The 57,671-nt window shown below is 58.5% G+C and carries 46 protein-coding genes and 1 riboswitch (1 of these 47 running past the window's edge); of the genes, 14 read left to right on the top strand and 32 right to left on the bottom strand.

The annotated features are described in order from the left end of the window. The 20 genes from ileS to AB1Z34_RS08385 all read right to left on the bottom strand — a co-directional run. Window positions 1-1,905: the 5' portion of an isoleucine--tRNA ligase gene (ileS, locus tag AB1Z34_RS08480; protein WP_147580975.1), read on the bottom strand. Its footprint begins 1,353 nt before the window's first position; the window shows 1,905 of its 3,258 coding nt (coding positions 1-1,905); its start codon is at window positions 1,903-1,905; its stop codon lies beyond the left edge, outside the window. Window positions 1,906-2,326: 421 nt separating this feature from the next. After that, window positions 2,327-3,340, bottom strand: a complete 1,014-nt coding sequence (locus tag AB1Z34_RS08475; protein WP_016422992.1) for a DivIVA domain-containing protein — start codon at window positions 3,338-3,340, stop codon at window positions 2,327-2,329. A 398-nt stretch (window positions 3,341-3,738) separates the two neighbouring features. Further along, the gene (locus AB1Z34_RS08470; RefSeq protein ID WP_048731166.1) at window positions 3,739-4,038 is read right to left on the bottom strand and encodes a YggT family protein; all 300 of its coding nucleotides are present in this window, start codon (window positions 4,036-4,038) and stop codon (window positions 3,739-3,741) included. A 63-nt stretch (window positions 4,039-4,101) separates the two neighbouring features. Beyond that, window positions 4,102-4,623: a cell division protein SepF gene (gene sepF / locus AB1Z34_RS08465; protein WP_070833944.1), complete on the bottom strand. Its 522-nt coding sequence runs from the start codon at window positions 4,621-4,623 to the stop codon at window positions 4,102-4,104. 122 nt (window positions 4,624-4,745) lie between these two features. Next, complete coding sequence (gene pgeF, locus AB1Z34_RS08460) at window positions 4,746-5,468, bottom strand: peptidoglycan editing factor PgeF (RefSeq protein WP_187400343.1); 723 nt, start codon at window positions 5,466-5,468, stop codon at window positions 4,746-4,748. A 6-nt stretch (window positions 5,469-5,474) separates the two neighbouring features. After that, window positions 5,475-6,794, bottom strand: coding sequence for a cell division protein FtsZ (ftsZ, locus tag AB1Z34_RS08455; protein ID WP_187400342.1), 1,320 nt, complete (start codon window positions 6,792-6,794; stop codon window positions 5,475-5,477). Between the two features lie 268 nt (window positions 6,795-7,062). Further along, window positions 7,063-7,839: an FtsQ-type POTRA domain-containing protein gene (locus AB1Z34_RS08450; protein WP_049192950.1), complete on the bottom strand. Its 777-nt coding sequence runs from the start codon at window positions 7,837-7,839 to the stop codon at window positions 7,063-7,065. 4 nt (window positions 7,840-7,843) lie between these two features. Further along, a complete protein-coding gene (gene murC / locus AB1Z34_RS08445) occupies window positions 7,844-9,337 on the bottom strand; it encodes a UDP-N-acetylmuramate--L-alanine ligase (protein WP_070858908.1) in 1,494 nt (497 codons plus the stop codon). A 13-nt stretch (window positions 9,338-9,350) separates the two neighbouring features. Next, complete coding sequence (gene murG / locus AB1Z34_RS08440; protein WP_016422999.1) at window positions 9,351-10,523, bottom strand: undecaprenyldiphospho-muramoylpentapeptide beta-N-acetylglucosaminyltransferase; 1,173 nt, start codon at window positions 10,521-10,523, stop codon at window positions 9,351-9,353. Window positions 10,524-10,527: 4 nt separating this feature from the next. After that, the gene (gene ftsW / locus AB1Z34_RS08435; RefSeq protein WP_284797216.1) at window positions 10,528-12,336 is read right to left on the bottom strand and encodes a putative lipid II flippase FtsW; all 1,809 of its coding nucleotides are present in this window, start codon (window positions 12,334-12,336) and stop codon (window positions 10,528-10,530) included. Then, window positions 12,329-13,807 (bottom strand): UDP-N-acetylmuramoyl-L-alanine--D-glutamate ligase, encoded by a 1,479-nt coding sequence (gene murD / locus AB1Z34_RS08430; RefSeq protein ID WP_049190466.1) that lies wholly within the window; start codon window positions 13,805-13,807, stop codon window positions 12,329-12,331. The genes ftsW and murD overlap by 8 nt, the downstream gene beginning before the upstream one ends. Continuing rightward, window positions 13,804-14,910 (bottom strand): phospho-N-acetylmuramoyl-pentapeptide-transferase, encoded by a 1,107-nt coding sequence (gene mraY, locus AB1Z34_RS08425; protein ID WP_016423002.1) that lies wholly within the window; start codon window positions 14,908-14,910, stop codon window positions 13,804-13,806. The genes murD and mraY overlap by 4 nt, the downstream gene beginning before the upstream one ends. Further along, complete coding sequence (murF, locus tag AB1Z34_RS08420; protein WP_070652761.1) at window positions 14,911-16,437, bottom strand: UDP-N-acetylmuramoyl-tripeptide--D-alanyl-D-alanine ligase; 1,527 nt, start codon at window positions 16,435-16,437, stop codon at window positions 14,911-14,913. A gap of 132 nt (window positions 16,438-16,569) precedes the next feature. Next, window positions 16,570-18,144 (bottom strand): UDP-N-acetylmuramoyl-L-alanyl-D-glutamate--2,6-diaminopimelate ligase, encoded by a 1,575-nt coding sequence (locus tag AB1Z34_RS08415; RefSeq protein WP_284797218.1) that lies wholly within the window; start codon window positions 18,142-18,144, stop codon window positions 16,570-16,572. Window positions 18,145-18,282: 138 nt separating this feature from the next. Continuing rightward, window positions 18,283-20,193 carry a peptidoglycan D,D-transpeptidase FtsI family protein gene (locus AB1Z34_RS08410; RefSeq protein ID WP_367158215.1) on the bottom strand — a complete coding sequence of 637 codons (1,911 nt, stop codon included), beginning with the start codon at window positions 20,191-20,193 and terminating at the stop codon, window positions 18,283-18,285. Between the two features lie 341 nt (window positions 20,194-20,534). After that, window positions 20,535-21,350, bottom strand: coding sequence for a hypothetical protein (locus tag AB1Z34_RS08405; RefSeq protein WP_070642423.1), 816 nt, complete (start codon window positions 21,348-21,350; stop codon window positions 20,535-20,537). 64 nt (window positions 21,351-21,414) lie between these two features. Further along, window positions 21,415-22,455, bottom strand: a complete 1,041-nt coding sequence (gene rsmH / locus AB1Z34_RS08400) for a 16S rRNA (cytosine(1402)-N(4))-methyltransferase RsmH (protein WP_070642421.1) — start codon at window positions 22,453-22,455, stop codon at window positions 21,415-21,417. Window positions 22,456-22,715: 260 nt separating this feature from the next. Continuing rightward, the gene (mraZ, locus tag AB1Z34_RS08395) at window positions 22,716-23,147 is read right to left on the bottom strand and encodes a division/cell wall cluster transcriptional repressor MraZ (protein WP_005510286.1); all 432 of its coding nucleotides are present in this window, start codon (window positions 23,145-23,147) and stop codon (window positions 22,716-22,718) included. Between the two features lie 708 nt (window positions 23,148-23,855). After that, window positions 23,856-24,299 carry a DUF3040 domain-containing protein gene (locus tag AB1Z34_RS08390; RefSeq protein ID WP_048731191.1) on the bottom strand — a complete coding sequence of 148 codons (444 nt, stop codon included), beginning with the start codon at window positions 24,297-24,299 and terminating at the stop codon, window positions 23,856-23,858. A 230-nt stretch (window positions 24,300-24,529) separates the two neighbouring features. Beyond that, entirely contained in the window at window positions 24,530-25,018 is a 489-nt protein-coding gene (locus tag AB1Z34_RS08385; protein WP_367158214.1) for an SAV_6107 family HEPN domain-containing protein, read from the bottom strand. Window positions 25,019-25,224: 206 nt separating this feature from the next. Here AB1Z34_RS08385 and AB1Z34_RS08380 point away from each other — a divergent pair, with 206 nt between their 5' ends. Together AB1Z34_RS08380 and AB1Z34_RS08375 are read left to right on the top strand one after the other, a co-directional pair. Beyond that, the gene (locus AB1Z34_RS08380) at window positions 25,225-25,815 is read left to right on the top strand and encodes a GNAT family N-acetyltransferase (RefSeq protein WP_048731193.1); all 591 of its coding nucleotides are present in this window, start codon (window positions 25,225-25,227) and stop codon (window positions 25,813-25,815) included. Further along, entirely contained in the window at window positions 25,796-26,470 is a 675-nt protein-coding gene (locus AB1Z34_RS08375; RefSeq protein WP_016423011.1) for a DUF3153 domain-containing protein, read from the top strand. The genes AB1Z34_RS08380 and AB1Z34_RS08375 overlap by 20 nt, the downstream gene beginning before the upstream one ends. 3 nt (window positions 26,471-26,473) lie before the next feature. On the opposite strand, the gene metF is transcribed toward AB1Z34_RS08375, so the two are convergent. Then, a complete protein-coding gene (gene metF / locus AB1Z34_RS08370) occupies window positions 26,474-27,448 on the bottom strand; it encodes a methylenetetrahydrofolate reductase [NAD(P)H] (RefSeq protein WP_101738820.1) in 975 nt (324 codons plus the stop codon). Window positions 27,449-27,526: 78 nt separating this feature from the next. On the opposite strand from metF, the gene AB1Z34_RS08365 reads away from it, so the two are divergent. The 4 genes from AB1Z34_RS08365 to AB1Z34_RS08350 all read left to right on the top strand — a co-directional run bounded on the left by AB1Z34_RS08365 (window position 27,527) and on the right by AB1Z34_RS08350 (window position 33,048). Further along, window positions 27,527-28,639 carry a polyprenyl synthetase family protein gene (locus AB1Z34_RS08365; RefSeq protein ID WP_284797221.1) on the top strand — a complete coding sequence of 371 codons (1,113 nt, stop codon included), beginning with the start codon at window positions 27,527-27,529 and terminating at the stop codon, window positions 28,637-28,639. A gap of 18 nt (window positions 28,640-28,657) precedes the next feature. Next, a complete protein-coding gene (gene crtI / locus AB1Z34_RS08360) occupies window positions 28,658-30,358 on the top strand; it encodes a phytoene desaturase family protein (protein ID WP_284797222.1) in 1,701 nt (566 codons plus the stop codon). An 86-nt stretch (window positions 30,359-30,444) separates the two neighbouring features. Beyond that, window positions 30,445-32,061 carry an alpha-(1->6)-mannopyranosyltransferase A gene (locus tag AB1Z34_RS08355; protein WP_187400340.1) on the top strand — a complete coding sequence of 539 codons (1,617 nt, stop codon included), beginning with the start codon at window positions 30,445-30,447 and terminating at the stop codon, window positions 32,059-32,061. Between the two features lie 6 nt (window positions 32,062-32,067). Continuing rightward, window positions 32,068-33,048 carry a phytoene/squalene synthase family protein gene (locus AB1Z34_RS08350; protein ID WP_049192940.1) on the top strand — a complete coding sequence of 327 codons (981 nt, stop codon included), beginning with the start codon at window positions 32,068-32,070 and terminating at the stop codon, window positions 33,046-33,048. 30 nt (window positions 33,049-33,078) lie between these two features. Here AB1Z34_RS08350 and AB1Z34_RS08345 read toward each other — a convergent pair whose 3' ends face one another. Continuing rightward, entirely contained in the window at window positions 33,079-33,453 is a 375-nt protein-coding gene (locus AB1Z34_RS08345; RefSeq protein ID WP_005510311.1) for an Rv2175c family DNA-binding protein, read from the bottom strand. A 79-nt stretch (window positions 33,454-33,532) separates the two neighbouring features. On the opposite strand from AB1Z34_RS08345, the gene AB1Z34_RS08340 reads away from it, so the two are divergent. Next, window positions 33,533-35,905 (top strand): Stk1 family PASTA domain-containing Ser/Thr kinase, encoded by a 2,373-nt coding sequence (locus AB1Z34_RS08340; RefSeq protein WP_187400339.1) that lies wholly within the window; start codon window positions 33,533-33,535, stop codon window positions 35,903-35,905. 71 nt (window positions 35,906-35,976) lie between these two features. Here the strand turns inward: AB1Z34_RS08340 and AB1Z34_RS08335 are convergent, their stop codons facing one another. The 7 genes from AB1Z34_RS08335 to AB1Z34_RS08305 form a co-directional block, all read right to left on the bottom strand. Continuing rightward, window positions 35,977-37,362 (bottom strand): class II 3-deoxy-7-phosphoheptulonate synthase, encoded by a 1,386-nt coding sequence (locus tag AB1Z34_RS08335; RefSeq protein ID WP_049170253.1) that lies wholly within the window; start codon window positions 37,360-37,362, stop codon window positions 35,977-35,979. A 68-nt stretch (window positions 37,363-37,430) separates the two neighbouring features. After that, entirely contained in the window at window positions 37,431-37,922 is a 492-nt protein-coding gene (locus AB1Z34_RS08330; RefSeq protein WP_016423018.1) for a polyadenylate-specific 3'-exoribonuclease AS, read from the bottom strand. A gap of 151 nt (window positions 37,923-38,073) precedes the next feature. Continuing rightward, complete coding sequence (locus tag AB1Z34_RS08325; protein WP_016423019.1) at window positions 38,074-38,865, bottom strand: 1-acyl-sn-glycerol-3-phosphate acyltransferase; 792 nt, start codon at window positions 38,863-38,865, stop codon at window positions 38,074-38,076. Window positions 38,866-38,966: 101 nt separating this feature from the next. Next, complete coding sequence (locus AB1Z34_RS08320; RefSeq protein ID WP_016423020.1) at window positions 38,967-39,980, bottom strand: ROK family glucokinase; 1,014 nt, start codon at window positions 39,978-39,980, stop codon at window positions 38,967-38,969. A 9-nt stretch (window positions 39,981-39,989) separates the two neighbouring features. Beyond that, complete coding sequence (locus tag AB1Z34_RS08315; RefSeq protein ID WP_016423021.1) at window positions 39,990-41,144, bottom strand: glycosyltransferase family 4 protein; 1,155 nt, start codon at window positions 41,142-41,144, stop codon at window positions 39,990-39,992. A 53-nt stretch (window positions 41,145-41,197) separates the two neighbouring features. Then, on the bottom strand, window positions 41,198-42,268 hold the full coding sequence (locus AB1Z34_RS08310) for an NlpC/P60 family protein (protein WP_367158217.1): 1,071 nt from the start codon (window positions 42,266-42,268) through the stop codon (window positions 41,198-41,200). A 345-nt stretch (window positions 42,269-42,613) separates the two neighbouring features. Beyond that, window positions 42,614-43,192, bottom strand: a complete 579-nt coding sequence (locus AB1Z34_RS08305) for a C40 family peptidase (protein WP_016423023.1) — start codon at window positions 43,190-43,192, stop codon at window positions 42,614-42,616. 14 nt (window positions 43,193-43,206) lie between these two features. Continuing rightward, a riboswitch (cyclic di-AMP (ydaO/yuaA leader) is annotated at window positions 43,207-43,349 on the bottom strand. 412 nt (window positions 43,350-43,761) lie between these two features. Between AB1Z34_RS08305 and AB1Z34_RS08300 the strand changes: the two genes are divergently transcribed. After that, entirely contained in the window at window positions 43,762-45,351 is a 1,590-nt protein-coding gene (locus AB1Z34_RS08300; RefSeq protein ID WP_016423024.1) for a DEDD exonuclease domain-containing protein, read from the top strand. Here the strand turns inward: AB1Z34_RS08300 and trpD are convergent. Then, window positions 45,348-46,415, bottom strand: a complete 1,068-nt coding sequence (trpD, locus tag AB1Z34_RS08295; protein WP_016423025.1) for an anthranilate phosphoribosyltransferase — start codon at window positions 46,413-46,415, stop codon at window positions 45,348-45,350. The genes AB1Z34_RS08300 and trpD overlap by 4 nt on opposite strands. A gap of 539 nt (window positions 46,416-46,954) precedes the next feature. On the opposite strand from trpD, the gene AB1Z34_RS08290 reads away from it, so the two are divergent. The 5 genes from AB1Z34_RS08290 (at window position 46,955) to AB1Z34_RS08270 (ending at window position 53,262) form a co-directional block, all read left to right on the top strand. Continuing rightward, window positions 46,955-47,569: a heme-copper oxidase subunit III gene (locus tag AB1Z34_RS08290; protein WP_088611596.1), complete on the top strand. Its 615-nt coding sequence runs from the start codon at window positions 46,955-46,957 to the stop codon at window positions 47,567-47,569. 75 nt (window positions 47,570-47,644) lie between these two features. After that, a complete protein-coding gene (locus AB1Z34_RS08285) occupies window positions 47,645-48,535 on the top strand; it encodes a cytochrome c (protein WP_016423027.1) in 891 nt (296 codons plus the stop codon). Continuing rightward, window positions 48,532-49,743: a ubiquinol-cytochrome c reductase iron-sulfur subunit gene (locus tag AB1Z34_RS08280; RefSeq protein ID WP_049170241.1), complete on the top strand. Its 1,212-nt coding sequence runs from the start codon at window positions 48,532-48,534 to the stop codon at window positions 49,741-49,743. The genes AB1Z34_RS08285 and AB1Z34_RS08280 overlap by 4 nt, the downstream gene beginning before the upstream one ends. Beyond that, the gene (locus tag AB1Z34_RS08275; RefSeq protein WP_016423029.1) at window positions 49,740-51,368 is read left to right on the top strand and encodes a cytochrome bc complex cytochrome b subunit; all 1,629 of its coding nucleotides are present in this window, start codon (window positions 49,740-49,742) and stop codon (window positions 51,366-51,368) included. The genes AB1Z34_RS08280 and AB1Z34_RS08275 overlap by 4 nt, the downstream gene beginning before the upstream one ends. Window positions 51,369-51,534: 166 nt before the next feature. Beyond that, window positions 51,535-53,262: an ABC-F family ATP-binding cassette domain-containing protein gene (locus tag AB1Z34_RS08270; RefSeq protein WP_367158212.1), complete on the top strand. Its 1,728-nt coding sequence runs from the start codon at window positions 51,535-51,537 to the stop codon at window positions 53,260-53,262. 163 nt (window positions 53,263-53,425) lie between these two features. Here the strand turns inward: AB1Z34_RS08270 and AB1Z34_RS08265 are convergent, their stop codons facing one another. Together AB1Z34_RS08265 and AB1Z34_RS08260 are read right to left on the bottom strand one after the other, a co-directional pair. Beyond that, entirely contained in the window at window positions 53,426-53,872 is a 447-nt protein-coding gene (locus AB1Z34_RS08265) for a cytochrome c oxidase subunit 4 (RefSeq protein ID WP_016423031.1), read from the bottom strand. A gap of 35 nt (window positions 53,873-53,907) precedes the next feature. Then, complete coding sequence (locus tag AB1Z34_RS08260) at window positions 53,908-55,083, bottom strand: cytochrome c oxidase subunit II (RefSeq protein ID WP_367158211.1); 1,176 nt, start codon at window positions 55,081-55,083, stop codon at window positions 53,908-53,910. Window positions 55,084-55,583: 500 nt separating this feature from the next. On the opposite strand from AB1Z34_RS08260, the gene asnB reads away from it, so the two are divergent. Then, entirely contained in the window at window positions 55,584-57,509 is a 1,926-nt protein-coding gene (asnB, locus tag AB1Z34_RS08255; RefSeq protein WP_367158210.1) for an asparagine synthase (glutamine-hydrolyzing), read from the top strand. Window positions 57,510-57,671: the final 162 nt, after the last annotated feature.

Genomic DNA, 57,671 nt, shown 5'->3' with positions numbered 1-57,671 from the left:
AACCGACAGGACGTGAAGCAGGTAGAACCAGCCGCGGGACTGGCCGATGTACTCCACAATGAAGTCGGCCGGTGCGTGGGACTCGAACCACTCCTTGTTCTCGAACGGGTAGTGGAACTGCGCAAACGGCATGGAACCGGAGTCGAACCAGACATCCAGGACATCCGGGACGCGGCGCATCATGGACTTACCGGTCGGGTCGTCCGGGTTCGGGCGCACCAGCTCGTCAATCTCCGGGCGGTGCAGTGTGGTCGGGCGAACGCCGAAGTCGGCCTCCAGCTCATCGAGGGAACCGTAGACGTCGACACGCGGGTACTCGTCGTTGTCGGAAACCCACACTGGAATAGGCGAACCCCAGTAGCGGGTACGGGAGATGTTCCAGTCACGTGCGCCCTCGAGCCACTTGCCGAACTGACCGTCGCGGACGTGCTCCGGCATCCACTCAATCTCGTTGTGGTTGAGCTCCACCATGCGCTCGCGGATCTTGGTAACGGACACAAACCAGCTCGGCAGTGCCATGTAGATCAGCGGCTCGCCCGAACGCCAGGAGTGCGGGTAGGAGTGCTCGATGGTGCGGTGCTGGACGACGCGGCCAGCGGCCTTCAGGTCACGGATGATGTCCTTATTGGCGTCAAAGACCAACTTGCCCTGGTACTCCGGCACCTGCGAAGTGAACTTACCGTCCATGTCCACCGGAATGATGACATCAATGCCGTATTCATTACAGGTGTTCATATCGTCTTCACCGAAGGCCGGCGCCTGGTGGACCACACCAGTACCGTCCTCGGTGGTGACATAGTCGGCCACCATAATCTGGAAAGCGTTCGGGTGATTTGCGAAGTAGTCGAAGATCGGCTGATAGGTCAGGCCTTCCAGGTCAGCACCAGCGAAGGTAGCCACGACCTCGTGTTCCTTGCCCAATTCCTTGGCGTAGGCACCAATCAGCGCTTCTGCCAGCAGGAAGGTCTTACCTGCAAACTCCGGCACGGAGGAATCCTCGCCGACCTTAACTACGGCGTAGGTGACCTTCGGGTTCACGGCCAGACCAAGGTTGGACGGCAGCGTCCACGGCGTGGTGGTCCAAGCGATAGCCGCAGTGTCAGCGAGCACCGGGTTGTCCGCCAGCGTCTTCTCCGCTGCCGAGCCTGCCTTGGCGCCGGTGAACGGGAAGGTCACGGTCAGGGTCGGGTCCTGCCGCATCTTGTAGGAGTCATCCAGGCGGGTCTCTTGGTTGGACAGCGGGGTGTGCTCTGCCCAGGAGTACGGCAGCACGCGGAATCCCTGGTAGACCAGGCCCTTGTTGTAGAGCTCCTTGAAGGCCCAAATCACGGACTCCATGTAACTCATGTCCATGGTCTTGTATCCGCCGTCAAAATCAACCCAACGCGCTTGACGAGTGACATATTCCTTCCACTCGCCCGCGTACCGCAACACCGACTCAGCGCAGTACTTGTTGAAGTTAGCCAGACCCATTTCCTCGATCTGGCCCTTGTCCTTAATACCGAGCTGCTTCTCTGCCTCCAGCTCAGCCGGCAGACCATGGCAGTCCCAGCCAAAGACACGACCAACCTGGTAGCCACGCATGGTCTTGTAACGCGGAACGATGTCCTTGACGTAACCGGTCAGCAGGTGACCGTAGTGCGGCAGGCCGTTGGCGAACGGCGGGCCATCATAAAAGACGTATTCGTCAGCACCATCACGCTGATCAATAGAGGCCTGGAAAGTGCTGTCCTTACCCCAGTACTCCAGGACCTTTTCTTCCAGCTCCGGGAACTTCGGGCTCGAGGTGTACTTACCAAAGTCAGCAGTGCGCGGATACGCGCCACCTGCCGGAGTGGCCTCAGCAGAGGCATTTACATCGTTCGAATTAGACACCGTTTCTACGTCACTTCCGTGGTCGAACATCATTAATACTCACCACGGGGACGCATGCCTAGCCCCTTCAGCGTTGTTACTGGTGACGCTGAAAAGGAGTCTCGCGCGGTACCACCCCGCTTGGCATCACGCTTTACGACGGTTCTTGCGAACAAGAACCATGCGGTTTCACGCGATAGCCCGCTTATTTAATAAGGCTTTGTAACGGTGCCAAACCGTTCGGTTCTACTGGGCCCATTTTCTGCTGGACTGTTCTTCCGAAACGCTCCCCGGTGATGGCCGGCTCATTGCGCGTATGGGTGTCAGTATAGCAGTGTCTCAGGCAACTACTACAACCCTGACCGGAACAAAGAATGCGATTGGTTCGCACGGAAAGATAACAAAAACCACCGCGCCCTGCCCCCTCCCTGGGGAGCCGAGCGTGGTGGTTTTCTACGCGTTGGCTACGTAATTAGTTGTTGTAGCCGTCGGCCGGGGCAGCCGACTCGCGAGAGTTCAGGTCGTCGAGCTGGGACTCCAGGAAAGTCTTCAGGCGGGTGCGGTACTCGCGCTCGAAGATGTGCAGCTCCTCGATGCGCCCCTCCAGAGCGGTCTGCTGCTCCTTGACGGTGGTCATGATCTCGTGGTGCTTGCGCTCTGCATCGTCCTGCAGCGCGGTTGCCTTCTGCTGCGCTGCGGTGATGGTGGCGTTAGAGCGAGCGTCTGCGTCGCTGATCATCTGCTCGCTGCGCTGGCGAGCGTCAGTGAGGGTCGACTCAGACTCGTTGCGGGCATCAGCCAACAGCTGCTCACTGCGCTCCTTGGCATCAGCCAAAGTTGCTTCTGCCTCATTGCGAGCGTTGGTGATAGTACGCTCGGCCTCTTCATTGGCCTCTGCCACGGTGCGGTCAGCGTTTTCACGAGCCTCGGTGACAAGCTTGTTGGCCTCAGCGTCGGCGTCAGTGGTGACGCGATCAGCGGTGTCCTGAGCAGCCTGCAGGATACGAGCAGCGCGGAGGCTAACTTCCTGCGACTCGGTGCCGGTGCTTGCTGCAACTGCCTGCGGCTGCTCCGCAGCTGCGGAGGAAGCCTGCTGTGCAGAAGCCTCTGCCTCAGAAGCACGCTTCTCAAGAGCATCCAGACGATCCTGGTAGTGAGCCTCAATCTCCTGCTGCTGAGCGCTCAGGCGCTCGTTGTACTCAGCGCGCAGCTCCTGCTCAATTTCCTTGCGCAGCTTGTCCTCATCGACAGCCGGCGCCGCAGCGGCAGCACCGGAAGCAGCGTAGTCTGCGCCGCCACCCTGCTCTAGCTGACCTTCAAGGTCCTCAACGCGCTGGCGCAGCTCAGCGTTTTCATCCTGGAGCTCACCCAGTGCGTCCTCTACGAGGTCGAGGAACTGATCGACCTCGTCCTCGTTGTAACCACGCTTGCCAATCGGAGGCTTGCTGAAAGCCACATTATGCACATCAGCCGGAGTCAACGGCATGGTGAGTTCCCCTAACACTTTGAGCGGACAGTTCTTAAGAAATCTTAAGAGAATTATTTCCAGTAGTACTGTTTACCCGGCCAATCCTACCTGCTCTAGTCACAGTCCTCACCCCATTTATTTTGGGCAGGACTCTATCCCCCACGTTCTAACCAATGGCAAAGTTCTAGTAAAACGTTAAACCTCGCCCTTACCCTGCACCTTTAGCCACAGAACTTTACCCCCGACACAATAAAAACCCATTGGGGATTACATTCCCCAACGGGTTCCTATTATTGCCCCCGATTAACACCCCCGGTAGCAATTCAATGCCCGAGAACATCACATTCGGGACAGTCAAAACAACACAGCTCCACCGAAATCCACATTGTGGACCCTAAGCAAACAGTTAGCGATATTTACGCCACCGCGCCGAGAGCTACCTGCAGCACCATTCGCAGAATCATAAGGATAAAGAACAAAACAAGCACAGACATGTCCACCATCACGTTGCCCATCGGCATAGGCGGGATGAGTCGGCGCAACAGCTTCACCGGCGGGTCGGTAATGACAAAAACAACTTCGCCAATCGACGAAAACACCCTGCCTGGTCGCCAAGAGCGAGAAAATGACTGAATCATTTCAATCACAATGCGAGCCAACAGCAGATAGGTGAAAAGCTTCAGCAGGATTAGCAGAACTAGCAGTAGTGAAGACACGAATAAACAGTCTAGCTAATTGATCGAAATACGAAACACTAACAAGCCATGCGAGCCGGCTGACTAGCCGGACATCCGGTCGAACTGGCCCTCGTTGACATCGCAGCCATGCGGGTACAGGGTGAACACGGAGCCGTCAGCCTTGATTCGACCGCGCAAACCGAAAACCAGTCCAGCAACGAAGTCGACGTAGCGCTTAGCCTCAGATGGGTCAAGCTCACTCAGATCGAAGGTGACAATGTCACCGTCGCGGAAGTGCGAACCGATGTCCGGAGCCTTGGAGTACTTGTCCTGGAAACCACTTTCCGGCTTGATGAAGACCTGCTCCGGTTCCTTGGTCTCAGCAACGGAGTGCAGGTTGCCGTAGCGGTAGTCCTCCTCGCGGGAGTTCACACTTGCAGCCTCACGTGGAGCCTCTTCGCGCAGCTCGTAGCGGTGACGCTCCGCACGACGCGAGTCGGCATAGGAGTCATCAAAACGCTCCTCGTCACGGCGGTCAAACTCGTCGTAGTGCTCGTCGTAAGCCGCGTCATCAGTCGGGGTAAGACCGAAGAAATTTGAAACCCCACGGAAGAAATCAGCCATCTTCTGCTACGTCCTTCTTAGTGTGCGAATTTAAGTCTGTGCTACCCACAACCTACCGGCTGGGTTGGCAATATCGCATAGACACGCGCAAATTTGGCGCGCCAAAATTACAACTTTGAAACTTAGCCCTGCTCAGGCAGGATTACGATGCCCGCCTGACGGCCGGTCTTCCCCTCCCGCCGGTAGGAAAAGTACTGCTCACTTTCAATAGTGCAGCTGGGCTCGACATTGACATGCCGTACACCGAGGTCATAGAGCTGACGCATCAGGCCGGCGCGCACGTCAACACCGGCAGTCCCCTGCTTCGTTCGCGTCTTCGCTCCGGGTAAATGCTTATCGACGTCATCGGCCATCGACTCAGGCACCTCGTAATTGTGGCCAGAAGCCGCCGCACCGAGAAGCGCATGGATATTCTCGGGCATGGCACCGAGCTCAATCATCTTCTCGACAGATTTACGAACGATTCCGTTGCGGGCGCCGGTTCGCCCCGCGTGTACCGCAGCGGCGACACCCGCATGATCGTCGGAAAGCAAGACGGGAACGCAATCGGCAACGAGTACTACCAGCGCGAGACCCGGCGTGGTCGTGACGATGGCGTCGGTGGCCGGGACAGGCTCAGTTTGTGGTTCGTTGACGACGGTGACCGTGTTGGTGTGAAGCTGCTCCATATAGACGAAGCGGGCACGGTCGATTCCCAGAGAATCGGCCAAGCGCTGGCGGTTGCGTTCGACTGCGGACGGGTCATCGCCGACATGATCTCCAAGATTGAAGGAATCATATGGTGGCAGCGAAAACCCGCCGCGCCGATTCGTCAGAATTTTTCGGCTGCGGCGGGATTCAGTCATGATTTCTTAGAAGCCCCACTCCGGCAGGTCGCTGGAAGCCTGGTAGCCGCCACGACGGTCGTCGCGGTCATCGCGATCCTCGTAACGGTGAGCACCACGGTAGGTGCGGTTTTCCTGCGTACGCGGTGTCGGGTTATCGGTGAACAGACCACCGCTGTTCGGGTTGGTGCGCGGGACAAAGCGGTCGCGATCCTCACGCTCGCGCGGCTGTGCGACCGGGCGCTCTTCCTCCACACGCGGGGCCGGAGCGCCGAGGTTGTCACCGCCCGGCAGTGCGCTGCCCTGTCGCGGTGCCTGCTCAGCGGCCGGACGCGCCTCGGCATCCTGTGTAGCCGGACGTGCAGCGGCACCTGCGGCTGGCTTGTCCAGCGGGTTTCCGTTACCCTGCTCAAAACCGGTAGCAATCACAGTGACGCGAACTTCGTCACCGAGGTTGTCGTCGATGATGGTACCGAAGATGATGTTGGCATCCGGGTCAGCCTTTTCCTCCACGATGGACGCGGCGGCATTGACCTCCATCAAGCCCAGGTCGGAGCCACCGGCGACGGAAATAAGCACACCCTGTGCACCATCCATGGTGGACTCCAGCAGCGGGGAGTTAATGGCCTGAGTAGCGGCGTTCATCACACGGTCGTCGCCGCGTGCGGAACCAACGCCCATCAGAGCCGAGCCAGCCTCAGCCATTACCGAGCGGACGTCGGCGAAGTCGACGTTAATCATGCCCGGAATGGTAATCAGGTCAGTAATACCCTGGACACCGTTGTAAAGAATCTCGTCGGCGAAGCGGAACGCGTCCATCATGGACAGATCCTGTTCACCAATCTGCAGCAGACGCTGGTTCGGAATGGTGATAAGGGTGTCACAGACCTCCTTGAGGGTTTCAATGCCCTCGGCGGCCTGGCGTGCACGGCGCTTGCCCTCGAAGTCGAACGGCTTGGTTACGACACCAACAGTCAGGGCACCGGACTTCTTGGCGATGCTCGCGACAACCGGAGCTGCACCGGTACCGGTTCCACCGCCCTCACCTGCGGTAACGAAGACCATGTCGGCGCCCTTGAGGGTCTCTTCAATCTCGTCCTTGTGGTCTTCCGCGGAAGTGCGGCCAACCTCGGGGTTAGCGCCAGCTCCCAGACCACGAGTTGCCTCACGCCCAATGTCGAGCTTGACATCAGCGTCGGAGAACATCAGGGCCTGCGAGTCGGTGTTGACTGCGATAAATTCGACACCCTTCAGCCCCTCCTCGATCATGCGGTTGACAGCATTGACGCCACCGCCGCCGACACCGACGACTTTGATAACGGCGAGGTAGTTATTCGGGGAGGTCATTGCGCGTTTCTCGCCCTTTCCTATAGGTCCTAAATAATTTCATCTAGCCACGTTGCACATGGGCCGCACGACAGCATTGGCACCGCCGGGCAGTACAGCTCTCCATGACACCGCACGGAAGAAGTGCATCATGGCCGAAAAGCTGTTGACCCCATTGTGGTCGAAAACTGCAAATAATTCAGCGACCTTTTAGCGCGTGTCGCTACCTTAAACCTGCACTTGAGGGATAGTGTTTAGCCACAGAAATCACTCCAGACACCACCATTCTCTACTCTCCCTTAGCAGCGGGTAGTCGGGGGTTGGAGACATTCCAAATCTTCTCGCCACGGTTCAGCACAATCTCCGTCGCGCGTGCCTTTTCTGCCGCATTATCCGAGGACCCGAAGTACACCTCGTATCCATCGGTCAGAAATAGCTTGATCTCTGCCTCGGAAGGAGCGCTAATCCGCTCCACACGGTGTGCAACGGGCTCTGGCAACGCCTTGACGACGTTCAAAACCGCCTTGATAACGCGCGGTTCGGGGTCAACTTTGCCGTCTGTTGGCTCATCCACACGAGGTGCATCAACAACCTCGATGACACCCGCCGGCGGGGCTGCCGTGACGAACTCCTGACCATTTGCGGAAAACAGATGCTCTCCGTCAGTGGCACGGACAAACACCACCGGGGTGAATTCCCGTACCGAAATAGTCACGCCCTGCGGCCACGAACGACTGACAGTCACGCTATCGACCCACGGCTGCCCCGCCACGGAGCGCGCTGAGGCATCCGTGTCCAAGCGAATGAGCTTTTGATTCTCGGAGATACCACTGGCCTCGACAATCGCGTCTTTATCCCCGTGGACGACGCCTTCAACATCGATGTTTTTCACAACCAGCCACGGCGAAAACCACACCACCGCTGCAACGATGGCGATAATCGCGACCAGGCCACCGCCGATGAGCCAGCCGCGTCGCGGGGCGCGCGCTGAACGCCGACGCCGCGACGCTGTTGTGCCCCGGTCTGCACCGTCGGTCTGCTGAGATTGCTTTCGGCTGGTTTTCACAGTGCTACGACTCCACCTGTTCGTCGTTGTCTCCGCTGAGCTCGCGCACGATTTCGTCGGCAAGCATCGTCACAGAGCCAGCGCCGATGGTCAGGATGACGTCGTGCGGTTCGGCGATTTCGCGAACGCGAGCCGGGACGCTGGTGAAATGCGGCTCATACGTCACAGGGATGGTCATTTTGTTGGCAATGAGCGCGCCGTCGACGCCCGGCAGTGGCTCCTCGCGGGCGCCGAAGACATCGAGCAATACGGCCTTGTCCGCCAGAGACAGGGCGGCAGCGAACTCGTCGGCAAAGTTGCGAGTACGCGAGTACAAGTGCGGCTGGAACACAGCGATGACCTTGCCACGACCGGCCTCGGTGACCAACTCCCGAGCTGCGCCGAGAACTGCGGAGACCTCGGTCGGGTGATGCGCGTAGTCGTCGTAGATACGAGCGCCAACAAATGGCCCCTCGCCGATACTGCCGTGGTAGTCAAAGCGGCGACGGACACCGGTGAATTCACCGAGACCGCGCGCCATACGCCCCAAATCTGCCCCGACGCAGTCGCCACCAACCATTGCGGCCAGCGCGTTGAGCGCCATGTGACGGCCGGGCTGATGCAGTTCAAACCTCACCGATGTCGAGCCAACAGTGGCCTCCACGCGGGCACCACCACCGACGGGAGTCCAGCCGTGCAAAACGGCACCGACCGGCAGCGTCGGGTGTTTAGCCAAGGCTTCTTCCCCACCATAAGCCAGCACGTTAATGCCGCGCTCCACCGCGCGCTCGCCCAATGCGGCCGCATGCGGATCCTCAGCACAGATGACCAGATGACCGCCATCCTTAATGCGCTCTGCAAAAGCGTCAAAGACGGCGTAGTAGGTCTCGTCGTCACCGAAAAAGTCAAGGTGATCGGGCTCGATGTTGGTAATTACGGCCACTTCCGGCTGGTAGGTCAACAGCGAGGCATCCGACTCATCGGCCTCAGCAACAAAAACGTCACCACTGCCCTGGTGAGCATTGACGCCGGCCTTGCTCATCAGACCGCCAACGGCAAAAGACGGATCCAAACCAGCTGCCTGCAAAGCGGCGACGGTCATCGACGTAGTCGAGGTTTTGCCGTGAGTACCGGCGATCAGGAGAGCCTTGGAGTCCTGCATCAACAGCGCTAACACATCGGAGCGCTTGAGCACCGGAATGTCCAGCTCATGTGCACCGGCCAGCTCCGGATTCGTCTTCGGGATAGCAGCGAAGGAAATGACCACTGCGTCCGGCAGCTCTCCCTCGCCAGCAAGCTCAAGATTCGCACGGTCATGGCCAATGGCGATGGTGGCTCCCATCGCACGTAGTCCCACCACCGCGCGGGACTCCTTGACATCGGAACCGGTAACACGAATGCCACGAGCCAACAGGATGCGAGCGATACCGGACATACCGGCACCGCCAATACCAATCATGTGGACACTTGCGGGCAGCTCTCCCGTTACCGGCTGAAAGTCATCGAAATTAACGTTCATGTTTATGCTCGCTTTACTTCTTAGAGTTCACAGCCGCAGACAGCACCCGACGGGCAATGTTCTCCGCAGCGTTACCATGTCCAATGTTGGCCAGGGCGCGGCGCCCGTCGGCAAGCTTTTCTGGGGACGTGACCAGCGGAATCACGATATCCGAAACTGATGCCGCAGTCAGCGACTCGTCGGCGATGAGAATACCGCCACCAGCATCGATGACATCGGTGGCGTTGAGCGCCTGTTCCCCATTTCCGTGTGGCAGCGGTACATACACCGCAGGCAAGCCGACAGCTGAGACTTCAGCCACCGTCATCGCACCGGAACGGCACAAAATCAGGTCGGCGGCGGAGTACGCCAGATCCATCCGGTCGATGTACGGCACAGCGACATAGGGGGCGTCCTCGCGGATAGCCTCGACCTCGACGTGATTCTTCTTGCCGTAGGCATGCAGTACAGATACACCGGCGTTGGCGAGCTCTGCGGCTGCACCGGTGACAGCTTCGTTGATGGAACGTGCCCCCTGCGAACCACCGGTGACAAAGAGCACCGGACCCTCCTGCGGTAAACCGAAGAACTCGCGGGCTTCGGCACGCTTGGCGTCGCGGTCCAACGCCGCGAGACTGGCACGCACGGGATTGCCAACAACCTCGGCCTTCAGGCCAGAGCCAGTCACGGCAGCCAAACCGACGCCCCCGAGTGCGACACCGAGCTTATTGGCCAGGCCCGCACGGGCGTTGGCCTCGTGAACCAGGAACGGAATCTTCTTCCCCGCACGGCACGCCATGTAGGCCGGTGCCGATACGTAGCCACCAAAGCCGATGACCGCATCAGCGTCAATGCGCTTGAAAACCTTGCGGGTCTCACGCACCGCACGAGCGACGTTGAGAGGCAGCTTGAACAAATCCGCAGTCGGCTTGCGCGGCACCGGCACTGGCGGAATCAGCTCTAGGTCATAGCCTCGCGCCGGTACGAGGGTTGACTCCAACCCCCGATTCGTACCGAGTGCAATGACGCGGGCATCCGGCTGCAGTTTCAAAATCGCATCCGCTACTGCCAGTGCAGGTTCGATATGGCCAGCCGTACCACCGCCGGCCACCACAATGGTCGGAGCAGAGCCATCTTCCTTGAGAAACTGCTCAGACTCCGAAGCGCCTTTCGCCCCAGCGGCTGCGCCCAGATTCTTGTCTGCCATGGTGTTATCGATTCCTCCTCCGCGGTGCTGAACCGCCGTTCCTATTGTTTCGGCCCGGGCGCTGGCGCGAACGCGACTGTCCGCCACGGCCTTCGCCCCGAATCCTACTGCCCCGGCCTGAGCTTGACGACGACCAGGAGCCCTGTGACCGTCCAGTCCGCGGCGACCTCGCTGTAAATCCCCGCGTCCGTCCGTTGTCACTGCGAGGGGAATAATCCACTTCGCGGCCACGAACGCTGCCCGAGTTTCCGGAGCTGCCGGAGGTTCGGGAGCCACGCTGCGGGGCGGCACCTCGACCACTGCGGCTGCCTCCACTACGGCCGGGCCGATTGGGTCGGTCAGCTCGGCCACTGTAGGTTTCCCGCACCTGCGCCCCCTCGCCGCGTGGAGTACGCGCTCCACTGGTCACCACGGGAGGACCGAAGCGTTGCGGATCGCGATGGGCACGCACCTTCGGCGCGTGGCGACGCGATTCGTCATACGGGATTGGTTCCGGAATACCCAGGAACCTGTCCAGCCCCGGACGTCCCGAAGTCTGCATTGCAGAGACTGCCTCCGATTCGTGGCGGGCACATGTGGCCAGCAGACCCATCGAGAACAACGTCACCATCGCCGATGTACCACCGGCGGAAATCAGCGGCAGCTGCAGACCAGTCACTGGCAACGCACCAACGACGTAGCCGATGTTGATGAAAGCCTGCACCACGGTTGCAGCAGTAATCGTGCCCGCGAGCAGACGGAGAAACGGATCGTTCTGACGACCGGCGATACGAAGTCCCACCCAGCCGAGCGCTGCGTAGAGCAAAATAACCATCAGCGCGCCGAGGAAACCAGTCTCCTCACCGATAATGGCGAAAATGAAGTCATTCTTCGCCTCCGGTAGGTATCCCCACTTCGCGCTCGACTGACCGAGACCGACACCGGTGAGAGAGCCGTCGGCAAGCGAAAGAAAGCCTTGGTAGGACTGGTAGGCATCGCCCTGCACGTCGTTGAAGTTACCAAGCAGCGAGTCCAAGTAGACCCTGATTCGCGCCGAACGGAAACCCGCGGTGACGGTAAAAATCACCAGGGCGAAAGCCGCAGCGGCAAGCAGCCCGGTGATGAATACGCGCGGCAGGCCAGCGAACCACGCCAACGCCACCACGACGAACGCCATGGAAGCAACCATGCCGAGGTCACGCTGCAGCATCACCAGTGCCAATACCACGAAGCTGACCGCACCGAACAGCCCGAACAAATCGGTATAGGACACAGCAGTGCGGACCTTTTCAGCCAGCAGCTTCGAACCCCACAGTGCCAGCGCGATCTTCGCGATTTCTGACGGCTGCATGGTGATACCACCAATACTCAGCCACGAACGCGCACCGGTTTCCTCCAGGCCGATGCCGATACCAGGGATAATCACCAAAACCAGCAGCACAAAGGACAAAATCAGCGCTGCTGTCGATAGCGAGCGAATCAATTCCACCCGCATTCGCAGCACGATCCACATGGAGATGAGACCCGCCACCACCATGACCAGCTGACGGATGAACACCGACCACACGCTGCCCGAGTCATTACCCGCGCTGGCCATGGATGCCGACAGCACCATCACCAGTCCGATTGACGTCAGCAGCGCGACGATAATCATCAGTAGGTGGTAGTCGAACAGCGGACGCGACTTCCAGTCGTTAAAACGCTCCACCCACGCCGGCCGCTCTCGAGCACTAGAGCTAGACGACGAGGGCCGCTGTGAACTGGTAGCCTTCGTCCCCTTTTGTGCCGTCGCGGCACTAGCGCTTAAATTACGAGCCTTGCGGGAGTTATCCATCAGTTGACGTCACCTTCTGCGCCCATTGCGCGAACAAGTCGCCACGTTCAGCCATTCCGGAGTACATGTCCAAGCTGGCGGCAGCTGGTGCCAACAGCACCACATCCCCAGGGTTGGCATATTCACTAGCTGCCATACAGGCCTTTGCCATGGCATCAACCTTGTCGGTGTCATCAATGACAACGACCGGCACAGCAGGTGCGATGCGGGAGAGCGCATCGCTGACTAGTTGCCTATCGACGCCCAGAACCACGGCGGCCTGCAGGCGATGAGCATGCTTCGCCACTAGCGGAGAGATTTCCGCGCCCTTGAGCTGACCACCGACGATCCAAACGACACGCTCATGACCGGACAGTGCAGCGTCGGCAGCGTGGGGGTTGGTGGCCTTGGAGTCATCAATCCACACGACATCATTTGCCTTATGGACAATCTGACCGCGGTGTGCGCGAACTTCGAAAGTCTCCAATGCCGCTGCAATTTGCTCCGGTGAGGTACCGATACTGCGCGCCATCGCAGTGGCGGCCACCGCGTCGAGAACACCTGCACGGCCGGGAGGAGAAATTCCCGCTACCGGTGCGATGACAATGCCCGGACCAGAGTCGTCAGCTGCGGCATCGCCGCCGCCAAAAGCGCGGTCGACAATCATGCCGTCGCGAACTCCGACCTGGTGTGCCTCCGGGGGACCATCGGTAAAGCCCACGACGGAGTTGCCGAGCTCGTCGTTTTTCAGCATCTTTTCCACGTGCTCGACGACATCTGCGTCATCCGCACCGTAGATTGCGACAGTACCGCGCAGCGCACGGGTCTTGTCCAGACCGTAGTTTTCGTAAGAACCGTGCCAGTCGATGTGGTCTTCCGCCAGGTTCAGCAGTACTCCCGCATCTGGGCGAATGTTTGGAGCCCAGTGCAGCTGGAAGCTGGACAGCTCTGCGGCCAAGACCTCGATACGAGGCTCAGCAGTCAGTGCGTCGTACAGAGCCACACCAATGTTGCCCACAGCTGCGCCCTGCTCCCCGAGCATGGCGGCCAGCATGGAGGTGGTTGTGGTCTTGCCGTTAGTGCCGGTGACTACCAGCCAGGTACGTTTCGGCCCCCACAGCTGGGCACAGTCGCCGGCGAAAGCCAGCGCCACATCGCCGAATACCGGGACACCGGCCTCAGCGGCGGCGCCGAACAGCGGACTGGTCGGACGCCACCCCGGCGAGGTCACAATCGCAACCGCGTCGGCAAGCTCGTCGCGAGCGTCTGCGGTCGTGACATGCCGAACCGAAAAGTCAGCGGCAACCAGTGCGCCGAGAGCGGAATCGTCCACGACGACAACTTCCGGACAGCCGATGTCCTTGAGCATCGCAATGGCACCGCGACCGGAAACTCCGGCTCCTGCCACCAGAACTCGACCAGAGCGCACCGTAGCGACTAAGTCGAGATTTCGGATATCGGTGAGGTTGGTCGGGTCTGGTGAGTTAATCATTGAAATACGCCTACCTGAGAGAGCCAGTCACTGTAGAAGATGGCTGCGCCAATCATGTTGAAAATGCCTGCGAGTAGCCAGAAGCGAACGACAACAGTTGTCTCCGCCCAACCTCCGTTTTCGAAGTGGTGATGGAGAGGAGCCATGCGGAATACGCGCTTGCCAGTCGTCTGGAAAACCGCGATCTGGATTGCCACGGAAGCAACTTCCATCACGAAGATGAAGCCAATGATAACCATCAGCAGCTCAGTCTTGGTGACAAATGACAGACCCGCTACCAAACCGCCAAGAGCCAGCGAACCGGTATCTCCCATGAAGATCTTTGCCGGCGCTGCATTCCACCACAGGAAGCCCAAACAGGCGCCCAGACCCGCGACGGAAATAACGGCGATATCCAGTGGATCGCGGACGTTGTAGCAACCGCTGCCCAGCGAAGCCTCGCAAGAGTTACGGAACTGCCAGAAGGAAATCAGCGTGTAGGTGGCCAGTAGCAGCGCGGTGGCGCCAGCGGCCAGGCCGTCAAGGCCATCAGTGAGGTTGACGGCATTCGTCCATGCGGCAATGACGATGAAGACAAATACCAGGAAGACAATCATGCCGAACCACACAGGCCCCGGTGCCAGATTCAGGAACGGAATATCTCGAATCAGCGACAAGCTCGTCGAACCGGGAGTCAAGCCAGACGCATCCGGGAACTGCAGCAGCAGCACGCCGAAAATCAGCGCTGCCGCCAGCTGCCCAACCAGCTTCGCTGTCTTGTTCAGCCCCAGGTTGCGTCCTTTGTAGAGTTTGATGAAGTCATCGGCAAAACCCAATGCGCCCATCGCCAGAACCAGGAACATGACCAACAGACCGGAGGCGGACGGCCCTACGCCAGTCTGGATATACGTAACGAGGTGTGAGAGGAAATAGCCAGCGACGATTGCGGCGATGATGGCGATGCCGCCCATGGTCGGAGTTCCACGCTTGCGCAGGTGGCTCTTCGGCCCTTCTTCACGGATCTCCTGGCCAAGACCTTCAGCAGAGAATTTGCGAATAAGCACTGGTGTTAAAAAGACACTCACCAGGAATGCAATCGCACCACTGAGAATAAGTTGAATCACTTACTTTTCCTCTCCGCTTTCACCTTCGGGCGTAGTCCCAACCTTGGCAGCCAGCGAGTCCGCGACCCGCCACATACCGTCCGCATAGGAGGCCTTGACTAACACCACATCGTCCGGACGCACCTCGGCCGCCACCAAATCCGCGGCAGTGGATGTATCCGGCACCCTAGAAGTATTTAACCCCAACTCTTCCGCTTTGTCGGCCAGGGCATGCACATTAGAACTCTCTCCGACTGCAATTAGTCGATCGATGCCGCGGCCCACAAGGTACTCGCCAAGCGACGAGTGCTCATCTTCAGCGGAATCACCAAGCTCACCCATCTGTCCCAGCACGGCCCACGATGAGGCGTCCTGGTGCGTTGGGCCAGCTGCTGTACGTGCCAGAGCGTCAATCCCCGCACGCATCGAATCAGGGTTGGCATTATAGGAGTCGTTAATTACGACGATATTGCCAGTGAGCTGCTGGACATCCATGCGCCGCTCTGACGCTGCCACATGCGCAGCCATCGCCTTTGCGACCTGCTCAGCATCAATACCGGACTCCACTGCCACCGCAATCGCCGCCAGGGCATTGGCCACTTGGTGCGCACCATAGACCTGCAGTTGGATCGGGAATGTACGCCCATCCGGTACATGCAGGTCAAAAGATGCACGAGCAAAATCATCGAGATGCACATTCGTGGCGCGGTAATCCGCGGTTGCGTGGCGTTCGGAGTTCTCATCGGCAGAGAAGAACACCACCTTCGCCTGGGTACGCGGAGCCATGCCAGTGACGTAGTCATCGTCGGCATTGAGTACGGCCACACCGCCCTGCTCCGCAGCCGGCAGCGCTTCCACGAGCTCGCCCTTAGCCTGCGCGATTGCCTCGCGCGAGCCAAACTCACCAAGGTGCGCCGTGCCAACATTGAGCACCGCACCGATCGTCGGTGGCGCGATGCGCGCCAGGTGGGCCACATGCCCAATTCCGCGTGCGCTCATCTCCGCAACCAGGTACTTCGTCTCCGGAGTGCACTGCAGCACCGTGTACGGATGCCCAATTTCGTTATTAAACGACCCCTTCGGCGCCACCGTCGGACCGTCGGTACGCAGCAGCGTCGCCATCATGTCCTTCGTCGACGTCTTTCCCGCCGAACCCGTCACACCGACGACATGCAGCTGATCCTTCTTCAGCTCGTCGACGACGTAACGCGCCAACTTACCAAGCGCTTCCAGCACCGCCGCCCCGGAACCATCCGGATCGTGTGCAAATGCGTCGGCATTGGAGTCCTGCTTACCAAGGGGCTTGACGACGACCGCAGGTTGCCCAACATCTCGTGCCGCCAGTGCCATCGGCGCTCCAGCTGCTACAGCCTGATCGATGAAGTCGTGGCCGTCGACACGCGCGCCCGGCAGGGCGAGGAAGAGCGAGCCTTCGCGAATCTTTCGGGAGTCGAATTCTGCGGGCTGAGTCACTGTGGCGTCATCATTGACGTGGGCGAGTTCACCTCCCACGATGTGAGCGATTTCCGCGGCGGTCAGGGCAATCATGATGTCTATAGTCCTTGTTGGTTAGAGTTCCAGGCGCTTAGTAAAGGATGATTTCTTGATTTTATTCGCCTACCGCGAATGGTTCGCGGTAGGCATGTCAGGTGGTGCGCTTCCTCAGCGATTTCAGCAATCTCAATCAGCGAATCCCTCCAGTCGCTGTGTGAGTGCTTCGGCCAGCTGTTCACGGTCATCGAACGGGTGAATTACGCCACCGATATCCTGGCCGGTTTCGTGTCCCTTGCCTGCCACCACGATGCTGTCGCCGCTGTGGGCGAGCTCGACGACACGGCGAATTGCCTGGCCGCGATCGCCGATTTCCTCAACAACCGTGTCAGAACTGGCCTTGCCGCTGGCAACCGCTTCCTTCGCACCGGCGACCACGGCCGCACGGATTTCAGAGGGCACCTCGGAGCGTGGATTGTCATCGGTGATGATGACGACATCGGCACCGCATGCAGCCTCGGCTCCCATAATTGGACGCTTGGCACTATCGCGGTCGCCACCGGCGCCGACGACAACCAGCACGCGACCTTCGGTCTGTGCACGCAAGGTGGCCAACACTTCAGCTACTGCGGCTGGCTTGTGGGCATAGTCCACCACAGCCAGGAAGTCCTGTCCGCGATCGATGCGCTCCATGCGGCCTGGCACACGCACCTGTGCCAGACCGCTCTTGGCCGCGTCATTGGCATGCCCAATCGCATCGAGCACAGCCCATGCGACTGCGGCATTGGCAACGTTGAAAGCACCCGGCAGAGGAACTTCCACCTCAACTGTGTCAGTGTTGTTTCGCGTTAGCTCCACATGCTGGACACCGTTAGTGGCGACAGTGGCTGCAGCGGCGTGCCATTCTGCAAAGACCTCGGCAGCTGGCGTCTTGTCGGTTACGCGATGCTGAGTATGGACAGTGGTGACTTGGACATCCGGGTCGCCGGCAGCGATATCTGCCATGCGGACACCCCAGTCGTCGTCGATGCACACGACAGCCTTCGGTGCATGTGTCGGACCTGCCGGATCAAAGAGCTTGGCCTTGGCTTGGAAATACTCTTCCAAGGTCTTGTGGAAGTCCAGGTGATCCTGCGAGAGGTTGAGGAAACACCCGACGTCGAAACTGACTCCGTCGACACGCCCCAACGACAGTGCGTGAGAAGAAACCTCCATGACAACGTGCGTCACGCCTTCGGAGAGCATCTGGTGGAACAGACGCTGGAGGGCCGGAGCCTCTGGGGTAGTCAAGCTCGACGGAACGGCACGGCCATTGATGCGCGTGCCGGTAGTACCAATGATGCCTGTCGAGCATCCAGCTGCCAGCAGCGCGCCCTCCAGCATGTAGGTCGTGGTGGTCTTGCCAGAGGTGCCGGTAACTCCGATGATGGTCAGTGAATCCGAGGGGTGATCGTAGATTTCTGCGGCAACGTGCCCCATGACAGCCCGGACATCGTCGACAACCAGGACTGGGCGAGTCTCCCCTGCTTCCCGCAGGATTTTCAGACCTTCGTCATCAGTCAGGATCGCGGTAGCAGCCGACTGCTGCGCGTAGCGCGCACCGTGCGTGCGAGTACCCGGGACGGCAGCAAACATTCCGCCCTCGGGTACGTCGGCAGCGTTGAGTTCGATTGCGGCGATATCCGCTCCTGCCGCAGCGGATTCGGTAATGCCGTCAAGTCGGCCATGCGCGAGGTTACACAATTTCGCAAGGGTGGCGGTCATTGGCTGTTCCCTCTTTCAAGTCAGTCGTTGGTGTACAACAAATTGGAAAAATTCAAGAGATTCACTTTGCAGAAACCAAAGTAATAAAAGTCTGTGTATTAGTGCTGTCGCGGTAACTTCATTGTGGTGGTGACCTCGTTACGGCTGCAGCAACAACTTGCCTTCGCGGGGTGGCGACGGCGGTACGTTGTAGCGGTTAAGCGCCCAAGCGGCGATGTCCTTAAACAGTGGGGCTGCTGACTGACCGCCGTCACCATGAACACCACGCTGGGGTTCGTCAAGCATGATGCCAATGACAAAACGGGGATCGTCGGCAGGCGCGATGCCTGCAAACGTGATGTAGTACTTGGAATTCGAGTACGCGCCGGTGTCGGGGTCAACCTTCTGCGCCGTACCTGTCTTGCCTGTGAGCGAATACCCCTCAATACTATTTCCGGCAGCGGTACCCGACTGCTGCCCCGTGGGATCAGACTGCATAACGCCTTCAAACATGGCGCGCACAGTTTGGGCGGTCTCCGGGCTAACCACACGCACTGTTTCCGGGCGCTCTGTTGCCGTCTTCGTGCCGTCCGGGGAAATTGTCGAACGAATCATACGCGGCGGGATGCGCTCGCCATCGTTGGCGATTGCCTGGAAAACTCCTGTCATCTGCAGCAGTGTCATGGCCATACCCTGACCAATGGGCAGGTTCGCAAATGTACCGCCGGACCACTGCGGACGCTGTGGCACATAGCCGGACGATTCACTGGGCAACTCGATACCCGTGGACTGCCCCAGCCCGAAGAGATGCAGCATCTCAGCGAAGCGGTCCTGACCCAAACGCTCTGCCAGCATTAGGGTGCCGACATTGGAGGACTTGCCGAATACACCGGTCGTCGTGAAAGCTTCCGTGCCGTGCTCCCATGCATCGCGCACGGTGACACCCGCCATATCAATCGTGCCCGGGACCTGCAGAACCTCATCCGGTGTGGTCTTGCCATCTTCGATAGCGGCCGCGGCGGTAATGATCTTTGCTACAGAGCCCGGCTCAAATGGGTTCGATACAGCGGAGTTTCCGATAGTGCGCCCCTCTTCGAGCTCGGCCCCCATATCCTTATTCGGGTTAGCCGTGTCCGCCTGCGCCATTGCAAGCACTTCGCCGGTCTTCGCGTCGAGCACGACTGCCGACGCATCCTTCGCTCCCGAGTTGGCCTTCGCCTGGTTGACCTGCTGCTGGACAAAGTACTGCATGTCGAGGTCCAGGGTCAGCTCGTAAGTCGTACCGTCCACAGCTGCGTGGACATCGCGCGTGGATCCCGGGATTGCCACACCGTTAGAGGCGATATCAATGGTCTTGCCACCGTTAATACCCTGCAAAGTGGCATCACGAGAGGCTTCAAAGCCGAACTGGCCGACGCCATCCATGCCAATCTTGCCGATGACGTTAGCCGCCGTCGCCCCATTCGGGTACTGGCGAATATCCTGACGCTCCGCCACCAGTTCCGGATACTTTTCCACGATGGCAGCGGCCTTGTCCGGGTCGACATTACGCACGAGCACCTCATAGGTGCTGTCCTCATTGCGCAGCTTCTCCAGAATGTCCTTCGAGCTCACCCGGGACGGCGCGCTCATCACCGAGTTCTCCTCGGTTTCGGGTTCCGCTTGACGACGGCGACTGCTTCCCGACTTCTCCGCGTCGATGTCGGCCACGTCGAGTAGCTTCGGCAAATCCTTGGCGATCTGCTCGAGGCGTTCATCGTAGGTAGCGACATCATCCGGGCGCTGCTTATGGGCGTCCCCAATCCACTTGCGCAAAGTGTTCGGGTGAACGGTAATACTGCGTGCCTCCATAGTGAAGGCAAGCTGAGCTCCGTTACGATCGAGAATCGCACCGCGCCGAGCTGCATCAACAACTTCCACCGTGCGCTGATTCTGCGCCGCCGCCGACAGGTCAGGACCTGCGACGAGCTGCACCCAAGCCAAACGGGAGACCAGCACTACAACTGCGATAGCGCCTATAAACTGCAGCCAGTTGCGACGTCGGATGAAGTCCTTATTACTAATGCGCATTTTTTCGCGCGGGGGCACGCTTCGGTTGGTTTTAGCATCGAGCCCCCGGCTGCGCTGACCATCCCGAACGCGACTTTGGCCTCTGCGCTCACGGGATGTAATTCGGTAAGCACGTTCGCCGAAGTCATACCCCCCTCCACGGTTGGGGTAGTCGTCTTCAGATCGAATCATGCGCTAGTGCTTTCTACTAAGTCGATTCTCCCGCGCGCGATAACGTTAGGCGGTATTCCCTGCCATCGCGAGTACTGAATTAATTAGTCTACAGTCGCCTGACCAGAAACAGTGGAACCGCCAGAATATCGGACAGTTGGCCAGTTTGGCCGTGTTTGTTTTCTAAGTTCCTACGGTGCTGGAGCTGGCTCGGGTGCCGGAGCTTCCGGTGCTTCCGGCGCCGCGGCTGGCGCTTCTGGGGCTGGCGCTGGCGCTTCAGCCTCAGGCGCGGGTGCCGGAGCCGGCGCAGGTGCTGGTGCGGGCTCATGGTTCTGCGGCGCATACGGAGCGGTTGCCGGCAACCCGTTCGGACGTGGGTGCGCTTCCTCAATGGCCGGTGCCTGCATCCCCGGAACATTCTCGGTGTCCTTCGGGTTCGACGACGGCGCATGCGGAACATTCGGCGACTCACTGTTGAGGTCGATAATCTTCTGTTGCTTCTCATCGCCCGGTCGCACTTCCACGACCTTGCCTTCCGGATCAGTCGTCAAAACGGCAGGCTGCTCCGGATTGACCATGCCCTCTTCCACAGCACGCTGCGCGATAGCACCGGTTGACTTCATGTAAGCAACATCCCGCTCGAGCACCTCCAGCTGGTTACGCAGCTCCTTTTCCTTGGTCTGCGCAGCATCCAGCTGCAAGGATGTCGAGGTCGAAATACCCGACAGCCACATCGCCGCCACGATTCCGGCAACGACGAGAATGATCATCACGGCCGCACCGGCAAACTTGTGGTTATCCCTCGAGGACGTCGTAACGCGACGCCCACGCACCGAGATGACCTGCTGAGAACCTGTGCGCCCAAACCGCCGGCGCTGATAAAGATCCTGTTTCGTGCGGGCGCTGCGACCGCGCTGACGAGTCTTCGTCTTGGCACCGGCGACGGTTGCAGATGCGCCGCGGGAGGTGCGCCGGGTGGAGGCGTGCTCCGTGATTGTCGTTGCCATGCTCGAAAGTTCTCCCAGTACTTAGATCGTTAAGGGTGCGTTTGGTGCGGTTGAAAGGTTTGGGTCAATCGGCTCGAATCCGCTCGATACAGCGAACTCTCACCGGTGCGGCTCGGGGGTTGTCTTCGATTTCGCTTGCCGACGCCTTCTCCGCACCTCTCGTGATGAGAGCAAAGTGCGGTTCATGCCCCGGAAGCTCCATCGGGAGCCCCGGTGGGGTTGTCGACTTCACGCGCTCCGCAAAGTCCTTCTTGACGATGCGGTCTTCCAGACTCTGGTAGCTCATGAACACTGCACGCCCATCGACTGCGAGTGCATTGCAGACCTGTGGCAGTACATTTTCCAGAGCTTCAAGCTCACGATTTACCTCGATACGAAGAGCCTGAAACGTACGCTTGGCCGGGTGTCCGCCCTTGCGGCGAGATGCCGCCGGAATGGTTTCGTAGAGCAGCTCGACCAGACGACCGGAGGTCGTAAACGGTTCCTTCTCCCGCTCACGCAGGACTGCCGAGGCGATCTTGCCGGCGAAGCGCTCGTCGCCGTAAGTCGATAGGATGCGCGCGATATCACCGTGCGAATAGGTATTGAGCACATCCGCTGCGGTAATCCCCTGGCTTGCATCCATGCGCATGTCCAGTGGGGCGTCGACTCGGTAGGCGAATCCACGATTGACTTGGTCAAGCTGCATCGAGGAAACACCGAGATCGAAAAGCGCACCTGCAATGCCCTTCTCAGCGGCGCGGGCGAGAATGTCCTCCGCGCCACTTCCACCAGCGGCTGCAGGAATCTCACCACTGAGCACCTCGGCGAGCGAATCGAAACGCACACGGAAGGCTACAAAGCGATCACCGAAGCGCGCGAGACGTTGTTCTGCCCCTCGCAATGCATTGTCATCGCGATCGAGTCCAACAACGCAGAGCTTCGGGAACTGCTCCAACAGGTATTCCGTGTGTCCACCGGCACCAAGAGTGCCGTCGACAACTACTGCATCGTCACCCAGTGCCTCGATGCCCGGGCGCAACAAATCAGTCACTCGATGAAGCAAAACGGGGACATGACCAAACTCGCCGGACTTGCGATCATCCGCAGGTACCGATCCGTTCATTTCCCCTCCTCACCGGGTATGTTCGCACTGGTCAGAGAATCTATCGAGTGTATTCCCGGTTTGCTTAACGACGAGTGCCGCGCCAGCAACCAGACCGCACCTCATGAGCACTACTGGGAATGCTGCTATCGGTGCTTAAAACAAAAAGCGGGGATGTTCACAGGGCCCCGCCTGACAGAACCTGGTATCGGGGAAGTACACCAGGGGCTATCAGGCAGAGTCCATGCGGACATTCCCTCTTTTCGGTTATTCCAAGCGGTTTATAAAACGCCGAACAGCGAGTCATCCTCACCTTCGGAGAAATCAGCTTCATGCTCCGCCTGGTAGGCCTCCCAGGACTCTTTGTCCCAGATCTCCAGAAAGTCAATAGAGCCGATAACCACGCACTCCTTGGAGAGATTCGCGTACCGACGGTGATCCATCGATAACGTGATTCGCCCCGAGCCATCAGGACGCTGCTCATCGGTGCTCGCCGCAAGATTTCGGATGAAAGCTCGCGCCTTGGCATTCGTACGAGAGGCCTTAGTAGCCCGCTGAGCTAATTTGACGAACTCCTCTTTCGGATACACCGCCAGAGAATGATCCTGCCCTTTAGTGACCATCAGGCCACCTGCGAGATCCTCACGGAACTTCGCTGGCAACGTCAGGCGCCCTTTGTCATCAAGCTTCGGCGTATAGGTGCCCAGAAACATGCGTCACTGGCCTCCTATCCCCGTGTCAACCTCAATGTCAACGCACAAACGCTTACCGAATTCAGGGATTTAGGCGTTGCCTTCAAGCAGAGCCGGAGGGCTGTGCTTTACCGCAGTGCCAAAATCTCGCCAAACTTTAAGCGCAAATCGGATATTCACTTCTGCAATGTTGACCAACCTCAATCAACATCACGCCCCACTTTACCCCACTATCTGCCACTATCAACACAAGAAGAAGAAAAATAGTCACAGAATCAGCGCAACCCCGCCGCCAGGACACCCACTTTAACCCAATTGACCTGGACTTTTAAAGAATCACCTCGACAATTAAAGCGCGAATAAAAAGTGGGGCACCCACCCGCAACCACGCCGATAACGACGCCACACCAACCACATTGTTAACAGAAAGCAGTTTACGCCCCACTACCCACCACTTACCTGCTAAAAACCATCCAGATTCAACCTGGTCGCCAGACTTAGCGCGTTGACCTGCAATTTTATGTCGCCAGAGCCAAACTTTCGGAGATACCAACAACGACCGCAGATAAGAATTCCTCCATCCCAATAGCTAAGTGGGGGAAAGTGGAGACTCGGGGTGGGGCAAAGTGGGTGAGATCTTGTGGAGACGATTCACGTCTAGAAAAACAAAAAAGTGAGAGCAAGCCATCGCTGGCTTGCCCTCACTTGTTAATTCTTGAGGCTTATCCCCTAACGCCCCTCGAAGCGGCCACGGAAACGCGATTCCAACGTGGAATCACCAGAGGAGCCACGGCTACCCGAGGTCCCTCGACGACTCTTTGCCGCCCCGGACTTAGTCTTTCCAAAGCTCAGCCCCGAAGCAGAACTAGCCTTCTCCTGCTTACCGGCGCCGGTCAGAGCCCAAACGCCGGAACCGAACATAAGGCCAAAGCCGGCAACCGATAACACAATGAACCAATTGCTCACAGAGAAAAGAGCGACGCCGCCAATCAACATCAGCAGACCGAGGAGCATGAGCGCAAAAACCTGGATGGAAAACCCACGAGGTGCGCTGTTTTCCTCCGGAAAGCTGAACGCATTTCCGGCCATCGTCGAACTAAATTTAGGATCCTCAGCGTAGAGTGCAGACTCGATTTCGTCGAGCATCCGCTGTTCGTGCTCAGATAGTCCCACAATTCCTCCATCGCCTACTTGAGCATTGCCCACCGCGATACTGGCGAGCCTTGACCCCTCAACTAACAATGCCGATACAACAAAGTTAATTACAGGCCACGTGCTGCTAACGCGGCGTCCGTTAGCTTCATTCTTACCCCTTCAACGGGCGACTCACCTCTATTGTTCCATGAATCCGAACAATCCCCCATTTATTTAGGAAAGCAACGCTCTAACACGCCCCCACCGGCTTACGCAGCTGCGGGCAGAACACCCAGCTCAGCCCGGACAGCCCCCAAGAATGCACAACTTAAATCCCACAACTCCTGCGCCCGCCGAGAGTCAATGCGACGCGAAATACCCAACCGGACTTCCTCACGCAGCGCGGTGAACTGCTCAAGCTTGGTGACCCAGCTATCAAATTCGGGCTGCTCTTTCTTTAAACGCAACCAGGCACTCTGTGTTGCCGAACGACGACGCTTAACTACCGAGCCCGAACGAGCGCCCGAGCCAGAACCCCCAGCCACCGACACATCGTCGCGATTCAACAGCGCGCCTGCGCAACGCAGCGCCGCACAGTAGGAAAGCTCCAACATCTCATCAGAGCTGGCATTCCGAGCATTCGCTAGCAGAGCCTCTGCCCGCCCCAGCAGCTCCAGCGATTGCCTTGAGACACCGACCGGGGCGACCGAACCCGACTGCGAAATCGCCCTAAACTCCACCACGTTCGACCTTGCCACCACCCTGCTTCTCCTTTCACACAGCATTCACATGAGCACGGATTTTCCGCTTCTCCTTAGCGGGATTGACTGCAATCTATCCCCAAGCCCGGACTACGCCATGCGCACTTTCGCACACCTGTTCGACTCGATGTTATTGCAGTAATCTCACAACTAAGTTCGTCCAAGTCGCTAATCTGGTCACTGTGAAATACAGCGTGGTTCCGATGACAGCAGGAGACTTCAATCTCCGCCTGCAAGAAGCAGTGGCTCTCTACATCACCGCGATGCAGTACAACCCCGCAATCTTGCCCGGTCGTCTCCACGAATGGCAGAAGCAAACCACTCAACCCGGCTTCATGGCTGCTGCAGCCATAGCTCACCCCAAAGAGCTCTCCCCTGCCCAGGCTCTCCGCGACCCGCGCTGCAGGTTGGTTGGCATCGGCTACTGCCGTACAGGATTGGACACGCACTGGTGGTATCGCCAGGTAAGAGATGGACTGCTCATGGACGGGCGCTCGCTACCGGACGTCGTCAAGCTCTTGGGCAACTACGCCGAACTGTCTGAGATTCACATACACCCCAGCTTTCAGGGGCGGGGACTCGGTAAACGACTGCTCCGCGAGTTGGTCGATTCCCGCCCAGAGACGCGAGTTCTGTTGTCAACCCCGGAATACCCGAATGAGGCCAATAGGGCATGGCAGCTCTACCGCCAATTTGGTTTCAAGGATGTTTTAAGGAACTTTTATTTCACAGGGGACTCCCGTCCCTTCGCAGTTCTAGGAGTAGATCTTCCCCGTGACATCATCACCGAGTGAACCTTCCACACCACGTCGACGGCTTTCGCCTCTGCGCATTGCCACAGCAATGGCCGGAATTGCCGCCATCTTGCCGCTCAGCGGCTGCTTTGACGCACAGGCTGGCATTACCATTTCCGGCGACGACAGGGTCTCGGGCACAATTCACGTAACACCCACGGAGGAAGTCCGTTCCCAATTTGAGCAGTGGCAAGTACCGGAAGATCTCTCCGACCGCGTCTCGCAGGGAGTAATCGACTCCTCCACAGGAAAGATGGAAGTCTCGTTCAACGAGCTGCACTTCATTGAACTCACCGATACGCTCCGACAGCTTTCCGACGATCGCGTAGACATCGACCTAGACCGTACCGGTGGCGGCAAGATTTCGATGAACGGCCACATGGATTTGACTCACCTGCCCGGCGCGAAGGTTGATTTCGTCGTCGCGTTCCCGGAGCAGGTTACTGACTCCAATGGCCGCCAGACCGAACCGAACAAGGTGGAATGGCAGCTCGCCAGTGGCGAGAACCATAATGTATGGGCTTCGTCGCCGGCTGGATCCACCAAGCGGAATCAATTCCTATTATTTGCCGGTGTGACCACAGCCGCCGGTGTCCTAGCCTCAGTGCTAGGTGTCCTGTGGGCGCGAAGAGTTCGCGACATGCAGGACTTTTAGCAATTAAAAACCGCCGCGCAGCATATCCTGGCCGGTGCCCCATTCGGGCGCCATGCCGAGGTTGTGCAAAACTTCCTGGGAGGCGCGAGCGAAGTTCATAGTCATAAAGTGCAGCCCCGGCACGCCTTCGGCGATGAGCCGCTCTGCCATGTTGGTCGAAAACTCGATACCAATCTTGCGAATCTCATCTTTATTGGCCTGCTCGTCACCATCTGCTGCCTTAATCAGGCGTTCCTCCAAATCGGATGACAACTGTGCCCCGGAGAGCTCAACCTGCCTGCGCACTGAGCGCAGCGATGTAATCGGCATCAGCCCCGGAATGATGGGCTTGGCACCGTGCACTGGGTCGGCTTCCACCAGGCGGTCTCGAAGGCGTAAGTAGTGCTCAATATCGAAGAACATCTGCGTAATCGAGTATTCGGCTCCCGCGCGCAGCTTGGCCAGCGTGTACTGCGTATCATGGTCCAAATCCGGCGAGCGGTAGTGTCCTTCCGGAAACGACGCAATGCCGATTTCAAACTTCTCGAACTCCGGCTCGGCCTTAATCAGCTCAATCAGCTCGCTGGCGTAGTGCAGACCGCCCTCGGTCTCCACCCAAGGACCAAGCGGGTCTCCCGGTGGGTCACCACGCAGAACAAGCAGATTCGTCAGCCCCGCGCTGAGATAAGAGCGCAGGATTTCCCGCAGCTCGTCGACAGTGTGCTCTACCAATGTCAGGTGCACAAGCGTTGTAAGCGGCTGCCTCGAAACGCGCTGGGCGATTCGCAGGGTGCGGTCGCGGCTAGAACCACCGGCGCCGTAGGTCACGGATGCAAAGGAGGCACCAAGATCATGGAAAGCCTCAGCTGCTCGAAGAAGACGTTCCTCGGCGGCGTCGTCACGCGGGGGCATGAACTCGACCGAGAAGGGAATACTGCCCGCGCTCGGCATTGAAAGCGCCTGGCGGATCGTCACTTGGCGGCCTGGCGACGGTGGCATTGTTGAGGACATAGTCACTCATACTAAGCGGTGTCCTATTCTTGAGTCAGCATTACCCGTCATCGACGAGAGGCTCACATGAGCGAAGAACTGGATTTGGCCGCGCTACAGCCCCGCGAAGTACCAGCTACTGTTACCAAAACGCTGGAGAGTTACCTCAAAAGCCGTGGCGACGATGTCGCGTCGGTCGATGCGGTGTACACCGAGGCCATAGATTCGCTCCACTCCTTCGTCCTCAATGGGGGCAAGCGCGTGCGTCCAGCCTTCGCCTGGCAGGGGTGGTTGGGGGCAGGCGGCCTCGAAGGCCGTTTCTCCCCAGCCGAGGATTCCCTGGCTGTGATGAACGCGGTGAGTGCCTTGGAACTCATTCAAGCCTGCGCACTCATTCATGACGACATCATCGATGACGCTGATACGCGCCGTGGCGCACCGACTATCCACAAGGTATTCGAGGCCAAGCACGAGGCCAATAGCTGGAATGGAGCCGCCGACCGCTTCGGTATTTCGGCCGCGATTCTCATTGGCGATGTCGCCCTGACCTGGGCTGATGACATGATGCACTCTTCAGGCCTCAGCTCGGAGGCGCTAACCCGCGCACTTGTCCCCTGGCGGGCGATGCGCACTGAAGTACTTGGCGGCCAACTGCTCGATATCACGGCCGAAGCCAGCCGGGACAGTCGCGTCGAGACCGCTGAGAAAATCAATCTGTTCAAGACCGCCGCCTACACCATCGAGCGGCCGCTCCACATTGGTGCTGCGATTGCCGGCGCCCCAGCGGAATTGGTTGAGGCCTACCGCAGCTTCGGCCGCGATATCGGTGTGGCATTCCAGCTCCGCGACGATCAGCTGGGTGTTTTCGGCGATCCCGAAGTCACGGGCAAGCCTGCCGGCGATGACCTCCGCGAGGGCAAGCGAACCGTACTGGTCGGCCAGGCTTTAAGCCTCTACCTCGATTCCGCACCTGAAAAGGCCCGCTTTATCGATGAACGCCTGGGAGCGGTCTCGTCTGCTGCAGATATTGATGAGCTACGAAATCTCATCGCTGATTCCGGCGCTGCCGATGCCGTCGAACGTGAAATTGACCGCCTGACCAGCCGCGCTTTCTCCACTATCGAGAATGCCGACCTGCCTGCAACGTCGCGCGAGAACCTCATTGCTATGGGCGTTCGCGCCACCGCTCGTCAGCATTAGACCAGGTGTTGCGTAGTCATGCCCGCTGCTTCCCCCACTCGTGCCCCCATTAATTCCCCGCGTCTGCGACGTGCGGTCACTCGTCCTCATAAGGGCTCCAAACCACGACTGACCATCATCGGCGCAGGCCTGTCCGGACTTACCGCCGCGCTCTACGCCATCGCCGATGGCTACGATGTCACCGTTGTCGAGCGGGGAAGTTTCGTCGGCGGACGCTGCGCCAGTGAACCCATCACAGTCGATATCGACGAGCAATCGCTCACCGCAGTCTTCGACACTGGCGCAACTGTATGGACCATGCCCTCGCTTGTCGACGATGCCCTCGCCGCCGTCGGCCTCTACGCGCGCGATATCGACCCGGGTTTTTCGGCCTCCCCAATCACGCCCACCTACCGTGCGGAATTTGCCACCCGCGGCGGACTCGACGTGTTTTCCAACGAAGACATGATGGCCGATGAACTCGCGCGCTTCGGTGCCTCTGACTCCACCGTCGCCGGTTACCGCAAACTTCGCACGTGGCTGCAAACTCTCTTCAATGCCTGCTTCGACAACTTCATGTCCCGCAGCTTTGACCGCGTTACAGACCTATTCACCGGGCCCGGCGCGCTTCGCGACCTCACTACGCTCCTCCGACTCGGTGCCTTCGGCGCCCTCGAACCTAAGATTCGTGCCTTCCTCGGAGATAATGATCTCGCTCGCGTTTTCAGCTTCCAGGCGCTTTACGCAGGTGTGCCTCCCGCTAAGGCCCGTGCGGTCTACGGCTGCATTTCCCACATGGATACCTCGATGGGGGTTTACTATCCGCGCTCCCCCGCATTTGGTTCGGGTATAGGCGCCGTCAGCGAGTTGCTCGCCGAGGCCGTCCGTCGAGCTGGCGGAACCATCGACTTCGGCGTTGATGTCACTGGGCTGAAAGTCGACGAAGCAGGCTTTGTCTCCGCCATCACCACGGCAACTGGCGAGCGTCCCACCGATGCCGTCATCGCTACGACCGATTTACCTGTGGTGCAGAGCTGGCTTCACGACGCGGCTACCTCTGCCGCCGGTAGCTCATCGAAGCGGCGAGGCCTTCGGAGCGTCGTAAAGCGGACGGGAGCGCGACGGTTGTTCCCAGTTCGATTTTCTCCATCGGCGGTGGTGGCGCACGGGCTGATTCCGGTTTCGGAGACTGCGACGTGGCCGAAGCGGCATCACCTGATTTCGTTTGGCGAAAAGTGGAACGAAACCTTTGAGGAGATCTCGTCACCGCGCCATGGAAAGCTAATGTCGGACCCATCATTGCTGGTCACCCGGCCTGCGGTGAGCGCGCCGGAGCGTATTGTCACAGATGCGAACGGCGTGCAGTGGGAGCCCGTCAGTGTGCTCGCGCCGTGCCCCAACTTGCAGTCGGCCAATCTGATCTGGTCACGAATCGGTGGGGACTACGTTGCGAAAATAACCGCTGAGCTGGAGCGGCGCGGACTGACCGGGATTTCTACGAAGTGGCGAGTCGGTCGGATCGATACCCCTCAGCAGTGGCAAGAACGCGACATGGGCGTTGGCTCGCCGTTTGGGCTGGCGCATCTGTTCCGACAGACGGGGCCGTTCCGTCCCCGCAACTTCTCTCCGAAGATGCCAAAGAATCTGACGCTGGCGGGATCGACGACGGTGCCGGGGGTTGGCGTGCCGACGGTCATGATTTCGGGACGACTTGCGGCACAGCGGTTTGAAACGCCTTAGCTCATGAATGTCTCCCGGATGTCTGCCGGTGGTCACTGACCAACTAGGATTAATGCATCAGCAATGTATCGATTGTTTAGGTTGACATGAATTTATCGCGGAGTGCTCAGCTGGGTGTCTACGGTGGCATCCTCATTGCTCTGGGCTCCTACGGTTCCGGTGCGAATCGCTACCGTGGCGGCCTTGTCCACGCTCTGGGACTCGACTGGATCACCTACGGTCACGGTCAGATTTTCTGTGAGATTGTGATTTGGGTAGGTATCGCCCTGCTGCTTATCTCGTGGCTGCGCATCGGGCGGGAACTGCTGTTCTCGAAGGGGACCATCCGGGACATTGTGGCCGGTTCTTCCCATGATGGCGACGCAGCAGACGCTGCGGTTCCAGCGAACGCTGGCGGCGATGAGTCCACGTTGCGTCGGTTCAATTCAATCCTGATGGCCTGGGCAATTCCCCTCGCGCTGGCCGCACCGCTGTTCTCTCGCGATGTCTATTCGTATCTCATGCAGGGCGCGATGGTCCGCGATGGGTTTGATCCCTACACTGAGGGAGCTGCAGCCAATCCAGGGCCGATGCTGCTGGAGGTATCCGCAGATTGGCGGAATACCACCACCCCGTATGGCCCGCTGCATCTGGGAATTGGCGAGGTCATCACGCGGATTGTCGGCGACAACATCACCGTCGGCGTGATTCTCTACCGCATTGTGTGTCTGCTGGGCTTCGCCGCCATTGTCTGGTCGATCCCGCGAATCGCCCGGGAGCTTGGAGCAAATCCGGCTTTCGCACAGTGGCTCGGTGTGCTCAATCCACTGGTGCTACTGCATCTGATTGCGGGTATGCACAACGAGGCACTGATGGTCGGATTGGTCAGCCTGGCACTAGTTGCCGCACTGCACATGGAGCACATGCGGGGTGGCCTGGTCGCTGCTGTCCTCATCGGAATCGGCGTCGCGCTGAAAGCCACCGCTGTCCTGGCGCTTCCCTTCGTCGTGTGGATTGTGTTGACCAGGCGCGAGCCCATCGCCACGGTTCAAGAGATGCTGCGCAAGATTCCGGCGATTGCCGGTGTGGGCATCGTGTTGGTCGCAGTCTGCGTCGGCACGCTTGCAGTGGTGACGTGGCTGACCGGCTCGAGCTGGGGCTGGATTTCCGAGATCAGTGGCAATACCAAGGTGATTAACCCCCTGGCAGCACCGTCAGCGGTCGCTGGTGTGATCTCGGGCGTCATGGCGTGGTTCAACGACGACATCGGTTTCAATGTCATCGTCAGCCACACACGCGTGGTCTCCTCTATCATCATGCTGGTGGGACTCGTGATCTCCTGGTTCTACTTCCGAGCCACCCCTCGTAACAATGTCGCTGGCATGATTGCCGCTTACGTGGTGGCCTGCGTATTTAATGCCGTGGCACTTCCCTGGTACTACGCCAGCTTATTGACTCCCATGGGAACGATTCGCCCGCCACGATGGGTGGTTCAAGGCACCGTGTTGTTCACATTCATCCTGTCGCTGTCCTTCGCCGGCGGCGGCAATCACCGCTTCTACGACGTGCCCTGGATGGTTATCATTACCGTTCTCGGCTGGCTGGCCGTCGGCTGGCTGACCACTGGAAAATTCAGCTGGAAGTACTCGTGGCGCGACGAAGAAACCGCCGCAGACACGGATTCCACGGTGGCGCCCCTGTCGCGGTCGACCGAGGTCGCATAGTTGTCCATGCCCGCCCCACAGCCTCTCTCGACCATCGCGCTGCCACAGTCCTACGAGCTCTGCCGCGATATTATGGCCTCCCACGGTCGCACGTATTCCCTGGCCACGCGACTGTTGGCACCCTGCCAACAGCGTGCGGTGTGGTCTCTCTACGCCTGGGCACGCATCGTCGATGACTACGTCGACTGCCCCGCCGACGCCGACCGCTCCCCCACGCACATCGAAGCCACGGTCATACGTTTAAGCGAGCTTTTCCACTCAGCTGTCGTCATCGGTTCGCTTGACGACGTCCACCGCGACCGCGACCGTGCCGTCATCTCGGCGGCCGCACAGACTTTTCGCGACTACGACATCGATCCACAGCTCTCTGCGGACTTTGTTCACTCCATGTTGATGGACGTGCCCGACACATCGTGCCACATTGCGCATTTTGAAACATGGGAGCAACTCGACTCGTATATGTGGGGCTCCGCAGCAGTCATCGGCCTTGAGATGATGCCCATCCTAGGCACCCGCACAGGGGTCTCCCGTGAGGAAGCCACTCCCTACGCAGAGCTCCTGGGAAAAGCCTTTCAGGTGACGAATTTCCTCCGCGACATCGCCGAGGATTTTCGCCGTGGCCGTATTTACCTACCACTGAATGAGTGGGAGGCCTTCGGAGTGGGTACCGAGGAGATCGGCTACTGTGCCGCCACGGGACAGACGACCCCGGCGGTACGTCAGGCATTGGCCTTCTTCATCGCTCGCAACCGCGCCCTCTATGCCGAAGCCAGCAGCGGCGTGGACATGTTAGAGGTGCCAGGGCGTCAGGCTATCCGTGCCGCGGAGATTCTCTACTCAGACATTCTCGGCGAAATTGAGCGCATGAACTACAACGTCTTTGCGCAACGCGCTCAAGTGGGACGCGCTCGAAAAGCAAAAATCGCCCTCCCGCTGCTTTTCACAGCAGTGGCCGGGCGATTACGACAGGAGCTATCGCGGGCGTAGGACGGCGGGCGTAGGACGCCGTCCGGGTCTTTACAACGCCATAGCCTGTGCGCGGCGCATTACTTCGCGTGCAAGGTGACCGTGTAGGGCGTCCACCGGACGTCCAGGCAGAGATTCATCTTCGGTGAATAGCCACTCCAGCGTTTCTTCTCGCGTGTAGCCGCCGTCGGCAAGCAATGCGAGTGCGCCAGGTACAAAACGCGCGACCTCGTCATCTTCAAAGAAGCGGGCGGGAATTTGTGCAATGCCGTCGCGGTGGACTGCAATAAGGCGCCCCTCCTGCAGCAACGCGTGAATTCGGGTGACGGTGACGCCAATGAGGTCAGCGGCATCAGGCAGCGCAAGAGTGGGTTCGTCGGCGCTCAGGACATCGTGGCAAGTTGGAATCTTTCTCACACTGGTCACTTTAGCGCGTTGGCCTTGCAGTAGGTACGTCCCCATATACTTATTAGAAGCAACTGATTGGAACAGGGAAGGCTGGTTTATGTCGCAGCTTGTCGAGGGGCAGATTCTCGATGGTCGCTACCGTATCGGAGCCACCATCGCACACGGTGGCATGAGCACCGTGTACTGCGCCACCGATTTGCGGCTCGATCGCAGGGTGGCCGCAAAGGTCATGGATCCGCGTTTTGTCGACGACGAGTCTTTCCGCATCCGCTTCGAACGTGAGGCCCGCGCGGTCGCGCACCTCAATGACGAGTCGCTCGTCAACGTCTACGACCAGGGCACGGACCCGGCGGGGCATGTTTTCCTCATTATGGAATTCGTCGACGGTGGGACCCTCCGCGAGCTGCTCCGTCAGCGCGGTCCGATGCCTCCACATGCAGCTGCCGTCGTAATGCGCTCGGTTTTGCGCGCCCTATCGGTGGCGCATTCCCGCGGCATGGTGCACCGAGATATCAAGCCGGAAAATGTGCTGATTGCCTCGGACGGGCGAGTGAAGCTGGCGGACTTCGGTCTAGTGCGCGCGGCCGCTGATGCCAAGGTGACCTCTAACTCGGTCATCGTCGGCACCGTCGCTTATCTGGCTCCGGAGCAGGTCACGGGTGAATCCATCTCCCCTGCCTCCGATGTGTATGCGGCGGGTATTTTGCTCTTTGAGCTGCTTACCGGCACCACGCCATTCATCGCCGATTCTTCGCTCGGCGTTGCCATGAAGCGATTGAACGAAGATGTCCCGCCACCCTCGGAGCTCATCGACGGCGTTCCCGAGGAGTTCGACGAGTTGGTCGCCCGCGCTTGTTCCCGCAGGCCGGAGGATCGGTTTGAGACGGCCGAGGAATTCGGTGACGCACTCGAAGACATTGCGGACAAACTCGCGCTGCCACCATTCCGCGTGCCATCGCCCGTCAATTCAGCAGCCGCCAACGCTGCCGCCATGGAGGGGCTCACAGAGGACTTCCACCGACCGGGCAACGACCATTTCGATGACAGACACGGCACCGCAGAGACGGCACCCGAGCGCTTCGGTCACGACGGCTATGGCTTCTCGACGGACGCACCCGGTAGCCCCGTTTCTTCCCGACCACCGGGACCACCAAACGTTTTCGATGATTTCGACGACCCGGATGCGGGGCGGACACGCACTTTCGATCGCTATGACGAGTACAACCCCACCGGCTGGGAATCCCCGGAGCCGTCTGGTGGAGCTCTCGTACCAGCCGACGTTCCAGGCGCTCCGGAATATCCGCTGCCGCCGGACACTCGGGGTCCACAGCACCCACAGCATCCGCAGCCGCGATCTGCTCAGACTCAGACGCCTAAGAGCCGTCGAGCTACCCGACAGCGGACGCGCCGTGGATGTGCATTGTGGCTGATTATCGCCCTGGTTGCCACGTTGGGCATGGGGCTTGGCGCGTGGTGGCTGGGCTCTGGCCGTTATGGCGAAGTGCCCTCTATCACTGGGCTGTCGCAACCACAGGCGATGACCGCAATCAGTGAGGCGGGCTTTGAACCGGTGGTTGATGAGCGCTACGACAACGATGTCGCAGTGTCCCAGATTATTGGCTCGGACCCCCTGGCTGGAGCGCGGGTTGTCCGCGGTGATGATGTTCGCGTACTGGTCAGTCTCGGCCGCCCGACTGTGCCCGCATATCCCGCGAACCACTCAAAGGAAGTGTTCAGCGCTGCCCTAGCTAAGCGGACGTTGAAAGAAGAGGTCGGAGACCCCGTCTTTTCCGATGATGTCTCCACCGGCGGCTTGGTCTTTGCGGTTCCTGCTCCAGGACAGACCGTCGAGGTTGGCTCAGTTGTGACTGTGCATTACTCCAAGGGGCCAGCACCGGTGAAGGTGCCAAAGATCGTGGGGCTTCAAGAGGATGAAGCTCGTGAGCTGTTGAGCAAGGCCGGGCTGGAGGTCCGAGAAGTATCGGCGGAGTTCTCCTCCTCTGCTGAGCCGGAAGAGGTTCTTTCCGTGTCTCCTGAGGAAGGCACTGGCCTCGAACGCGGTAGTTCTGTGACGTTGACCATTAACAACGGCATCGAAGTGCCCAATGTAGTGGGCAAGTCGGAGGATACTGCTCGCCAAATTCTGCAGCGCGAGGGCATTGAGGTAAGCGAAGTAAAGGACGCGTCCTCCTCCTCGCGCGACTACGGCCGTGTCGACGCAGTCTCACCGAGTGCAGGTCGTCTGGTTAACCCCAATGATGCGACTGTCACGCTGACGGTGTCCAGAGCAGTGAAGGTTCCGCAGCTGCTGGGTAAAACTGTTGCGCAGGCACGTCGTGAAGCGGAGAAACAGCATCTTCAGCTCGACATCGGCGGCTCTGCGAACGAGGACGATCGCATCGTATTGCAGTCACCCCGACCAGGCGCTAAGGCCACGGCGGGTGACAGCATTTCGGTCAGCACTCTGTAAAAAGTGCGGCGCGCTAATGAGTGCGGCGCTGCACTAGCTGGGCTAGTTGTACCTAGCTGAGCTGGATGCAACTAGTTGCGCAGCATCTCGGCAACCAGGAAGGCCAGCTCCAGCGACTGCTGAGTGTTCAAACGCGGGTCACAGGCGGATGCGTAACGGCCTGGCAAGTCGACATCGGAAATGTCCTGCGCGCCACCGAGGCACTCAGTGACATCTTCGCCGGTCAGCTCCACGTGGATACCGCCCGGGTGCGAACCGATCGAGCGGTGCACCTCGAAGAAGCCCTGAACCTCGTCGACAATGCGGTCGAAATGGCGGGTCTTGTAACCATTGGAGGCCGAGTAAGTGTTGCCATGCATCGGGTCGCACTGCCAAATGACCTTGTGACCAGAAGCTTCCACAGCCTCAACGATGGGAGGCAGCACGGAGCGAACCTTGTCATTGCCCAGACGCGAAGTCAGGGTCAGGCGACCAGGCTGGAAGAACGGGTCGAGCTTGTCAGCGTAAGCGACAGCCTCCTCCGGCGTGGTGGTCGGGCCAATCTTCACACCGACGGGGTTGCCAATCATGGCAGCCAGGTTGATGTGGAAATCCTCAATGCCACGGGTGCGCTCACCAATCCACAGCTGATGCGCGGAGAGGTTGAACAGCTCCTGGCTGCCATCGTTTTCAGAAAGGCGCAGCATAGCGCGCTCGTAGTCAACAACCAGCGCCTCATGCGAGCAGTAAATCTGCGCGGTCTGCAGGTTCGAGTCCGCAACACCACAGGCAGCCATGAACTGCAGTGCGTGGTCAATCTCGCGTGCCAGGTCCTCGTAGCGGGCGCCAGCCGGCGAGTTGCTGACGAACTCACGGTTCCACTCGTGCAGACGGTGCAGGTCAGCGGTGCCCGAACCTGTCAGTGCACGTACCAGGTTCATCGCCGCGGAGGCATTGGCGTAGGCACGCACCATTCGAGCTGGGTCGTGAACTCGAGCTTCTTCGGTCGGCTCAACGCCGTTGACCATGTCACCGCGGTAGCTGAGCAAACCGTCGCCGTCGATGTCCTTCGAGCGCGGCTTGGCGTACTGACCAGCGATACGAGCCATCTTCACGACCGGAGTGGATGCGCCGTAGGTCAGCACAACGGCCATCTGCAGCAAGGTCTTCACATTGGCGCGGATGTGCGGCTCAGTATTGGACTCAAAGGTCTCCGCACAATCACCGCCCTGCAACAGGAAGGCCTTACCATTAGCGACGTCGGCAAGCTCCTGACGAAGCTTACGAACCTCAGGCGCGACCACAATTGGCGGCACCGATTCGAGAATGCGACGCACGTTTGCAGCGGCGCGGGCATCCCAGCTTGGCTGCTGTAGGGCTTGGCGGGATACGACATCAGCAAAGCGCTCAGCCATGTCGCCGGGAAGCGGTGGCAGATCGGGCAGGTCATCTACAGGGAGATCAATAGTCCAACTCACAGAAGTTCATTGTAGTGCCCCTGCTAGAAGGGTGTTAGTCAGGTCACCAAATATTCGAATTCCGCTGCTTAATCGAGCGGCAATTTCTGTGCAATCTTTTGAAACTTCAGCAGATTGTGCTGGGCATCTGCCAGCGCGTCGTGCTTACCTGCAGTCTGTTTTGGCAACCGTGGCTTACCCGCCATCTCCCAGTACTGCTTGAGTTCACGGGTATAGCGCGGCATAAACTGCGGCAACTTGGTCATATCGCCCCAAAGCTGCACCAACGCAATGTGGTCGTAGGCACCTACCCAGGCCCACAGCTCTGGGCTGCCCGTACCGGGTTCGGTGAAAAATGCCAGCAGTTCCTCGCGGATCGTGTCCCGGTTCTTCCACAGCGGAGATGAGGGGTTGGGCAGCTGATTGAGCACATTGGCCCGAACCCACGGCCCGGCCTTGCTCTCATTGAACTCGGTAGACACCGCGTAGTACTCGCGGCCGTCCTCAGCTACGACACCGATGGAGACAAGATCAATAGTCTTGCCGTCTTCAATAAACTCGGTGTCATAAAAATAACGCACGGTGTGGAATCCTCTCCAGCCTCGGCCTCGCGTCGGCTACCTCGCGACCAAAAGACCGTGGAGCCCTACCGAGCAAATCTTACCCATGCACCGAATCGCCATAGGAAGTGTGCAGCCCCACTGTCGCGAAAACTATCTGCGCCTAATTATTCTAGCGAGCGCGTCGGAACCAGCGACGAGGGGTCGGCTTCGGCCCCGGAGCCGGAGTGGTCAGCTCTCCACCCGGCTCGGTTCCCGCTGGATAGCCGGTGCCGGCCTCCAAGGACTTCTTCACATCAGTCGCGTAAGCATCGACATATTCCTGACCCGAAAGCTTCTGAATTTCCTTAATCAGGTCATCCGTCAGCGCCCTGGCCGCTTCATACTCATCGCTGTACTTGGCTTTGTACTCCGACGGATCAATCGGATCGCCGATAATCGTTCCGACCTTCACCGGACGAGGAATCCACGAACCAATCGGGTTGGCCTTCTCCGTATCAATCATCGCCATTGGGAACACCGGCACACCGGACTCCAGCGCTACACGTGCCGCACCGGTTTTACCGCGGTACAGTCGACCATCCGGACTACGGGTGCCTTCCAAGGAAATGCCCAGCAGGTCACCGCGTGACAGCACCTTCAAGCCGGCGTTCAGCGCATCGCGAGCTGCATCACCAGAGGTACGGTCAATCGGCACCTGCCCCACCGAGGAGAAGAAGAACTTCTGGATACCGCCGACAAAGCCCGGCGTGGTGAAGTACTCCGCCTTCGCCAGGAACGTCAGCTGACGACGGCAGACCAGTGGGAAGAAAAAGTGATCCATCACAGCAAGGTGGTTCGACGCCATCAGCGCTGGACCTTCCTGAGGAATCTTCTCACCACCGATGTAGTACGGGCGATTATAGATCCGCAGCCAAGGGCCAATGAGGATGTACTTAAAGAACTTGTACCAGCGATTATTCACAGTTTAAAACTATACAGGTTCAGGTGGTCCGACGATCCATCTCCGCAGCCATTCCCCCACCTTTTCGCGGGCGAATTCCCCTACATTCCCCAATTAACGCTTTACGACGATGCCGCACCCTCGGCAGCCACAACGCTGCGCGCAATATCCGCCGCACCGATCAACCCAGCATCCGCACCTAGTTCAGCGACCCGCACATCCGCTACCGGACGATAGCCAGTACCGGTGAGATTGCGGGCAAACTCGGCCTTGGCCTTGTCCAGGTATAGATCAGACGCCGAGGCAACACCGCCACCGATAACAATCAATTCCGGATCAAAGACATCGCCCACCATCGACAGGCCACGCCCCAGCCAGGTAGCAAAGTCATCAATCGCAGCTAGAGCCAATTCATCCCCCTGGCGAGCAGCCGAGACGACATCGGTACCAGTTACCGAGCCGGCCACGAGCCCGTCGGTAAGCCGCGAGAAGTAGCGACCGGATTCAGAGAGTTCCTGAGCGGTGGTAACCAACGCCGTACCCGAGCAGTAACGCTCCAAGCAACCACGCTTTCCGCAGGAGCAGGGACGACCATCCGGCACAACGGTGAGGTGGCCGAATTCCGGCGCCGTGCCGTACGCGCCACGGTAAATCTCACCACCCTGCATCATCGCGCCGCCGATTCCCGTCCCCAGCGCAAACAGCACCCAATTATCCGCACCGCGAGCCGCACCAAAGCGATACTCACCCCAGGCGGCCGAGTTGGCATCGTGCTCAAGCTGCAGCGGACATGGGAGAAGCAAGGATAAACGCTTGACGACGTTCGCATCGCGCCACGGCAGATGCGGGGCAAAACGAACCGTCTGGCGGTCAGAATCCAAAAAACCAGCTACAGCTAAACCGATGGCGCTGACATCTGGAAAGCGTTCAACCAAGCGCTCGGATGTCTGGACAATGCCACGCTCAATGGCATCCACACTGCCATCAGAACTGGTCTGAACTCGATACAACACCTGCCCATCAGCGCTGACCACTGCAGCGCGCAGGTTTGTTCCACCAATATCAAAACCGATAGCCGGGCGATCAGCGGCGTCGGACTCGTCTGAGCTCGGATGAATCGGAATATCGGTGGACATAACAGTTGATTATAAAGGGATTGCGCAGGTTCGGAGAATTCGGCGAGCCCGAGCAGCCATGACCTCCCAGGTCCACGACTGCACAACATGCTCCCGACCACAGGCTCCCATCGCCGCCGCGCGCTCCGGATCATCCAAAATCTCAACCAGCCCGGTGGCGACGCTGCGCTTCGAGGCTCCGTCGACAACGATGCCAGTTTCGCCATCGATAACGGTCTCCGGAGCACCACCGGACTTGCCAGCTATGACAGGGACACCGCAGGCCTGTGCTTCCAAGTAGACAATGCCGAGGCCTTCTACATCGAGGCCACGTCCGCGAGTTCGGGCGGGCATGGCAAAAATGCTGGCCGCATTGTAATAGGCGGGGAGGTCATCATAAGAGACCTTGCCGGCAAAAATAACCTGCTCGGAGACCCCGAGCTTTACTGCCAGCTTTTCCAATTCTCGGTTCAACGGACCAACGCCGACGATCAGCAATCTGGCATCCGGGTGCTGCTCAAGAACCTTAGGCATGCTGCGAATCAGCATATCCTGCCCTTTTCGGCGGACTAGCCGAGAAATACAGACGATAAGCGGCTGGGATTCACCAATTCCGTGGTGCTGACGGATCTTCTGCCCAGCCTCGGGGTCCGGGGAGAATCGCTCGATATCGACACCGGAAGGCAGGCGTTCAAATGCTGTTTGCGGACCAAAGGCTGCCGCAAATCGCCCACGGGTGTAGCGGGAAATATAGGTCACAACATCGGAGCTCTTACCAATGCGCCCCAGCATCTGGCGGGCCAAAGGCAGCATCGACCAGCCCACTTCATGTCCGTGAGTGGTAGCAACGATGCGGGCGGCACCTGCGCGACGGCATGCGTCGGCAAGCAAACCAAGTGGCGCGGCTGCACCAAACCAGACGGTGTCAATGCGTTCGGTGCGAATAATCTGAGCGGCGCGACGAGCTACGTGCGGCAGTGGCAGCAGCACGGAATCACGCATGCGATAAACACGGTACGGTAGCGACTCGTCGTAGGCGCGGAGCTTTTCTTTAGGAGCTCGCGAGGACGCGAGGACTACGAGGTTCTCCGGATCCAAACGAGCACAGAAATCACGCAGGTAGGACTCGATTCCACCATCGCGAGGCGGGAAGTCATTCGTAATGAGCAGTACGCGCGCAGACATGGAGCCGAGTTTATCTACCTTGACTAAAAGGACGCGAGGCCACCTGCCGCTAGTTAGAAGCGGACAGCGCCTTGGTACGGGCCACCCTGGTCGATGGAAACGACCTGGACTGGAATACCGTAGTCGGAAGCATGGACAATCTGACCATTGCCGATGTACATGCCCACGTGCGTGATTCCCGGGTAGTAACCGATGATGTCGCCCGGCTGCAGCTGGTCGCGGCTCACCGGAGTACCACCGGCGAGCTGCGCCTGCGAGGTCCGCGGGATGGACTTACCAATCTGCTGGTACGCCCAGTACATCAGACCCGAGCAATCGAACTCAGAGGGACCAGCAGCTCCCCACGAGTACGGGGAGCCCAGCTTCGACAGAGCGGCATCAACTGCGGCGGAAGATCCGAACAGTTTGTCCAACCCTTCGGTAATTGGGTTGTTCTTGGAAATCCAAATTTCCCGCTGTTCGGGGCTCAGCGATTCAACCATGGACTTGACATGCTCGGCGCGCTCATCAAATTCGGCGCTGCGCTTGTCCAAATCATCGCGGCGCTTGGCCAGGTCATCGAGCTGCTTGCGGATATCGTCCTGCAGACGCAGCGCATTGGCCTTACCATCCTCGGCATCCTTGCGGGCTTGCACCGCACGGCTGACAACTTCATCGTTGTCGCGGAACATCTTGTTGATGTAACCGGCACGGTCGATAGCGTCCTGAGCACTGGCAGATCCCAGGGCGGCCGACAATGGGTCGACGATTTCACCACGCATCCGCTTCTTCGCGAAGTAAGAAATCTCACCAGAGAGCGCCTTGAGGTCATCCTGTGCTCGGAGAACCTGATCCTCAGAGTGCTTCAGCTCCCCCTCGGCGTGCCGGAGTTCCTCTTCCTTGGCCTGAACCTGGGAATCCAGCTCGGTAACTTCCTCAGAAACCGCTTCGGTATCCCGAGAAATCTTCTCCAGCTCTGCAATAATGCCGTCTGCAGTAGCCAGATCCGGGGCTGGCTGTTCATCCTGTGCAGAGGCAATCGGCGCCAAACCTACGGCGCCAAAGGTTAGCCCAGTCACGACCGTAAGCCCGACTACACCGCGACGAGAGTTGTGGCGACGACGAGAGACACGGTGACGCGACAAATCCAAACCCTTTTCAAGTTGTGTATTCAAATTTCTTCCCCGAAAAACAAAACATCAAACCACTTGACGCATTCGAGCAAATTGTAGCAGCCTTGCCGCGGAACAACACACCGACAAACCGCCAGCGCAAAGGGGTATCCAAAGGGAGTAACCAGGATAGCCCTTCGACTCCACGCATTGCGTAACCGCAGTAGAAAAACAAAAAATGAGGCGAGCGCCCCTATAGTGCTTTACGACGCGCATAGCGTCAGCACCCGGGCGCTCGCCTCAGTGCCCCTCAGTAAAAAGAGAGCCAAGGCTCTGCGGGACATCAAGGCCCCGCAGGTTGTCATCCGTTCAAACAGATTAGAAGCGGACGAAGTTGTGAACCGGCATGTAGTTCATCGGAGCTTCCTTGACGACATCGCCGGACTGCGGAGCGTGAATCACGTTGCCGTTGCCGGAGAAGATGCCGACGTGGGTAGCGCCAGAGTAGAAGGAAACGATGTCACCCAGTGCCGGGCTGGAGACCGCGGTGCCCTGGGAAGCCTGCGCCTGGGAGGTGCGCGGAATCGACTTACCGACCTGCTGGTATGCCCAGGAGGTCAGACCGGAGCAGTCGAAAGAGTTCGGACCGGTAGCGCCCCACACGTACGGGGAACCGATCTTGGAACGTGCAGCGGAGACGATAGCCGAGCCGGTGGACGGTGCTGCAACGTTTGCAACGCTGCCGGAGGTAACCTCACCTGCGACGTCATTGAACTTGCCAACAACATCCTGCAGACCTGCAACCTGCGGGGTATCGAAGCCGTTCAGTGCGCCCTGGATGTCGTTCAGCGGGTTAGCGTTAGCGGTCGGAACTGCGAGAGCGGTAACGCCGGCGACGGTTGCGCCAAATGCGACTGCGTTGCGTGCAAAGTTAGAACGGCGGTGGTGCTTGCCCATTGTTTTGAAACTCCAAAATCTTCCTGTTTAGCCGACCGGGTTAGCTGACGGGTTCGGAAGAATGGAAGACTTCCTACCCTCCGGGATTTCCCTTTGGGATTCACCCCATGGTTCGAGGTGGGTCCCCGGCTCGAATCCCCTGAGGCTCTCACTACTTAGAACCTCAGGACCTTCGATAAGGCTCTGTGTTTTCTTATCAATGACCGGCACCAACTCAGTGGCCCCGTTTCAATGTCTCGATAAGGTTACGAAATGGCATCAAGTTTTGTCTAGCCGTTTGTCCAGAAAACCGCTCGAGGCCCGGTTGTTACCATCGATAGAACTAAACCGTTACCAAGCTGTTACAACTAGACACTCCCCTATAGCAGAATAATAACAGTTTGATAAACGCGCCACTACCTGGCATTTTGAAGTCCGCCGAGAACTTTACACTTAACGCCTTAAAGTCGACACATTTTTATCGCGGGCTCAAAACGTGTTTTATGTCACACTCCAACTTGTAGCGGCTCAATTTGCTCAAGTTTCACAGTTTTAACACCGCTAGGGGCGCTCAGAATAGGATTATTGATGTGGATTCAGGACAACAGCACTTCCCTCTCGAAGGCACCGTCGATGATTCTCTTTTCAACACCACCTTTGTCGTCGTAGACCTAGAAACGACTGGACTGAAGGCCAAGAACGACCACATCATTGAAATTGGGGCCATCAAAACCCGTGGCGGTAAGACGATTGGCACCTTTTCCAGCTTCATCGACCCCGGCATGGAGATTCCCGACCACATCACATCTCTCACCGGCATCACTACCGCCGATGTTGAAACTGCACCACAGCTCGGCACAGTTATTACTCAGTTCCTCGAATTTGCCCGGGGAAGCGTCTGGGTTGCGCATAATGCCAAGTTCGATATTGGATTCCTCCGCCAGGCTTGCACAGATTTGGGCCTAGATTGGCCGAGCCCCAGTGTCGTAGACACTCTCACGTTGGCGCGTCGCGTCCTCGACCGCTCACAAGTTGGCAGTTTCAAGCTCTCACAGCTCGCACGGTACGTCGGTTCTCCGAATCGCCCTACCCACCGGGCGCTTGACGACGCAATCGCAACCGTCGACGTCCTTCACTACCTCATGGAGAGACTAGCTGGCGATGAAGTACAAACAGCGTCCGAGCTAGTGCACTACTCGCCCACCGTCGCTCCAGAGGTTCGTGCTAAACGGCACCTTGCCGATGGAGCTCCGCACACCCCTGGTGTCTATGTTTTTCGGTCAAGAAATGACGACCCCTTATATATAGGTACAGCTCTCGATTTGCGACGTAGACTTCTGCAGTATTTCAACGGCACTGATTCTCGTCGCAAGATTACGGAAATGGTCTCTCTAGCCGAACGCGTCGAGATCATCGAGTGCCCGCACGGCTTCGCTGCAGAAATCCGCGAGGCTCGTCTGATCTCTGCACTCCGTCCGCCCTACAACCGACAACGCACCGAACCAACCCGCGGCTGGTACATCGTCCCCACTAGCCCCGGTCGGCCTGCCAAGATTAGCCGGACAGTCACCGACGCCCGCAGCCTAGGTCCTTTCCGCACGCGCGACACCGCTACCGCCATCCGCGACAGGTTCTCTGCGCTTAACGACGACTTTGCGATAACAACCACCCAGATCTCTACCACCGGTTCCAACGAGATCGCAGACATGATTGCAGAGATATCAGCACTTGCCGAAGCACACCGCTTCCAACGCGCGGCAGTGCAGCGTGACCGCACTGCGGAGTTCATTATCAGCTTGGACAAGCAGCAGCGCCTGAGCATGCTTGCCGCCATCCCATCTCTGCAAGCCGCTTTCCCCGATGGCAATGGAGGCTGGCACCTAGCGGAAATTCGCTACGGCAGGTTGGCCGGCGCCAGCACCGCACCACGTGGCGCGGATATGAACTACATCATCGACCTCATGGAGAGTTCGGCCCAAACAGTCACTCCAGATGACTCCTTATATAAAGGAGCATCAATTGATGAACTCAGTATTATCTGGAAATGGCTGCAGCGCCCGGAGGTACGAATAAAGCCCACCGGAGGCGAGTTTTCCTACCCTAGGCTGGGCGCAGGAAAATACCTTCAGTGGGCAATTGACGCGCAGCAAGCACGTCGTGAAGCGCGACGCGAACCTTAACCCCTCATCGCCGCGGTAAGGATATCCAAGCACAGCCCCGACTGGAGCGTTTCCTTGACCTCTTCAATGGAGTCGGCCATAGCTTCCTTTAGTGGACGGCCACTCAGACCACGCGAAATGGCGATTGCGGCGGCGGAGTTAAGGATGACTGCATCGCGAATCGGACCTTCGAGCTCGCCAGCCCAAATGCGACGTGCAACATCAGCGTTGTAAGCAGGGTCACCGCCACGCAGCGCGTCAATTTCGGAGTACTCCATGCCATAGTCATGTGGATCGATGACATCTTCGGCAACTCCACCGTTTTCCACAATAAAGACCTTGGTGGGGCCAGTAACGGTAATCTCGTCGAGGCCATCGCTTCCGCGAACCACCAGCGCGCGCTGACCACGGCGGGCGAAGGTGTCCGCCATCGTCTCCATCTGATCTTCGAAGGCACAGCCAATCAAGCTCGCCTGCGGGCGTGCTGGATTCGTCAGCGGCCCCAACAGGTTGAAGACTGTCGGAACCGCTAGCTCCTTACGCACAGGTCCAGCGAAGCGCATGGCCGGATGAAAGCGAGCGGCAAAGAGGAAGCGCACGTAGAAATCCGGATGTTCCGGAGAAGTAACGAGACCGTTCTCAATGTCGATGCCAAAGGCCTCCAGCATGTCAGCTCCGCCCGACTTCGAAGAAGCCGCGCGGTTACCGTGCTTGAGCACCGGCACACCACTGGCAGCGATAACAATCATGGACATCGTGGAGATGTTGACGGTATTTGCGCCATCACCACCGGTGCCGACGATATCGACTGCTCCACGCTCAATAACACCGGCGAGCTGTGGATCATGAACTGGGCGGGCAAATGAAAGCATGCCTTCAGCCGCAGCATCGAGCTCGGCAGCCGTAATCCCCTTGGCGAGGAGACCGAAAGCAAACGTTGCGGTCTGCACGTCTCCGGAAGCACCAGACATGATCTGATCCATGGCGAATCGAATGCCCTCACCGGAAACTTCGCGGCCAGCGCCAATCGTGGAGAGAACATGGCGCCAGTTCTCGACCGCCCTCTTATCGCCGATCTCGCTCATCGCCACTCCCTTCCACTAGATAGTCAAGTCTGTACCCGTACAGTATTAATACAACTGCACCTAGGTACTACTGGTTATCCGGTCCACCAGGTGCACCACATCACAGGGCTTTTGAAAAATCCCACCGTGATGTACGTAATAAGATAAGATACCTCCCCCATATATCCAGCGCATCACCAGGTCCACCTTTTGCGTTCGCCGAAAATCTCACCCCCATTGGGGCAACTGGAAAAATACGATATTAAATAGAGCCGAACCTGCGATAAACTAACCGACAGCTGATGCCGCAGTATCGCAAACCCAGGTTCACCGGAGGTGAACCTGGCAGTCCAGGGGGGGGATGGACACCGCGCAACTCAGCACAACCAAACCCTCGAATTCACCCGCGTCGGATAAAGACACCGGAAAGTTCCCAACAGGGGGAAAAATTAGTGAAATTCTCAGAAACCTTTCCTCGCGACCTGGGATTTTAGGAATTTTTATACAAAAACGGGGGTTGCAACGTGACTACTCCTTAAGAACAGTACATACTGTTAGTTGTGACGAGCGCAGTTGAAAATCAAGGTATGACAGCACCACGTCGTGCTGCGACACTGAACCGACCGAATATGGTCAGTGTCGGCACGATTGTGTTCCTGTCTCAGGAATTAATGTTCTTCGCCGGTCTGTTCGCGATGTACTTCGTGTCACGCGCGAACGGCCAGGGCGATTCGTGGGATTGGGGTACCGGCCACCTCAATGTCCCGTACGCACTATTGATCACCGTGATCCTAGTGTCGTCTTCGTTCACTGCCCAGTGGGGCGTGTTCGCGGCCGAGCGTGGCGACGTTTTCGCACTCCGTAAGTGGTACGCACTGTCTACCGCCCTGGGTGCAATCTTCCTCGTCGGCCAGGCTTACGAGTACTTCACCCTGGTTAGCCACGGTCTGACCATTCAGAACTCCATTTACGGTTCGGTCTTCTTCATCACCACCGGATTCCACGCAGCCCACGTCCTCGCGGGTGTGCTGGCTTTCGTTGTGGTGCTTATCCGTACCTCCAAGGCGAAGTTCACCCCGGCACAGGCCACTGCTGCCATCGTGGTCTCGTACTACTGGCACTTCGTCGACGTCGTGTGGATTGGCCTGTTCATCACCATCTACTTCATCCAGTAGGCCGTATTGGCCGTCCTTTGTTTAGTACGGCCTACAGCCCATCCACTTTCCACGAACAGTCTTAAAGGGAAAAAGATGGAAAACACTACCTCCGAAACCAAGGACACCACGTCCTTGGCTGCGGCCCCGAAGTCAAAGGGCCGCCGCAAGATGCGCCGTACTGCCTCCGGCATTATGGCTATGGCTCTCGCCCTCACCGGCGCGGGCTTCCTCGCTAATGCTCTGACCCCTGATGCACAGACGGCTACTGCTCAGCAGGATGAAGCCGCAATGATTCAGCAGGGCAAGGAGCTTTACGACGTTGCTTGTATTACTTGTCACGGCGCCAACCTTCAGGGCGTTAAGGACCGCGGCAAGTCGCTGATTGGCGTCGGCGAAGGCTCGGTTTACTTCCAGGTTCACTCCGGTCGTATGCCGATGCTCCGCAACGAGGCTCAGGCAGCACGTAAGACCCCGCGTTACTCCGAAGAGCAGACGCTGGCTATCGCAGCCTACGTCCAGGCTAATGGTGGCGGCGCCGGCATCGTCCGCGACGAGGACGGCTCCATCGCTATGGAGTCGCTGCGCGGTAAGAACGCCGGCCCGAACGGTGAGCTTGACAAGGCTGACGTTGCTCGCGGTTCCGAGCTGTTCCGCCTGAACTGTGCATCCTGCCACAACTTCACCGGTCGTGGCGGCGCACTGTCCAGCGGTAAGTACGCACCGGTCCTGGATCCTGCAAATGAGCAGGAAATCTATCAGGCCATGCTGACCGGCCCGCAGAATATGCCGAAGTTCTCTGACCGCCAGCTGTCTGCTGACGAGAAGAAGGACATCATCGCCTACATCAAGAACGCCAAGGAAACTCCGACCCCGGGTGGTTGGGGCATTGGTGGCATCGGCCCAGTTGCTGAGGGCCTTGTCATGTGGATTGTAGGCATTGTCGCTCTCGTAGCGGCCGCTCTTTGGATTGGATCCCGCCGATGAGTAATAACGAAAACAAGAAGTACAGCTCCGAAGAGCTGTCGAAGATGAGCAATGCGGATCTCGCTCGTCTGGGTGCTGAACTCGATGACGTGACCATTGCTTACCGCAAGGAACGCTTCCCGATTGCCAACGACCCGGCTGAAAAGCGCGCGGCTCGTGGTGTCACCATCTGGCTGGCACTGTCGGTCATTCTTGGCCTGGCATTCATCGCCATCTACCTGTTCTACCCGTGGCACTACAAGGGGCACGGCGAAGAGGGTCTGTGGCTGTACACCATGTACACCCCGCTGCTGGGTATCACCATCGGTGGCTGCATCGTCACCCTGGGTATTGGTGCAGTTAAGTTCACCAAGCGCTTCATTCCGGAAGAGATTTCGGTTCAGCGCCGCCACGATGGTCCGTCCGAAGAGGTCGACCAGAAGACCATCGTTGCCCTGCTGAACGATTCTTGGCAGACCTCCACCCTGGGTCGTCGCTCCGCTATCAAGGGCCTCCTTGGTACCGGCGCCGTCCTGGCTGGTATCGGCATGATCCTTCCGCTTGGCGGCATGATTAAGAACCCGTGGAAGCCACGCCACGACGTTGACGTCACTGGTGACGGCACCCTGTGGACCACTGGCTGGACTCTCGTCGAGAAGGGCCACAAGGTTTACCTGGGTCGCGACACCGGCGCTATCGCTGAAGAGGGCGTACACGGCTACACCACTAAGGGCGTTTCCCGCCTGGTTCGCCTCCGCCCAGAGGACCTGTCCGCAGGTTCCATGGAGACCGTCTTCCCTCTTCCGGAGGAGGACGTCAACGACGGCGACAAGTACTCCAAGGATGCTGATGTCTACGAGGCACACATGCACTCGATTCACGGCTCCCGCAACTCGGTCATGCTGATCCGTCTGCGTTCCCAGGACGCTGAAAAGGCAATCCTGCGCAAGGGTCAGGAAGACTTCCACTACGGCGACTACTTCGCCTACTCGAAGATTTGTACACACATCGGTTGCCCGACTTCTCTGTACGAACAGCAGACGAACCGTATTCTCTGCCCATGCCACCAGTCGCAGTTCGATGCACTGCACTACGGCAAGCCGGTCTTCGGTCCAGCTGCTCGCGCTCTTCCAGAGCTGCCGATCAGCGTTGACGAAGAAGGCTACATGTACGCAGAGGGCAACTTCATTGAGCCCGTCGGTCCGGCATTCTGGGAGCGTCAGTCATGAGTAATCCAACGAAACTAGCAACCGCTGCTAAGAATATGGATGACCGCTACACCCTGTCTGGCGGCATGCGTAAGCAGCTCAATAAGGTATTCCCTACCCACTGGTCCTTCCTGCTGGGCGAGATTGCACTCTACTCCTTCGTAGTCCTGCTCTTCTCGGGTGTTTACCTGACTCTGTTCTTCGACCCGTCGATGTCGAAGGTCATTTACGACGGTGCCTACGCGCCGCTCAACGGTGTCGAGATGTCTCGCGCCTACGAGACCGCCCTGCAGATCTCCTTCGAGGTTCGCGGTGGCCTGTTCATTCGCCAGATTCACCACTGGGGTGCTCTGCTGTTCGCCGTGTCCATCATGGCGCACATGTTCCGCATCTTCTTCACCGGCGCATTCCGCAAGCCGCGTGAGGCTAACTGGGTCATCGGTTCCATCCTCCTGCTGCTGTCCGTGGCAGAGGGCTTCATGGGTTACTCCCTGCCGGACGACCTGCTTTCCGGTGTTGGTCTGCGTATTATGTCCGCAATCATCATCGGTCTGCCGATTATCGGCACCTGGCTGCACTGGATGATGTTCAACGGCGACTTCCCGGGTGACATGATTATCCCGCGCCTGTACATTGCACACGTGCTGATTCTCCCGGCCCTGCTGCTGGGTCTGATTGCCGCTCACCTGGCTCTGGTCTGGTACCAGAAGCACACCCAGTTCCCTGGCGCAGGTCGTACCGAGAACAACGTCGTCGGCGTTCGTATTCTCCCGATCTTCGCAGTCAAGTCCGTTTCCTTCGGTCTGATCACGTTCGGCTTCCTGGCGCTATTCGCGGGTATCTTCCAGATCAACGCAATTTGGAACCTTGGCCCGTACAACCCGGCGCAGGTTTCCGCTGGTTCCCAGCCGGATATCTACATGCTGTGGACTGACGGTGCTGCCCGTGTCATGCCGCCGTGGGAGCTCTACTTGGGTTCTTACACAATCCCGGCAGTCTTCTGGGTCGCCCTGCTCTGTGGTGTTCTGGTTGTCCTGCTCTTCGCTTACCCGTTCATCGAGGCGAAGATCACCGGCGACAACGCCCACCACAACCTGCTGCAGCGTCCGCGCGACGTGCCGGTTCGCTCCGGCCTGGGTGCCATGGCTCTGGTTTTCTACACCCTACTGACTCTGTCCGGTGGTAACGACCTGATCGCATACCACTTCCAGATTTCGCTGAACGTGATGACCTGGGTTGGCCGTATCGGTCTGATCATCCTGCCTCCGATCGCTTACTTCGTCACTTACCGAATCTGCATCGGCCTGCAGCGCTCTGACCGCGCTGTCCTGGAGCACGGCATCGAGACGGGCATCATCAACCAGCTGCCTGATGGTTCCTTCATCGAGGTCCACCAGCCACTGGGTCCGGTCGACGAGCACGGCCACGCCGTTCCGCTCGAGTACCAGGGTGCTTACGTCCCGAAGACCATGAACGAACTGGGCGCCGCTGGTAGCCCGGGTCGCGGTAGCTTCTTCAGCCCGGACTCCCCGGAGATCGCCGAAGAGGCAGCTCGTATCGAGCACGAGAACCACGAGCAGCAGGCTCAGATGTTCCGTGACCTCGAAGCTCAGAACGCTGAAGAGCGTCGCCAGCTCGAGCAGTAAAGTTCCGCGGTAGGTTTTCTACTGCGCTCAAATAAGACCACCCCGGTCCGCATCCACTTTGGATGTCGACCGGGGTGGTTTTTGTTACCCAGATTCTTCCGACCTCGCCTTGACCCAACATATGTCGGATACCAAATCTGCTGTTTACCAGTACTAAAATGGACATATGTCTACCAGTCCCTCCCCCACCACCGATCTTTCGAACAACGCCACACAGCTTGTCGCCAACGGTGTCAATTTCGACTACGAGGCCACGCCTGTTCTGCGCGATGTCTCGCTCACGCTTTCCGACGGCGATGTCCTCGGTCTGGTTGGAGACAACGGAGCCGGCAAGTCCACACTTCTTTGGCTACTATCTGGTCGTCGTCGGCCCACGAGCGGTACGGTGACTCATATTGGCACGCGTGTCCTCGGCTCTCAGGAGCTGGAAGCGCCTTTCGACTCCACGGTGCAAATGCTTATCGATGAGGCCCTCGGCCCCTCGAAACGTCGTTTAGCGGAGCTAGAAGAAGCAGCTGAGGCGATGGCCTTAGCAAAGACCCCAGATGAGTCTGAGGCGGCAGAGAAGGCGTATTCGAAGGCCTTCTCGGACGTCATGGCTCACGATGACTGGAACGCCGAACATAATGCGGAGATTGTGCTCGACCATCTCGGCCTGACCGGTTCTGCTCCGGACGGCGCTCCCCTGACAGAGCAACTAACCACGGAGATTTCCGGCGGGCAGCGGGCGCGGTTGGGGCTCGCGATTACGCTCATTCGAAAGCCAGAGATTCTGCTTCTCGACGAGCCCACCAACCATCTCGATGAACGCGGTCGCCAGCTCGTAATTGACACCATTCAGAACCACCCTGGAGTGGTTGTGGTGGCAACACATGACCGCGACTTCCTGGATGCCGTTTGTACTGTAATTGGAGACTTGGTGCCGGGGCGCCCTGGTATCGGGCTGTTCCGTGGTAATTACTCCGACTACGCGAAGCACCGTCGCCACCAGCGTGAGCTATGGGAGCACCAGTGGCGCTCGGAGGAGCATGAACGCAATCGGTTGGAAGACACCATCGAGAATGGCGCTCGTGAGATCTCACCGGGTCGGGAAATGACGGACAATAACAAGATGGCTTATGACCGCCGTGGCGGTCGTGTAGAGCGGCAAATCGCCCGCCGCGTGCGTTCGGCTAAGCAGCGGCTGGAGGAACTCATTGAGGAAGGTGTGGAGCGTCCACCGGCACTACTGGGCTTTGATGCCCCGTTGACCGCACCCCTACCGACCAAGCGCGCTGCTTCGGGCAGCGATGAAGATTTTCACATCAAGATGCGCGGTGTGGTCGTCCCAGATCGAATTCGGGTTGGTTCACTGACTATTCGTCCCGGCGACAAGGTCGTGATCACCGGCCCTAATGGGGCCGGCAAATCTACTTTGTTTAAGACGATCATGGGGCAAGTTGAGACGCAGGCTGGCGAGGTGCGTATCGGCGAGAACTGTCGAGTAGCCATGCTGGCTCAGGAACAAGACTGGGAAAACCCAAAGAAGTCCGCCCGTGAGTTGTACGACCTTGCGCCCAATGCCCGCGTGCCTCTCGACGACTTTGGATTGCTTAGCCCTGAGGATGCCAATCGACCGGTAGGAAGCCTCTCCATCGGCCAGCAGCGCCGGGTGGCGTTAGCGTTGGTCGTAGCCAATCCGCCGGAGATCTTGCTGCTCGATGAGCCTACGAACCATCTGAGTGTGGATCTAATCGAGCAGGTCCAAGACGCGATCGCATCTGCAGAGGGCACAATTATTGTGATTACCCACGATCACCGCATGATCAACTCGCTCGAAGCGCGTCATCTGCAGGTGACTGACGGTGAGGTCATCGAACTACCTAAGGGGCAGAAACCCGTCGAATTCGCTTGATGCGGAATCATATATTGACTACAGATCCTAACCGACGAGGTAACACCAGTTAGGAATCCCCTCCCACTCGCCCAAACAAAAAAGTCTCTCCCGCTAACGCCCTTGTTAGTGGGAGAGACTTTTCGGTTATCTACGACTGTGGTTCAGTCTGATTGCACTCGGACTAGTGCTTCTCCGGCGGAGTGATGTACTGAGTGTTGAGCTTGGTGCCGGAGACGATCAGAATTACCGCGCCAAGGACAATCAGCCAGTAGGCCATGAATGCGATGCCGTAGCCCATGAGGAGGATGCCCATGGTCATCACGAACGGCCAAATCGAGCTAGCGGAGAAGAAACCGAGGGTACCTGCACCGTCGGCAATCTCTGCCTCTTCGAAGTCGGCCGGGGTGATGTCGGAGCGGCGCTCAGTGAAGTGGAAGTATCCACCGAGCATCAGAGTCATCAGAGCTGCGAGGACCAGGCCGGTTGCGCCAGCCCACTCGAGGCGACCCTGGCTTTCGTTGATGACGTTACCGGTGTCCTGGAGGTACTGAGTGCCGAAGATGTAGACGACAGCCATGAACCCCAGGAACACGGTAAGTCCGTAGAAGAGCTTTGCTGCAGACTTCATTTGAGAACTTCCTTTAAGTAAGAATCTTGCTGGGTTTACTTGGCGGTCGCGTTCAGGTCAATGGTGTTAGCACCACGATCACCCATGTCGCGGGTGTCGACACGACCGGAGTTGAACGGCGAAGTGGAGACTGCGAATGCCGGCTCACCGATGTGCTTCAGAGCATCAGCGTTAGTAGCTTCTGGGTTCTCCTGGCGGAACTTGATGTACTCGGTGAATGCCTCACGGGAGACAGCACGAATCTCGAAGTTCATCATTGCGTGGTAGGTACCACACATCTCGGCACAACGGCCAACGAATGCGTTCTTGACCTTGTCGCTCGGGTTGTCCTCTGGTCGGTTGGCAATCTTGTCCGAGTCAATCTTTTCGATCTGGAAGACACGGTTGGACTTGTTAGCCTCCGGGTGCGGGAACACGTCGCGCTTGAAGAGGAACTCCGGAACCCAGAAGGAGTGAATCACGTCAGCGGACGCGAGGTCGAACTGGATTGCAGTGTCTTCCGGAACAACGAGGACCGGAACCTCTTCGGTGGTACCGAGGGTCTCAATCTCGTCGTAGTGCAGGTAGTCGAGGCTCTCCTTGGAGCGTCCGTGAACCGGGCGCTCCTTCTGCTTTGCGCGATCCTCAGCGGACGGAACCTCGTGGCCGCCCTCGGTGAAGAACTGCTCATCAGCCGGCTTCTCAATACGGCCGTTGTATTCCTCGCCGCCCATCAGGTCAGCGGAAATGTTGGCGTAACCGAACTTCCAGTTCCACTGGAAACCGGTGACGTCGACGGTAACTTCCGGATCCTTATCCAGGGCAGTGACCTTGTCCTGAGTCTGAACCGTGAAGAAGAACAGAGTCATCACGATCAGAATCGGGAGAATGGTCAGAGACAACTCAACCGGAACGTTGTATGCAGTCTGGCGCGGGAACTCGCCCTTGCCCTTCTTTTCAGCCTTCTTAGCTGTGAAGTTTGCCATCGAGTAAAGGGTAACGCCCCAAACGATGATGCCGATAATCCAAGCTGCAACCCAGGTCCAAACCCAGAAGTTACCCATGGACTGTGCTTCCGGGGTCACACCTTCCGGCCAACCAAAGCGGAGCAGCTTGAAGAAGCCGTTCTCCGGAGGATTAACATCGCAGCCGGCAAGCAAGGCTGCGCTACCGGTGGCAACGCCGAGGACGCCGAGCTTACGGGCGACTCCGAACTTTCTACGCTGATTCACGTGTGTCTGCCTTCCTGATCCACACAATTTTCGATAACCGATTAAGGTTTCGTCCTACCCAAGCAGAGTAGTCGATTCTTAAGCTTTCTCCACAATAAATATGGCTGTGGGGTGCCTTTGAGTATATCTGCCCTAATAAAATACTGAGAAAGACCCGCCTATCGGGGGTGGCATTCTCACCAGTTACACCCTGTTGACGCTCCTAAGTCTATGAATTTTTTAGTGTTTGTGCCACGCGCTGACGCACACACCGTCCCGCGCAACCTTGCCCCGAGCCCTAGACACGGCAAACTCAGACATTCTCGCTTTTCCCCAAAAGGCATTAAAGTAGGTGCAGCATTTCTATGTGGCGCCAATCTGGGGTTCAACCCAGCTACTCAGCCACGCGGCGGTCCTTCACGGCCACCGGTTAAGGCGACAACCAGTCGCGCTGAGCCGCTAGCTACGGAGCCGTCGAAAATCCATTAAGTGACACTAAGCGAAAGGTGCGCGCACGAAGCATGTGTGGTCTTCTCGGAATCCTGGCTGCAAATTCTGACGCAGCGGAGCTCGTTCCCGTTGTCGAAAGGGCCCTGCCCTGCATGCGGCACCGCGGCCCTGACGATGCAGGCACGTGGCACGATGAGGACGCAGTTTTCGGCTTCAACCGCCTATCCATTATTGATATTGCCCACAGCCACCAACCGCTGCAGTGGGGACCAGAGAATCAGCCGAATCGTTACTCCATGACCTTCAACGGCGAAATCTACAATTTCGTCGAACTTCGCGAGCAGCTGGAGAAGAAAGGCTATGCCTTTAATACCTCCGGCGATGGTGAACCTATCGTCGTTGGGTTCCACCACTGGGGAGCGGACGTCGTAAAGCACTTGCGCGGCATGTTCGGCATTGCCATTTGGGACAGCGTCGAGCGCAAGCTTTTCCTGGCGCGCGATCCGTTCGGCATTAAGCCGCTCTACTACGCCACCACAGAGCGTGGCACAATTTTCGGTTCTGAGAAGAAGTCCCTGCTCGAAGCTGCGCCGGAGATGGGCATCGATGCGAAGAAGCTGAATAAGCGCGCACTGGAGCACTACGTCGATCTGCAGTACGTTCCGGAGCCGGAGTCGCTGCACACTGACATTGTTCGTCTGGAGTCGGGTTGCACTGCCATCGTTACGCCTGGTGGCGAAGTTAAGCAGACCCGCTACTTCAAGCCGAATTTCCCGATTCAGCCAGTGGCTAAGGGCGCTGAACAGGATGTTTTTGACCGCATTGCCCGTGCGCTGGAGAACAGCGTCGAGAAGCATATGCGTGCCGACGTCACGGTGGGCTCGTTCCTGTCGGGCGGTATCGACTCCACTGCGATTGCAACTTTGGCTAAGCGCCACAACCCGAACCTGCTGACGTTTACCACTGGCTTCGAGCGCGAGGGCTTCTCCGAGGTCGATGTGGCTGCCGAGTCCGCCGCCGCCATTGGCGTCGAGCACATTGTGAAGGTCGTCTCGCCGGAGGAGTTCGCCGGGGCGATTCCGAAGATTATGTGGTACCTCGATGACCCGGTAGCTGACCCTGCACTGGTGCCGCTGTACTTCGTGGCCGCAGAGGCTCGTAAGCACGTTAAGGTCGTACTGTCCGGTGAGGGCGCAGACGAGCTCTTTGGTGGTTACACCATTTATAAGGAGCCGCTGTCGCTGAAGCCGTTCGACAAGGTTCCATCTCCCCTGCTGCGCGGTCTGGCTAAGGTCGGCGAAGCTCTGCCAGAGGGCATGCGCGGCAAGTCGCTCCTGCAGCGAGGCACTACTCCGCTGGAACAGCGCTACTACGGCAATGCTCGTTCCTTTAACTTTGAGCAGCTGCAGGAAGTGCTGCCGTGGGCCAAGAAGGAATGGGACCACAGCGATGTCACTGCGCCGATTTACGCGCAGTCTGAAGGCTGGGACCCGGTGACTCGGATGCAGCACTTGGATCTGTTCACCTGGTTGCGTGGCGACATTCTGGTCAAGGCGGACAAGATCACCATGGCTAACTCCCTGGAGCTGCGCGTGCCGTTCCTCGACCGTGTGGTCTTCGACGTTGCACAGACGCTGCCGGTGGACATGCGTGTTTCTCACGGCACCACCAAGTACGCACTGCGTCGCGCCATGGAGCAGATTGTTCCGGAGCACGTGCTCAACCGCCGCAAACTGGGCTTCCCGGTGCCGATTCGCCACTGGCTGGCAGGCGACGAACTGCACGGCTGGGCCGAGGACATCATCCGCGAGTCCCAGACCGATGAGTTCATTAATAAGGACGCCGTGCTCAAGATGCTCGCCGAGCACCACCCAACCGAGCGCGACCACTCCCGCCGCCTCTGGACCATCCTTGCTTTCATGGTCTGGCACGGCATCTTCATCGAAGACCGCATTACTCCGGACATCGAGCAGCGCGACTACCCCGTCGAGCTCTAGCTCGCTTTACGACGGTCCCCGCGCCTCAACCCCATCCTGCCCCGGCAGGCTGCCACCATAGCTGGGGCGGGTTAAGTAGCAAAAAGTGTGTCTGACTTTCAGCATTACTGCTGATTAGGCTGGGTAAATCGGGCGGATATAAGCATCAAGACCTTATATCCG

Origin of the sequence: Corynebacterium sp. 045007, from assembly GCF_040743205.1 — a bacterium.
In the GTDB taxonomy this organism is placed as follows: Bacteria; Actinomycetota; Actinomycetes; order Mycobacteriales; family Mycobacteriaceae; genus Corynebacterium; species Corynebacterium jeikeium_D.
Note: the sequence above shows the minus strand (reverse complement) of the source record. Positions and strands in the feature narration are given on the sequence as shown.

Bases quoted from the DNA above. Each gene is read 5' to 3' on its own strand.
- AB1Z34_RS08475 (WP_016422992.1), bottom strand. From the start codon at position 3,340: ATGCCGTTGACTCCGGCTGATGTGCATAATGTGGCTTTCAGCAAGCCT.
- sepF (WP_070833944.1), bottom strand. From the start codon at position 4,623: ATGGCTGATTTCTTCCGTGGGGTTTCAAATTTCTTCGGTCTTACCCCG.
- pgeF (WP_187400343.1), bottom strand. From the start codon at position 5,468: ATGACTGAATCCCGCCGCAGCCGAAAAATTCTGACGAATCGGCGCGGC.
- ftsZ (WP_187400342.1), bottom strand. From the start codon at position 6,794: ATGACCTCCCCGAATAACTACCTCGCCGTTATCAAAGTCGTCGGTGTC.
- murC (WP_070858908.1), bottom strand. From the start codon at position 9,337: ATGAACGTTAATTTCGATGACTTTCAGCCGGTAACGGGAGAGCTGCCC.
- murG (WP_016422999.1), bottom strand. From the start codon at position 10,523: ATGGCAGACAAGAATCTGGGCGCAGCCGCTGGGGCGAAAGGCGCTTCG.
- ftsW (WP_284797216.1), bottom strand. From the start codon at position 12,336: ATGGATAACTCCCGCAAGGCTCGTAATTTAAGCGCTAGTGCCGCGACG.
- murD (WP_049190466.1), bottom strand. From the start codon at position 13,807: ATGATTAACTCACCAGACCCGACCAACCTCACCGATATCCGAAATCTC.
- murF (WP_070652761.1), bottom strand. From the start codon at position 16,437: ATGATTGCCCTGACCGCCGCGGAAATCGCTCACATCGTGGGAGGTGAA.
- AB1Z34_RS08415 (WP_284797218.1), bottom strand. From the start codon at position 18,144: ATGACCGCCACCCTTGCGAAATTGTGTAACCTCGCGCATGGCCGACTT.
- AB1Z34_RS08410 (WP_367158215.1), bottom strand. From the start codon at position 20,193: ATGCGCATTAGTAATAAGGACTTCATCCGACGTCGCAACTGGCTGCAG.
- AB1Z34_RS08405 (WP_070642423.1), bottom strand. From the start codon at position 21,350: ATGGCAACGACAATCACGGAGCACGCCTCCACCCGGCGCACCTCCCGC.
- rsmH (WP_070642421.1), bottom strand. From the start codon at position 22,455: ATGAACGGATCGGTACCTGCGGATGATCGCAAGTCCGGCGAGTTTGGT.
- mraZ (WP_005510286.1), bottom strand. From the start codon at position 23,147: ATGTTTCTGGGCACCTATACGCCGAAGCTTGATGACAAAGGGCGCCTG.
- AB1Z34_RS08380 (WP_048731193.1), top strand. From the start codon at position 25,225: ATGACAGCAGGAGACTTCAATCTCCGCCTGCAAGAAGCAGTGGCTCTC.
- metF (WP_101738820.1), bottom strand. From the start codon at position 27,448: ATGCCACCGTCGCCAGGCCGCCAAGTGACGATCCGCCAGGCGCTTTCA.
- AB1Z34_RS08365 (WP_284797221.1), top strand. From the start codon at position 27,527: ATGAGCGAAGAACTGGATTTGGCCGCGCTACAGCCCCGCGAAGTACCA.
- crtI (WP_284797222.1), top strand. From the start codon at position 28,658: ATGCCCGCTGCTTCCCCCACTCGTGCCCCCATTAATTCCCCGCGTCTG.
- AB1Z34_RS08355 (WP_187400340.1), top strand. From the start codon at position 30,445: ATGAATTTATCGCGGAGTGCTCAGCTGGGTGTCTACGGTGGCATCCTC.
- AB1Z34_RS08350 (WP_049192940.1), top strand. From the start codon at position 32,068: ATGCCCGCCCCACAGCCTCTCTCGACCATCGCGCTGCCACAGTCCTAC.
- AB1Z34_RS08340 (WP_187400339.1), top strand. From the start codon at position 33,533: ATGTCGCAGCTTGTCGAGGGGCAGATTCTCGATGGTCGCTACCGTATC.
- AB1Z34_RS08320 (WP_016423020.1), bottom strand. From the start codon at position 39,980: ATGTCCACCGATATTCCGATTCATCCGAGCTCAGACGAGTCCGACGCC.
- AB1Z34_RS08315 (WP_016423021.1), bottom strand. From the start codon at position 41,144: ATGTCTGCGCGCGTACTGCTCATTACGAATGACTTCCCGCCTCGCGAT.
- AB1Z34_RS08305 (WP_016423023.1), bottom strand. From the start codon at position 43,192: ATGGGCAAGCACCACCGCCGTTCTAACTTTGCACGCAACGCAGTCGCA.
- trpD (WP_016423025.1), bottom strand. From the start codon at position 46,415: ATGAGCGAGATCGGCGATAAGAGGGCGGTCGAGAACTGGCGCCATGTT.
- AB1Z34_RS08285 (WP_016423027.1), top strand. From the start codon at position 47,645: ATGGAAAACACTACCTCCGAAACCAAGGACACCACGTCCTTGGCTGCG.
- AB1Z34_RS08280 (WP_049170241.1), top strand. From the start codon at position 48,532: ATGAGTAATAACGAAAACAAGAAGTACAGCTCCGAAGAGCTGTCGAAG.
- AB1Z34_RS08275 (WP_016423029.1), top strand. From the start codon at position 49,740: ATGAGTAATCCAACGAAACTAGCAACCGCTGCTAAGAATATGGATGAC.
- AB1Z34_RS08270 (WP_367158212.1), top strand. From the start codon at position 51,535: ATGTCTACCAGTCCCTCCCCCACCACCGATCTTTCGAACAACGCCACA.
- AB1Z34_RS08265 (WP_016423031.1), bottom strand. From the start codon at position 53,872: ATGAAGTCTGCAGCAAAGCTCTTCTACGGACTTACCGTGTTCCTGGGG.
- asnB (WP_367158210.1), top strand. From the start codon at position 55,584: ATGTGTGGTCTTCTCGGAATCCTGGCTGCAAATTCTGACGCAGCGGAG.